The sequence below is a fragment of the Metamycoplasma auris genome (assembly GCF_003253435.1).
GTDB classification, from domain to species: domain Bacteria; phylum Bacillota_I; class Bacilli_A; order Mycoplasmatales; family Metamycoplasmataceae; genus Metamycoplasma; species Metamycoplasma auris.
In genome coordinates this window covers 1-57671 of record NZ_QKUB01000004.1, presented here as the reverse complement: position 1 = coordinate 57671, position 57671 = coordinate 1, and the positions used below count along the sequence as shown (strand labels likewise).

Annotated in this window: 47 protein-coding genes and 1 riboswitch (1 of these 48 running past the window's edge); of the genes, 10 read left to right on the top strand and 37 right to left on the bottom strand. The window is 26.7% G+C overall.

Features of this window, described 5'->3' with window-relative positions:
* On the bottom strand, window positions 1-2312 hold the 5' portion of the coding sequence (locus BCF89_RS08095; protein WP_111518540.1) for a HinT-interacting membrane complex protein P80. Its footprint begins 46 nt before the window's first position; only the first 2312 of its 2358 coding nucleotides appear in the window; its start codon is at window positions 2310-2312; its stop codon lies beyond the left edge, outside the window.
* Window positions 2313-2544: 232 nt separating this feature from the next.
* Here BCF89_RS08095 and BCF89_RS08090 point away from each other — a divergent pair, with 232 nt between their 5' ends.
* Window positions 2545-3291, top strand: a complete 747-nt coding sequence (locus BCF89_RS08090; protein ID WP_277870048.1) for a hypothetical protein — start codon at window positions 2545-2547, stop codon at window positions 3289-3291.
* Window positions 3292-3371: 80 nt separating this feature from the next.
* On the opposite strand, the gene BCF89_RS02010 is transcribed toward BCF89_RS08090, so the two are convergent.
* The 9 genes from BCF89_RS02010 to BCF89_RS01970 all read right to left on the bottom strand — a co-directional run bounded on the left by BCF89_RS02010 (window position 3372) and on the right by BCF89_RS01970 (window position 20980).
* On the bottom strand, window positions 3372-4304 hold the full coding sequence (locus BCF89_RS02010; protein ID WP_211305413.1) for an ABC transporter ATP-binding protein: 933 nt from the start codon (window positions 4302-4304) through the stop codon (window positions 3372-3374).
* Window positions 4304-12637, bottom strand: a complete 8334-nt coding sequence (locus tag BCF89_RS08085) for an ABC transporter permease (protein WP_111518536.1) — start codon at window positions 12635-12637, stop codon at window positions 4304-4306. Before BCF89_RS08085 ends, BCF89_RS02010 begins: the two co-directional genes overlap by 1 nt.
* 131 nt (window positions 12638-12768) lie before the next feature.
* Window positions 12769-13488, bottom strand: a complete 720-nt coding sequence (gene rsmG, locus BCF89_RS02000; protein WP_211305412.1) for a 16S rRNA (guanine(527)-N(7))-methyltransferase RsmG — start codon at window positions 13486-13488, stop codon at window positions 12769-12771.
* Complete coding sequence (locus tag BCF89_RS01995; protein ID WP_111518534.1) at window positions 13460-14431, bottom strand: ribose-phosphate pyrophosphokinase; 972 nt, start codon at window positions 14429-14431, stop codon at window positions 13460-13462. The genes rsmG and BCF89_RS01995 overlap by 29 nt, the downstream gene beginning before the upstream one ends.
* Window positions 14432-14589: 158 nt before the next feature.
* Window positions 14590-17382, bottom strand: coding sequence for a magnesium-translocating P-type ATPase (gene mgtA, locus BCF89_RS08080; RefSeq protein WP_211305414.1), 2793 nt, complete (start codon window positions 17380-17382; stop codon window positions 14590-14592).
* A gap of 195 nt (window positions 17383-17577) precedes the next feature.
* Window positions 17578-18318, bottom strand: a complete 741-nt coding sequence (locus BCF89_RS01985; RefSeq protein ID WP_111518532.1) for an ATP-binding cassette domain-containing protein — start codon at window positions 18316-18318, stop codon at window positions 17578-17580.
* A gap of 35 nt (window positions 18319-18353) precedes the next feature.
* Window positions 18354-19322 (bottom strand): lactate/malate family dehydrogenase, encoded by a 969-nt coding sequence (locus BCF89_RS08075; RefSeq protein WP_111518530.1) that lies wholly within the window; start codon window positions 19320-19322, stop codon window positions 18354-18356.
* Window positions 19315-20655 (bottom strand): glucose-6-phosphate isomerase, encoded by a 1341-nt coding sequence (locus tag BCF89_RS08070; RefSeq protein ID WP_111518528.1) that lies wholly within the window; start codon window positions 20653-20655, stop codon window positions 19315-19317. The genes BCF89_RS08075 and BCF89_RS08070 overlap by 8 nt, the downstream gene beginning before the upstream one ends.
* Window positions 20648-20980: a S1 domain-containing protein gene (locus BCF89_RS01970; protein ID WP_111518526.1), complete on the bottom strand. Its 333-nt coding sequence runs from the start codon at window positions 20978-20980 to the stop codon at window positions 20648-20650. Before BCF89_RS01970 ends, BCF89_RS08070 begins: the two co-directional genes overlap by 8 nt.
* A gap of 146 nt (window positions 20981-21126) precedes the next feature.
* Window positions 21127-21214: riboswitch (TPP riboswitch) on the top strand.
* A 34-nt stretch (window positions 21215-21248) separates the two neighbouring features.
* On the opposite strand from BCF89_RS01970, the gene cypl reads away from it, so the two are divergent.
* The 3 genes from cypl to BCF89_RS01955 all read left to right on the top strand — a co-directional run bounded on the left by cypl (window position 21249) and on the right by BCF89_RS01955 (window position 24746).
* A complete protein-coding gene (cypl, locus tag BCF89_RS01965) occupies window positions 21249-22454 on the top strand; it encodes an ABC transporter thiamine pyrophosphate-binding lipoprotein p37/Cypl (RefSeq protein ID WP_111518554.1) in 1206 nt (401 codons plus the stop codon).
* The gene (locus BCF89_RS08065) at window positions 22454-24115 is read left to right on the top strand and encodes an ABC transporter permease subunit (RefSeq protein ID WP_111518524.1); all 1662 of its coding nucleotides are present in this window, start codon (window positions 22454-22456) and stop codon (window positions 24113-24115) included. The genes cypl and BCF89_RS08065 overlap by 1 nt, the downstream gene beginning before the upstream one ends.
* Before the next feature lie 127 nt (window positions 24116-24242).
* Window positions 24243-24746 (top strand): hypothetical protein, encoded by a 504-nt coding sequence (locus BCF89_RS01955; protein WP_111518523.1) that lies wholly within the window; start codon window positions 24243-24245, stop codon window positions 24744-24746.
* Between the two features lie 160 nt (window positions 24747-24906).
* Here the strand turns inward: BCF89_RS01955 and BCF89_RS08060 are convergent, their stop codons facing one another.
* The 3 genes from BCF89_RS08060 to BCF89_RS01940 form a co-directional block, all read right to left on the bottom strand.
* Window positions 24907-27180: a S8 family peptidase gene (locus tag BCF89_RS08060; RefSeq protein ID WP_111518522.1), complete on the bottom strand. Its 2274-nt coding sequence runs from the start codon at window positions 27178-27180 to the stop codon at window positions 24907-24909.
* Between the two features lies 1 nt (window position 27181).
* Window positions 27182-28225: an ATP-binding protein gene (locus tag BCF89_RS01945; RefSeq protein ID WP_111518521.1), complete on the bottom strand. Its 1044-nt coding sequence runs from the start codon at window positions 28223-28225 to the stop codon at window positions 27182-27184.
* A gap of 450 nt (window positions 28226-28675) precedes the next feature.
* Complete coding sequence (locus tag BCF89_RS01940) at window positions 28676-29260, bottom strand: pseudouridine synthase (protein WP_241856582.1); 585 nt, start codon at window positions 29258-29260, stop codon at window positions 28676-28678.
* A 264-nt stretch (window positions 29261-29524) separates the two neighbouring features.
* On the opposite strand from BCF89_RS01940, the gene BCF89_RS01935 reads away from it, so the two are divergent.
* A complete protein-coding gene (locus tag BCF89_RS01935) occupies window positions 29525-30241 on the top strand; it encodes an ABC transporter ATP-binding protein (protein WP_111518520.1) in 717 nt (238 codons plus the stop codon).
* 1 nt (window position 30242) lies between these two features.
* Window positions 30243-30992, top strand: a complete 750-nt coding sequence (locus tag BCF89_RS08055) for an ABC transporter permease (protein ID WP_111518519.1) — start codon at window positions 30243-30245, stop codon at window positions 30990-30992.
* 94 nt (window positions 30993-31086) lie between these two features.
* On the opposite strand, the gene BCF89_RS08050 is transcribed toward BCF89_RS08055, so the two are convergent.
* The 6 genes from BCF89_RS08050 to dnaK form a co-directional block, all read right to left on the bottom strand.
* Window positions 31087-32028 (bottom strand): aromatic motif membrane protein, encoded by a 942-nt coding sequence (locus tag BCF89_RS08050; protein ID WP_111518518.1) that lies wholly within the window; start codon window positions 32026-32028, stop codon window positions 31087-31089.
* Window positions 32003-32914 (bottom strand): aromatic motif membrane protein, encoded by a 912-nt coding sequence (locus tag BCF89_RS01920; protein ID WP_111518516.1) that lies wholly within the window; start codon window positions 32912-32914, stop codon window positions 32003-32005. The genes BCF89_RS08050 and BCF89_RS01920 overlap by 26 nt, the downstream gene beginning before the upstream one ends.
* Window positions 32904-34448 (bottom strand): aromatic motif membrane protein, encoded by a 1545-nt coding sequence (locus tag BCF89_RS08045; protein WP_111518514.1) that lies wholly within the window; start codon window positions 34446-34448, stop codon window positions 32904-32906. The genes BCF89_RS01920 and BCF89_RS08045 overlap by 11 nt, the downstream gene beginning before the upstream one ends.
* Window positions 34420-35130, bottom strand: coding sequence for an ABC transporter ATP-binding protein (locus tag BCF89_RS01910; RefSeq protein ID WP_111518512.1), 711 nt, complete (start codon window positions 35128-35130; stop codon window positions 34420-34422). The genes BCF89_RS08045 and BCF89_RS01910 overlap by 29 nt, the downstream gene beginning before the upstream one ends.
* Window positions 35130-36953, bottom strand: a complete 1824-nt coding sequence (locus BCF89_RS08040; protein WP_111518510.1) for an ABC transporter permease — start codon at window positions 36951-36953, stop codon at window positions 35130-35132. Before BCF89_RS08040 ends, BCF89_RS01910 begins: the two co-directional genes overlap by 1 nt.
* A 208-nt stretch (window positions 36954-37161) precedes the next feature.
* The gene (gene dnaK, locus BCF89_RS01900; RefSeq protein ID WP_111518508.1) at window positions 37162-38952 is read right to left on the bottom strand and encodes a molecular chaperone DnaK; all 1791 of its coding nucleotides are present in this window, start codon (window positions 38950-38952) and stop codon (window positions 37162-37164) included.
* A 359-nt stretch (window positions 38953-39311) separates the two neighbouring features.
* Between dnaK and BCF89_RS08035 the strand changes: the two genes are divergently transcribed.
* The 3 genes from BCF89_RS08035 (at window position 39312) to BCF89_RS01885 (ending at window position 41111) form a co-directional block, all read left to right on the top strand.
* A complete protein-coding gene (locus tag BCF89_RS08035) occupies window positions 39312-39662 on the top strand; it encodes a hypothetical protein (protein ID WP_111518506.1) in 351 nt (116 codons plus the stop codon).
* 182 nt (window positions 39663-39844) lie between these two features.
* Window positions 39845-40579, top strand: a complete 735-nt coding sequence (locus tag BCF89_RS01890; protein ID WP_111518504.1) for an SDR family oxidoreductase — start codon at window positions 39845-39847, stop codon at window positions 40577-40579.
* A 118-nt stretch (window positions 40580-40697) separates the two neighbouring features.
* Window positions 40698-41111, top strand: coding sequence for a hypothetical protein (locus BCF89_RS01885; RefSeq protein ID WP_111518502.1), 414 nt, complete (start codon window positions 40698-40700; stop codon window positions 41109-41111).
* 16 nt (window positions 41112-41127) lie between these two features.
* Here BCF89_RS01885 and BCF89_RS08030 read toward each other — a convergent pair whose 3' ends face one another.
* The 18 genes from BCF89_RS08030 to deoC form a co-directional block, all read right to left on the bottom strand.
* Window positions 41128-42231, bottom strand: a complete 1104-nt coding sequence (locus tag BCF89_RS08030) for a nicotinate-nucleotide adenylyltransferase (protein WP_111518500.1) — start codon at window positions 42229-42231, stop codon at window positions 41128-41130.
* Window positions 42222-43475: a Y-family DNA polymerase gene (locus BCF89_RS01875; RefSeq protein WP_111518498.1), complete on the bottom strand. Its 1254-nt coding sequence runs from the start codon at window positions 43473-43475 to the stop codon at window positions 42222-42224. Before BCF89_RS01875 ends, BCF89_RS08030 begins: the two co-directional genes overlap by 10 nt.
* Entirely contained in the window at window positions 43468-43890 is a 423-nt protein-coding gene (locus BCF89_RS01870) for an iron-sulfur cluster assembly scaffold protein (RefSeq protein WP_111518496.1), read from the bottom strand. Before BCF89_RS01870 ends, BCF89_RS01875 begins: the two co-directional genes overlap by 8 nt.
* Complete coding sequence (locus BCF89_RS01865) at window positions 43877-45052, bottom strand: aminotransferase class V-fold PLP-dependent enzyme (protein ID WP_211305411.1); 1176 nt, start codon at window positions 45050-45052, stop codon at window positions 43877-43879. Before BCF89_RS01865 ends, BCF89_RS01870 begins: the two co-directional genes overlap by 14 nt.
* Before the next feature lie 3 nt (window positions 45053-45055).
* Window positions 45056-45793 carry a TlyA family RNA methyltransferase gene (locus BCF89_RS01860; RefSeq protein WP_111518494.1) on the bottom strand — a complete coding sequence of 246 codons (738 nt, stop codon included), beginning with the start codon at window positions 45791-45793 and terminating at the stop codon, window positions 45056-45058.
* Window positions 45794-45796: 3 nt separating this feature from the next.
* Window positions 45797-46228: a transcription antitermination protein NusB gene (locus BCF89_RS08025; protein WP_111518492.1), complete on the bottom strand. Its 432-nt coding sequence runs from the start codon at window positions 46226-46228 to the stop codon at window positions 45797-45799.
* A gap of 2 nt (window positions 46229-46230) precedes the next feature.
* A complete protein-coding gene (locus tag BCF89_RS01850; RefSeq protein WP_111518490.1) occupies window positions 46231-47034 on the bottom strand; it encodes a TIGR00282 family metallophosphoesterase in 804 nt (267 codons plus the stop codon).
* Between the two features lie 97 nt (window positions 47035-47131).
* Window positions 47132-48130: a recombinase RecA gene (gene recA, locus BCF89_RS01845; protein ID WP_111518488.1), complete on the bottom strand. Its 999-nt coding sequence runs from the start codon at window positions 48128-48130 to the stop codon at window positions 47132-47134.
* Window positions 48131-48232: 102 nt separating this feature from the next.
* Entirely contained in the window at window positions 48233-50404 is a 2172-nt protein-coding gene (locus BCF89_RS01840; RefSeq protein ID WP_111518486.1) for a phenylalanine--tRNA ligase subunit beta, read from the bottom strand.
* A gap of 9 nt (window positions 50405-50413) precedes the next feature.
* A complete protein-coding gene (gene pheS / locus BCF89_RS01835) occupies window positions 50414-51352 on the bottom strand; it encodes a phenylalanine--tRNA ligase subunit alpha (protein WP_111518484.1) in 939 nt (312 codons plus the stop codon).
* 6 nt (window positions 51353-51358) lie between these two features.
* Window positions 51359-52570: a replication-associated recombination protein A gene (locus BCF89_RS08020; protein WP_111518482.1), complete on the bottom strand. Its 1212-nt coding sequence runs from the start codon at window positions 52568-52570 to the stop codon at window positions 51359-51361.
* Between the two features lie 175 nt (window positions 52571-52745).
* The gene (gene rpsR, locus BCF89_RS01825) at window positions 52746-53066 is read right to left on the bottom strand and encodes a 30S ribosomal protein S18 (protein WP_111518480.1); all 321 of its coding nucleotides are present in this window, start codon (window positions 53064-53066) and stop codon (window positions 52746-52748) included.
* 14 nt (window positions 53067-53080) lie between these two features.
* The gene (locus BCF89_RS01820) at window positions 53081-53554 is read right to left on the bottom strand and encodes a single-stranded DNA-binding protein (protein WP_111518478.1); all 474 of its coding nucleotides are present in this window, start codon (window positions 53552-53554) and stop codon (window positions 53081-53083) included.
* Window positions 53555-53586: 32 nt separating this feature from the next.
* Window positions 53587-54015 carry a 30S ribosomal protein S6 gene (gene rpsF, locus BCF89_RS01815; RefSeq protein ID WP_111518476.1) on the bottom strand — a complete coding sequence of 143 codons (429 nt, stop codon included), beginning with the start codon at window positions 54013-54015 and terminating at the stop codon, window positions 53587-53589.
* A gap of 180 nt (window positions 54016-54195) precedes the next feature.
* Window positions 54196-54909: a ribonuclease HIII gene (locus tag BCF89_RS01810; RefSeq protein WP_241856559.1), complete on the bottom strand. Its 714-nt coding sequence runs from the start codon at window positions 54907-54909 to the stop codon at window positions 54196-54198.
* Window positions 54899-55855 (bottom strand): Cof-type HAD-IIB family hydrolase, encoded by a 957-nt coding sequence (locus BCF89_RS08015; protein ID WP_111518474.1) that lies wholly within the window; start codon window positions 55853-55855, stop codon window positions 54899-54901. Before BCF89_RS08015 ends, BCF89_RS01810 begins: the two co-directional genes overlap by 11 nt.
* Before the next feature lie 106 nt (window positions 55856-55961).
* The gene (gene upp / locus BCF89_RS01800; RefSeq protein ID WP_111518472.1) at window positions 55962-56588 is read right to left on the bottom strand and encodes a uracil phosphoribosyltransferase; all 627 of its coding nucleotides are present in this window, start codon (window positions 56586-56588) and stop codon (window positions 55962-55964) included.
* A gap of 88 nt (window positions 56589-56676) precedes the next feature.
* Window positions 56677-57327, bottom strand: coding sequence for a deoxyribose-phosphate aldolase (deoC, locus tag BCF89_RS01795; protein ID WP_241856554.1), 651 nt, complete (start codon window positions 57325-57327; stop codon window positions 56677-56679).
* A 52-nt stretch (window positions 57328-57379) separates the two neighbouring features.
* Between deoC and BCF89_RS01790 the strand changes: the two genes are divergently transcribed.
* The coding region (locus BCF89_RS01790; RefSeq protein ID WP_146236472.1) for an IS630 transposase-related protein at window positions 57380-57671 on the top strand (292 nt) is incomplete at its 3' end.

Here is a 57671-nt window from a genome sequence, read left to right as displayed (position 1 = left end):
ACAACTGTTTCAAATAAATATGTTGTTGCATCCTTACCATTTTGATTACTATTGCATTCAATAGTCACCATATTTTTTGATGCATCATATTTGTAATCAGTGTATAGATTTTGCTCAACTTGTTTTTTAATGAATTTCTTAATTTGATCAAATTTAGTATTTACAATTGATGTCTTGGTTGTTTGTTCAAAGGTTGAAATATACTTCTTAGCATCCTTTAAATCTTGATCATTGAATGATCTTTCTTTATTTGCATCTAATGGAGTAAATTTCTTATCCTTGATATATTTTGTAAAATCAGAATTTTCTTTACTTAATAGGTCGCTAAATTGGAATTCCGCTGAACTTGTAATTTGAGAGAAGATTGAACTTAAATCAAATAATTCAGAAGTAAAAGTTGATTTGTAGTTAGCTTTTGATTTAATTCCTAAATCCTTAATAATTAAGTTTTTAATTTGTTCTTCACTCTTAAATTGATGAATATTTTGAACAAGGATACCTTTTTCAGTCACTGATACAAAATTACTTCCTACTTTATAGATTGAACTAATTCTATAGTCTTTAGTCCCAGTGCCTCCATTTGATCCATTCATAGCAAATGTATCTCTGAAAGCAACGCCAAAGATATCATTTATCTTTTTATCATCAAGTTTTTCAATGATTTCTTTAATTTTTGCATTGTATTTGGCGTATTTATGAATTTCAGTTTGAGTATTAGTTCCTGTGGTTGTAGATGATGAAGTACTATCTCCTCTACCTTCTCTTATTCTAAGTGATCTAGTTACTCTAGAAGGTGAACTAGCGGATGAAGTAGCACCATTCCCATTTAATGCTTCCTTAAGTTCTTTAGAAAAAGTATAATCTATTTTTTCAAACTTCTTAAACTCAGATGATTCAGTCAATGCTTTAACTAGGTTTTTCTTTAAATCTTCAAATAAGTTACTCTTATCTGTATGTTTATATATTCCTTTATTTCCATTTACACTTGGTTCACCTAATACTATTGAAAGTAAATTTAAGTATGTTGATGGATCTGAGGATGAAATAGTTTGATCTAAATTAATAAAACCCTTTGATCCAAATTTATTGGCATTTGATGTATCAGATGAGACTCTTTCAATTAGCAATTTATCATTTTTTGCCTTGATTTCATCTTGATCAGTAATAGTAGAAGTATTATCTTGATCCTTAATTAAAGTACTAAATCCAGCGAAATCTTTTATTCGATCAATTCCTAACTTAATTTCTTGTTTCTTGTCAGCACTACTTGTACTTGTAGTAGTTTCATATGCAGAAAAATTTAATAATTTAATAATTTCATCTTTATTTACTTTTCATGGTTTTTCTGCTCCAGTTTCATCTTGTTTTGCAGAAAGCATGAATTCAGATAAAATTGCTTGTTTTTCAGCTAACCATGGTTTGATAAATCTAAGTGGGTCTTTAAATTCCTTAACAAAAGATTTGGTAGTAAAGATTGGAACTTTAATTTCAGATTTCTTATCATGACTGTGTTCAATTGAATCTTCTTTTGGAAGTACATAATGAACATTTTCTTTGAATCCAAAATGATCAGCTAAAGAAATCTTTTGACCTTTTTTTGCAATCTCAATTTCTTTACCATTGATTGTATAGGATACATCCTTATTCGCAATAATTCCATTTTTTAATTCTTCATAAGTTCAATCATTATTAACTTCTGTTTTATAACCCAAATAAGCTACTTTTTCAATTTCTTGATTAATTCTATATTCCAAAGCTTGCTTTTCATTTTTAGATTTTCCTCATTTATCAGTACCTAATTCTTCAAGAAATTTTTCTTCTCATTTCTTTTCAAGACCATGTTGTTTTTGATATTGCTTTTTAATATCATTAATTTCATCTTGAATTTTCTTTTTGATTTGGTCTCATGAATCAAGAGCAAAAGTTTTTTCATCGCTTTTTGCTTTATTTGCATTATAGATAGCTTGATATTTTAAAGAAGCTTCATATTCTTTTTCATATAGGAATTTACTTATATTGCTTTTAATTGCTTCAAAGGTATGCTTATTTTTATTTTGGGTTACTGGATTTTTATCAATATCTCCATAGTTAATTTGAGTTATTTTTCCATTGTTATCAATTGTAAAAAGACCGCTAGTATCTTTTCTTACTGGCGATGGTTTTGGAAGTGCTTTGGATGCTTGCGCTAAAGGAATTCCAATCCCCGCAGCAATGGCTGCAGAAATGGCTGTTGCTCAAAAAGCACCTCAAAGAATTCTTTTTCTTTTAGTTTTTTGTTCAGTTGTCTTATTTTTTTTCATTTTTTCTGACATATTTGCCTTTCATGAAACTTAAATATACAAAAAGAAATTATTTTTTAAATTTAGTGCATATTTTTCAAGTTTTAAATGTAATTTAAAATAATACAATAAATTTTACCATTTTTTAGCATTATCTTATATGTTAGCTAATAAGTGAGAAACCTAAAATAAAATAAGAAAAATAAGAGATTTTACTACTTAAAAATTAGATTAAATATTTCAATCTTCTTTTATAATTTTTTTTATGTCAATGACAAAAATTTTTGAAAATAAAGAAAAAATTCTTGCTTCATTTATTGAAATATGCAACGAAAATTCACTTTGATATAGTTTAGATGGCAACAGTTTACTTGCTGCAATCAATAATTTGGATTATTGATATAACGCTGATCACTATGAAGTATTTATGACTTTTGAATCATACGAAAAATTAAAGCAACTATATCCAAAAAAGATTCTTGATGCAACAATGCATTCGGATTATTATTCTTTACAAAACAAATTTCTAGAAGATATTAGTTTAATGAATGAAGATTCAGCATTTATTAATATCAACATAATAATTCCAACAGCAGTTAAAAAAATTCATTCTTTTTTTAATCTAAAAAATAAAATTAAAAGTTTTTGTTTGCATTATTATTCAATGGATAAAAGTGACATTTATGCAGTTAGACAAAAAATAAGAATATCTAGATTAATCAAACCTTTTATTAAAGGATTAAATTACAAAGATTTTAATGAATTTTTGTATGACAAAAAATATGAAGGATTCCTTATAACTAGTCCTTTAATCAATAGAGGCGCATTAAGAAAATGACTTACAAATACTAATTTCGAGCGTATAAAAATTAAGAAAAATAATCTAGAAATTTATGTTATTGCTGAATATCAAAATTATTTAAAAAATCTTTTTGGAAGTAGTTGAAAACAAATCTCACAAATTAGTATTCCATATTATTACATTGATACTAAAAATATCATTAAAAATTAAAAAACCTTCTTAATTTATGTTGAAAAAATAAAAAGTACCTCCTAGTTTTTTTATCCTAGAAGGTATTTTTTAATTTTATTTTATTGCTTATTTTTTTCAATTAGTCACTTACGCTCTTGACTAATAATTTCCTTAATTCTTCCAAGTTCTAAGTAAATAACCTTGTCTGCTAGAAGAGCAACATCTGGATCATGCGAAACAATGATAATTGTAGTTCCATAATCACGATTAATTTCTTGAAGGATTTTTAAAACAATTTGTCCTGTTTTTTCATCAAGAGCTCCAGTTGGCTCATCAGCCACAAGAATATCTGCATTTTTAGCAATTGCTCTTAGAATTGAAACTCTTTGTTGTTGCCCTCCTGACATCTGCGATGGGTATTTATACATACACTCTTCTAAATCAAAGTCTTTAAATAGTTTCTTAATGTCTAAATGCTTAGTTTTATTGCGTTGCAAGTAAGCTCCTGTTTCAACATTATCATAACTATTTAAATTTTGAAGGAGATTATAGTTTTGAAAAATAAATGAAATATTATCTCTCCGAAAAATTGTTTGTTTCGAATCGCTTAAATAAGGCAAACTTACATCATTAACAACAACTTCACCTGAGGTAGGACGATCTAGAGCACTAATTATATTTAATAGTGTTGATTTTCCAGATCCAGATTTCCCATATAAAATCGCAATCTCACCTCTTTTTATTTTAAAAGAAACTCCCATTAAAACATCAGTTGCAACATTACCAGATAAATATGTTTTTTTAACATCATCCACCTCAACAATATAACCTTCAGAGTTAGTCTTTTTTTCTTTACCATCTTTTTTTCTTGGTTTATTATTGCCTAACTTGAATTTCTTAAGTGTCGATGAATCAAGAACTTTGATATTTAAACCTTCATCCTTAATTTCAAAAGGTTCCTTGTGCTTAATAATATCAATAATGTTTAACTTATTTAAATCATTTTTTTGTTGCTTATTTGTTTCTTTTTTTTCTTTTGATTTATTAGGCATTATTTTCCTTTCAATGCATCAATTGGTTTAATCTTATTTAGACTTCTTCAAGTTGCCATTGAAGTTAGTGCAAATACTGTTAAACAAAGAGCTGCTGAAATAATTATTGTTGAATGATTTAAGACAAGTGGCAATACAATCTGTGAGGTTGCCATCATAAAGGCATTGAATGCTGAAATTAAAGCTAGGGTAACTGGAATCATTAATAAACAAGCAAATAAGATAGCTGGAATAAAATTAGCAAAGAATAACATTACTTTTTCAGCATTTGTGTAACCTAAAACTGAGAATGTTGCTATTGCTCTTTGGTTTGAGGCAATCATAATGTTAGTAATAACAATTAGAATAATAATTGAAATTAATAATGACATGATAATGAAAGCAATTAGGATGATATTAACAGTTTTTGATATTCCAGTTATAAATCCTGCTTCAATATCTTTACTATTAACATTAAATGAGGCTCCAAACATAATATTTTTTCCATAGATTGCTTGTGGGCTTGATCCATAGAATTTAGTTAAGACATTTCTTGCTAAACTCTTAAATTCCTCATTCGTGTTTTGATATTTAACTATTCTATTAAATTGATCTTCATTAATCTTTAATAGTTTAAATAATGAATCCTTATAGTTCAGTTTTGCTTCAATGTGAGCTTCATTGTAAGCTTCTACATTATGTTCATAGACTGATTTGTAATTTAGACCCTTATCTGAAATAAAGATACGTTTAAAGAATTCTCAAATTTCTTGGTCATTTGAATTTTCAGCATCAAATGTTGCAGCTGCCCCTCAGAAACCTGTTGATGAATAAGTTGTTAACGTATCAATAGTTTGCACTGGCGTTGAATCATTTGAAAGAATTCCGTTGAATGCATCATACTTACGCTCGAATTCTTCTTTAATTTGCTTTTCTTTATTTGGATTTAAGAAAATCGCATTTTCCAATTCTAATTTACGAGCATCTTTTAGGCGTTTAGATAAACTATCAAAACCTAAAATTCGATCAAGTGCATCCTTTGTTGTCACAAATTCTTCATTAATATAAGTATCTGAGACATCAATAACTTCAAATTTATATTTTGTTTGCGGTGCTTTTTGATTTAGAGCCTTATAACTAAATCTATCAACATGATTTAGAATATCTAAATTAATTATTGATCCGACTTTTAGCTTATATTTCTTCTCTGAAACTGTATTCACTATAATTGGAATATTTGAACCAGAGTAGTTTCTTAATTTCTTTTGGAGATTTTCATTTGCCTTGTTACGGATTGAAATGAAACGGCTATTATCATAATATCCATAAACTTTAATTTCTTTATTTCCAAGTAATGCTTTAGCATATGTGTATTTTTCATTTGTTGCATCATTTCAATATACACCACCAAAGGAAACAAAGAAATCTAAGCTTGGAATTTTACGATATGCATTAACTAAGAAGTTTCTATATTCTTGTCTATATTTGGCAGTTGAGACTGCTTTAGGTTTTTGATATACTTGTTCATCTTTATTTCATTCAATAAATTTGAATGATTCATTAACATTAGCTACATTATTTGTAAATCAGAAGAAACTAGTTCGATTTGAAAGATCCTCTTCCTTGCCTGCTTCAAGATCTTTTTTAAATTTTTGAAGATCTCTAACTGCAATAATATCATCTTTATTTGTTGTTGTAATACTTAGATAATCACCTTTTTTTGCTTTAGCTTTTTTAATGTCAACTAAATTTTGTGTATCCCTTATTTGTCTTGAGACTCTTACAAAGATTTGCGCCACTCTAGCACGTTGCGTTTCGGGCATATTAGCATAAGTAATATCTCAAGGACTAAGTTCGACAGCTAAATCCAAAAGAATATCAAGTGATGATTTTGTTAAAACAACTGGCTCAAATTTCTTTTGAATTACATCAGTATTAAACGAATCTCCCGGACGCAAGAAATTAGGATTAGCATAATCTAATTGACTTCCATTTGAGGAGGTGCTTCCAGCTAAATCATTTGGTACATATAGTAAGGAATTAATATCGCTCTTATTATATGTAACATATGGTCCACCTTCTGTTGTTGGTGTTTCTAAATCTAGTTTAAATTTATATAGTCTATCTTTATAAGTTTTTGTGATTGCTTTATTAAAAATATTATTTGATGATAAGAAGAACATTGAAATTAGCGATGTTGTGGAGAATGCTAAGAATAATGAAAACATCTTTCAGAAATTATTTAGTGCCATTGAAGCAATAAATCTAACCTTAACTGGCAATCTTCTGAACATTGCTGAAATTCTTTGGGCAAAGTTACCGACACTAACTTCAACAATTCCACTCATCAATTCAGTTGGTTTCTTTCTTACTGAAATACTTGTAATAATGAAGATTAGAATACTTACAAAAATAAATGGAACTAGAATTGTAAGAATAAGCGTAATCGCATTGATTGGAATGATGACATTCTCAAGCGTTCAGTACGATGAAAGAATGCTCATTGCTGGTTTTTGAAGGGCGTATCCTAAGATATATCCAAAGAAACTTCCGACAAAAACAGGTATTCATCCAAATGCACAGAATGCTAAAGCAATTTTTGATGTTTTATAACCTTGTGCTCTTAGAATTCCAACAACCTTATTTCTTGCTTCAATGTAACGCTTCATTATGAAATAAACAATAAAGGCAATAAGAATAATTAGAATACTAATTAAATATGCACTAGAACTTCTTATTGTTTTAATAATCGATCTAATTGTAGTTACTCTTATCTTACGTTCTGGATTAATACTATCTAATTCGTCCTTTAAATAAACCTTATTTGGCGAATTTGGATTAATTAGATTGATATCCTTGTTAAAAATTTCTTTTAATTCAGTTGGACTTTTTCCTTTTAGGTATCTATTTTTGCTATCCACTGGTGCTTTAACTAGGGCATATTCTTTGATTGCAAATGTTGGATACGATGAATAAATCCGATCAAAACCTTTTGAATTAACATAGACAATCGCTTGAGATTCAGTATCAACTTGAATATTTTCTTCATTAACAACAGGATATAAATAATCAGCCGTTGCATCAATTCCAATTATTAGATACTCTTGACTATTAATTTTAATCTTATATTTTTCATCAAGAGATTCAATAAAAGCCTGCATTCCAAATGGATCTGATAGATATTTACTAATATCACCTTTATAGACTTCTTTTTTATTCTTAGAAGCATATCCATAGTTTATTTTTGCTAAATATGAACCTGAATCGGTGTATGAGATAATGTTTGAAACACTAATTGGCGTAATAAGTTTTTCAAACATTTTTCTTAATGTCCCTGTGATATTTATGTCAAATAATGTTAAATCCTTATCATTGTTATCTTTTAATACATTATTAAATAAATTATTAAATTTTGAGACATCCAAATCAACTGCTTCATCACTCTTTGATTCAACAAAACTAATTGAATTTGTGTATTGTTGTTTTAGTGCTTCAATTTGTTTACTTATGTCAGTCGCATTTGAGAATCTTAAGTTATTCAATATTTTTTTAACTATGTATGCAATATTACCTTCATTTGGATTAGGACTTAGTGCATAGTACAAAGGAATTTGTGGAAATGAAAGTAAAGTTAATGGATTTAAAAGATTGTTTGGAACATTTAATAGTGCTAAATGATTTCTTAAATTTGTATTATTAATTGTCATTTTGAATGCAAGATCTAATTCGTAATTATTATTAATTAGAGGTTGCAATTCAGAATTTTTATTTGATGTTTTTAAGAATGAATTTATAAACTTATTTAACGCTGCATCGTAGTTAGTTGCTGATTGATTAGCAGATGCAATATAACCCAAATTATAAGTTAACTCATAAGAATTTGCTTTTAGTAAGTCAATAATCTTTTTAATCAAAGTATCATTTGTAATCTTTGCTTTTTCTTTCAGATTTTTCTTAAATGTATTAATTGCATCTGAATTATCTAAAAGTTTCTCAAGTTCCTTATTTGCTAAATTCGTATGTGCATGGGCATAAGGAATTTTAAATGTTGTTGCATTGTAAGATGAATCAGAACCAAAAATAATATTGCTTGATATTGGATTAATAACCTTATCAAAGTTTGTTAGTTGTTCTATAACTTCTTTATTTTTTGCAAAGTTATATAGTTCATTTAGAATTACTTTAATTTGATCAAAACTAAAGATTTTTTTGTATTGCTTTTCAATAATCTTACGTTCTGTTTTTTCATCAATTGTAATCTTATCAGCATCACGCTCAATGTAATTTAGTAAGTATGCTAACTTAATTCATAAACTATACGTTACAAATTCATTTTTAATGATTGAATATTCCTTATCTCCAAGAAAAATTGGATTTATTGCATATTGCACAATTAAGTTATGTAATTTTTTTAGAATTGGTAAGTCTTTATTCTCTGATTTTTCATCAATCATTGCTGATCAATATGCTAAATCTCCATAGGTTTCAATCTTTTTGTTGTCGCCATCAATTTTGAAATCATAATTTCCATCAACTGGTTTTAGATTTTTTGGATGAATTTTCTTAATAAATTCATAGTAATTTGTTAACTTAGTTTTAATTAATTCTAAGTTATTTAATTCAACTTCTTGAACTAGAGCTTCATTTCTAATGAAGTTTAATTCATTTTGACTTAATTTTAGAAGTGATTTTGATTTGATTGCACTATCAATCTTTCCGATTACTCTTTGAATATCATTTAAATTTAAGGCATTAATTGAAACTGCTGTTGATCTAACTTTGTTTTTAGTTATTTGTGCTGGAAAGGCTAATTTTGGAATTATAGATAAATCTAAGATCGAAATTTTTCCATCCTCAGCACTAGGAATTGCAATATTAAGAAGTTCTCCACCTAGTTTTTGTGTTTTATTTGAAAGATTTAAGATTTTGATAATTGCATTTTGAATTTGATTAATTTTTCCATATGAAACATTATTATTGATATCCAAACTTAATGAAGTCATAAATGCGACTAAGTAATCAAATTTATTTAACTCTTCAGTGTTATAGTCATTATAAATTTTTTCATTTGCAACGATTGGATATTTTGTGTGTCTAATAACTTTTTCAAGTGTATTTGTAAACTTAGAGATACTAATATTTGAAATTAAACTCGATAAACCTTGATTAATATTTGAATATTTTTGGTCTTTTGAACCATCAAGATTTTCAAAGAATTTCTTTACTGGCTTAGTTATATCTTCATTATAAGTTTTAGCTTCCTTGTGTGCATTTAATCATTTAGCAAAGAAACTATTTTTTTCATTTTCATCTGGTTTTAGAAACTTTCCAAAATCAACTAAATTAATTAAATCCTTAATTGCATTCTTAAATTTATTTTCATTAACTGATTTAAGTAAGGAAATTACAACACGGTGATTAGATAGAGTTCAATATTTATCAACTGTTGAAGTAAATGGTTTATATGGATGTTTATCATATCATTCATTAATTAGACTTGAAAACTTAATAAAATCAATTGACTTAATCAAATTATTTAAAATATCAAAGATTTTTTCTTTGTCTTTAATGTAACCCAATAAATCAGCTAGACTTAGTTTTAGTTGAGGAATAATATAAACGTCTGAAAAACCTAAGACTTTTGATAACTTATTAATTTCAGTTGCAAAATATGCTTCGTTTTTACTATTTTCAATATATTTTTGTTTGAAGAAGTTAGTTATTCTAACAAAAACATTTTGAATAAATGAGTTTGCATTTGTTGTTGAATATTGAAGATTTCTAGAATTATTATCATTGATAGGATTAATTAGATACTTAATTACATCTAAGATTACTTTTTGTAGAATGAATTGATTTGTTTTACCTACTGATAAAAGTGTATGGAAACCATTAGATTCAACTGAATCACTTACTGCTTTTAGAATTCTTGAAACATCATTCTTATCAAATAATTTAATAAACTCTGAATTTTGAAGTACATCTTGAATTTCTTCAATTAACTTTTTAATTGTATTTTTTTGAACAATTTCTTGAACTAAATCATTAGAGATGGATCCAAAACTTAATGGTAAACTAATTGCATTTCTAAATTGATTGCTTATTACAACTCAACCATTTTTTCCAATTTCACCTCTTACTGTGTAATTGTTTTTAATTAAGTAAGTATAAAGTTCATCTAAATCTAAATAGTCTTTATTATCAACAATAATTTTCTTTCAAACTCTTTCATTTGAAAAACCATCGATAGTTGCTTGATGCAATAAGATATATTTATTAGGAAGAGGCATTGCAATTGCTCCAATAACTGAAGCACCAGCGCTTTTTTGTTCATCATCAGCAGTTGTAATTACTAAAATTTTTCCATTTTGTAATTTCGGAATTTGTGTATTGACAAAGAAATTGTAGTAGTTAACAAATCTAATATCAGCATTGAAATAATTGATATCAGGAGTATAGTTTTTAAAAATATGCTTAATTAAAGGTCTTGTATAAACAGAAGGAATTTTTTTAATTAATGGACTATTTGGATCAGGTTTTAGTAAGAACTTTTCAACTGTATCACTTTCAGAAATACTCTTATTTAGTAATCCTGGATTCAGTGTTTCATTGTATAGTTTTCCAACATTATTTTCAAATCCTGAGATTTTTCTTTCTTTATCTCCTGCATCAACAAAGTGAAATACATTTTTCTTACTTGTATCTTCATTAACTGTTTCAACTGTAATTGACTTTCTGATTCCAAGATTTTCCTTGCCCACTAAACTATCAATTGATCTTAAAATTGAGGTTTTAGCAAAATTTTGGGTACCATTACGAATAAAATCTTGATGTCTTTTTAGACTTCCTAGATCTGAAATACTATAGAATTCATCATCAGAAATAGACTCATTGCCAAACTTATTGAATTCAATTTGTTTAATGTTATGCGCTTCTTGAGCGGATTTAGTTCTAGATTTATTGGAAGGGATATTTTTATTTTCTTTTCTTACATTAGATTTTCAGCCAGTAGCAAAAGTCTTATCTAAGTCATCTCTATCAATTTTTTCATTCTTAACTATTTGTTGAATCTTTGATGGCTCGCTTAGTAATGAGAATTTTGTTGTAATTGTTTTATCCCAATAAGAAAAATATAATTGTTTTTGATATTCAGTCTTATTTGTATTATAGAAGTTAGTTATATATTTATAATATGAACCTTTTCAATTAGATTCTTGTTCTGATAGTTTTTCATTTCAATTTAGAACATAACGGTATCAGTTATATTCAATAGTCTTTTCAGTCTTTCTAATTCAATTTTTTGGAATTGAATAGGTTTTATTTGCTTTAAGTTCAACATATTTAGGAGCATCAACTGAAGCATTGTTATTAGATAATTTAAAGGTTTTTTCTAACTTATCTGTGCTATCAATTGAAGTTGAATTTGTCTTAGCATTCTGTAACTTGATTGTATTATTATTGTTTGAGTTGCTCTTATAATGTCATTCATTTTTAGAACTATCTTTTTCAAATCCAAGTAATTTTAAAACTTCATCTGACTGAACTATATATAGAATTCCATCATCTTTTCATTGATCATAATCACTTAATTCAAATGACGCTTTCTTTTCTTTTAGATTAATAAACAAAGGAGATGCATCAATAACTGCATCATTTGTTGGTTGTGCATTAAGTGGTCCTCTTGGACTTGAAGAAATTGTTAAAATATCTCCTAATGTATAATCATGATTAAAAGTAATTTGATCACTTTCCTTTAGTTGGATTTTTTCTTTAACTAAAGAATTAAAATCTGGTTTGTCATAGATTTTAAATTTCTTGTTGTTATTTGAATCACCACCGAATTGAAAGTTTCCAATTTTTCCTTCATCCGGATTAGTCTTATTAATTTCAAATTGTGTACTTGTTATTTTATGATTGATTTCATCATAATATAACTTTAAGAATTCTTCAGTCGATATATATTTTTCTTTGTATCCATTAGCATCATCCCATCCGCTAATATCTTTAATTTGAATAAAATTCTGTTTTTTGGTTGGAAGATTGATTGAATAAGAAATGTTAGAAGTATTCAATTTAAATTTAATTGGATCTTTTGTTTTAGTAACATTATCTTCTTTAATTTGATCATATCCACTATTCGGTATTATTCCAGAAGGATTTAAATCTAAGTCTGCAGTTAAATCATGTAACTTAGAGACTTTATCATATGAGTTTAGTGTTCTTGAATATGAGGTTCGCACATCGTTCAATAAAGTAAATAAGAAAGTAGTTAAAAATATTAATATGGTTAAACATACTAATGTAACTTTATTCTTAGATAGTGATCGAAAGACCTCTTTGAATAACCTTTTCATCTCTCAATATGCTCCTTGAATAATATTAAATTATTGTAAATTATAGTAGTTTATTAAATATTTTATTTAATAAAATGCTTAAAGTCAAATTAAGAATACAAATAAAAACTCACTTTTTTAAAAAAAGTGAGCTATTTTTTTAGATTATCTTTGATGATTGTTGATCATTTTCTAGGTATAAAATTGGGTGTACTTTTGGTTTTTGAATAGTAAACTAAGGTATTTTTTATACTAAAGAATTGTTTGAGATCTAGTGTCTGATATTTGATATCTAAGATGTTTTTAATCCATTTTGCATTATTTATTTCTTGAGTGTGATTTGTTGATTTAAGAAAACAAAAGATACTATTAATTTTTCCTAAACGATGGGATATTTCAACAAGATTTTTTAATTCGGAAACTGCTTTAGCACTAATGAAATCAAAATACTCAAATTCAGTCGATTCTTCAGCTCTTATTTTAAGAATTCTTATATTTTTTAGATTGCATTTTTCGATAACTTTATTTAAAAAGTTAACTCTTTTTTGCATTGGCTCATAGATTGTGAGCTTGAAGTTTGGATTATAAATAAAATAAGGAATTATAGGAAAGCCAGCCCCAGAACCAATGTCTAGAATTTCTTTATTACTTAAATTAAGAATTTTATGATTAATTTCTTTGAAGATTAGAATTGATTCAATAATTCCTTCCTTAATTAATTTTTGCTCATAAAAACCAGTTAGATTATACTTTGAATTCTCTTCTTCAATTAAAATGTAATAATCTCAAAGATTTGAAATTATTACATCATTAACTTCTGGCAAAAAAGTTTGAATTAATTTATTAAACTCTTCCCTTGCTATAATCTTCATATATTTTACCAATTGAGCTATTATTAATATTTGCCTCAATTACTAATCCTAAGAATTCTGCCATTGATAATTCTCTAAGTTTTTTGAAATGAGATAAGTGTGAGTGATCAATTGAATTTGTAATTATAACTTCATCAATCATTGGATTTTGTTCAAACATTTCAAAACCTTTTGAAAATAATCCATGTGTAGCTGCAATGATAATTTTCTTTGCTCCTTGTTTTTTTAGAACTTCGGCAGCATGAATTATTGTTCCACCTGTGTCAATGATGTCATCATAAACAATTACATTTTTATCTTTAACATCACCTAAAACTCCCATAATTTCAGAAACATTTGGAGCAGTTCTTCTTTTATCAATGATAGCAATAGGTTCTTCACTTTTTAATAATTCTGAAAGTTGTCTTGCTCTAACCGCACCGCCATGGTCTGGTGATACAATTACATATTTATCATTTCTTAATCTAAATTCATTAGAGAAAATAAATTGACCTCTTAAATCATCAACTGGAATATTAAAGAATCCTTGGATTGATGCATTATGTAAATCAAGAGTAATAATCTTACTTGCTCCTGCTTTTTCAAGTAAATCTGCAACTAATTTGGCAGTGATTGGTTGTCTTCCACTTGCCATCCGATCTTGTCTAGCATAACCATAATAGGTGGTAACACAAATTATTCTTTTTGCACTAGCTCTTTTAAGCGAATCAATGAATATCAATAAATCCATTAGATTGTCATTTACTGGTTTGGATGTATTATTGATAATAAAAACTGTTTTATTTCTAACTGTTTCATTTGGATACAACATTCTTTCACCATCAGCAAAAACAATCTTATTAACTTTTTTGACTTCTCTTTTTAAATATCTTCCAATTTCATCAGCTAATTTTTGTGAATTTTCCATTGTAAAAATTGCAATGTTATCATCTTTTTGAATCATCTTTCTATCAAGTCCTTTTTTATTTATATTCTAAATTTTAATATATCAAAAATATATTTATTGACTTTTTAATTCAATTTTGTCATTCCTTAGAATAAAAAAATTTTACATAATAAAAGCAAGTATATAAAAATACTTACTTAAATCAAATTTAATTTTTATAAGACTGAACTATATAACTTCCGATAAATTACTTTAACAACCGAAGTTAGTACTAAATAAGTTGAAATTAGTAATGCCAGTCAACCAAAATATTGCGCTGGAAGTGGACTTAATGATAGTGCAGTATTTATCTTAGGAATATATGGAAGCGCTGTTGTAAGCGCAATACCTAAAAGTGTTGAAACAATAAGTGGTGAAGAAGCATTGGTTTGAATAAGAGCAATTTTCTTTGATCTTAGGAAATGTAAGACCATTGCTTGTGTTCACATTGAAGCAATTAATCAACCAGCTCAAAATGTTTCTTTAAAAATTTTTCTTTGGCTGTCATCTAATTTAGTTCAATAATCACTAATTTTAGTGAAGGCACCATTTGTCATTGATTTTGGAATAACAAGGAAGAATAGAATACAGAATGTCATAATATCAACAATTGAACTAGTCGTTCCAAATCAAAGCATGAATTTTCAAATTGAATTATGATCTCATTTTGGAGGTGAGAGGATTGATTCCTTATCGACATTATCTCAAGGAATTGCTCCACAACATAGATCATAAATTAAATTTAGGAAAATAATTTGTACAGGAGCTAGAGGCACAAATGGCAACATCAATGATGCAACAACCACACTTAAAATATTTCCAAAGTTAGATGAAACTGTTATTTTTATATATTTATTGATATTAGCATGTGTTCTTCTTCCTTCAATGATTCCCTTAGCTAAAACGTTTAGGTCTTTTTCTAAAAGAATAATATTTGCTGTTTCCTTTGCAATATCAACTGCAGTGTCAACTGAAATTGAAACATCAGCTACTTTCATTGCTGGTGCATCATTGATTCCATCACCCATATATCCAACAACATGACCGTTGCTCCTTAAGATTTTAATAATTCTTGCTTTTTGGTCTGGACTTAGTTTTGCAAATATTTGTGTTTTTTCCACCTCAATTGCCAATTCTTTGTCAGACATCTTTGTTATTTCTTGTCCAAGTAAGATTCGATGATAAGGGATTCCTACTTTTGCACACACTGCTTTTGTTACAAGAGGATTATCTCCAGTCAAGATTTTTACATCAACACCTAAATCGTGTAGTTGTTTAATTGCATCTTCAGCTGAATCCTTAGGTGGATCTAGGAATGTTAAATAGCCAATTAAGATCATTTCGTCCTCGTCAGCAATCGACAGTTTTCCAACTGCTTCAATATTAGACTTCTTTGAAGCAATCGCAATAACTCTCATTCCTTCTTCACTGAATTCTTTAACCTTATTTAAAACTTTTCTAACAATTTTTTTATCTAATGCTACAACTTTTCCATCTAGGTAAATTTTGTTGCAAACATGAATAATTTCTTCAACAGCTCCCTTTGTAATCAAGGTAACTTTATCATTTTTTAGTGATTTAACTAAAACTGACATTCTTTTACGATTGAAATCAAAAGGAACCTCATCAATCTTTAGATATTGCAATTCTAAATTATCAAGATATTTTTTTTCTTCTGCTAATTCTAGAGTTCGAGTAATGATTGATTTGTCAAGTAAATTTTTTAATCCTGTTTGATAATAGGAATTTAAGAAAGCATACTTTAGCACATGTAAATCTTCATGTCCATTAACGTCTAAATGACGTTCAAGAATAATCTCATCCTGTGTAATAGTTCCTGTTTTATCTGTACACAAGATATCCATCGTTCCAAAGTTTTGAATTGAACTTAGATTCTTAACAATTGTTTTTGATTTACCCATTGAAATTGAACCACGCGATAAACAAGCTGCAACAATCATCGGAAGCATCTCAGGAGTTAACCCCACAGCAATTGAGATTCCAAACAATAGGGCATTAATTCATGATTGACTACCTTCTGTTTTTTGATGTGTTAAACCAACAATTAGAAATACAATTGGAATCACACAACTAATTACAATCGTGAATAAGATTGATATCTTTTTAATCCCTTTATCAAAACTAGTTTGTTCTTGCTTTTCATTGATTTTAGATGCAACGGACCCAATGAATGTATCATTTCCGACAATTACAACAAGTGCTTTCGCAGACCCTGAAATAATATTTGAACCCATGAAAGCTAAATTATGACGATAAGTTATACTTTCAAATTTTTCTTTTTTATTAATCTCTGCATATTTTTCAATTGCAATACTTTCTCCAGTCAAGGCTGATTGTGAGACAAATAAGTCTTTTGCACTAATGATTCTTACATCACCAGGTATAATATCCCCAGCTGCTAAATGGACAATGTCACCAACAACAACTTCATCCATTGGAATTTCTTTTAGAATCCCATTTCTTTCAACTAAACATGTTGTTTCTACAATCTCAATCAGTTTTGATGCACTTGTTGCAGATTTTTGTTCTTGAATAAAATGAATAATACTACTTGAAAATACGATCACACTAATAATTACAACAGTTATGTAGTTAAAATCTTCGGGTTTATTTTGCACAATTGGCAAAATAATATCAACAACAATTGAAACAAGAACTAATACAAAAAGAATGATATTGAATAAATTAAAAAATGAACGAATAAGTCTTTTAAATCAATTATCTGAACCTTTTTTAGAAATTTTATTTACACCATACTCTTCTTGATTACTCTCAACAATTTCTTCATCAACGATTCCTTTGGCAGAACTATTATAAAGTTGATATAAATCATCAATTTCCATCTCAGAAGCTTGTGCAAGACGTCTATTGATTTCAACTCTTTTTTGCTCTGACTTCGATTTTTTAATTACCTTAACGTTTTTATTCATCTCAGTATTTTTAGTCATTTTTTTCATGATTTTCCACCTCCTTCTTAACAAAATTACTTAGATTAATACCCAATATTTTTTAATTCTAATTAGAAAAATAAAGCATAATTATTCACTTTTGAATAAATTAAAAAATATTAGATATTTATCAATATCTAATTTTATATTAAAAGACATCTTAAAGTAGAATTATTTAATCTTTAATTGTCTTTATTATTTGTATAAATCTTCAATTTCCTTTTGTGTTAATGTTTTAGGATTGCCACTTTCTATAAGTTTTCCTTCTTTAATGAAACAATACTTATTAAAAAAGGATTGAATCATGTTGAGATCATGAATATTAATTAAAATTGTAGTCTGATAATTTTTATTGATTTGTTCAAGAATACTCATTATTTCTTTTGCAGTTTTAATATCAAGTGAAGAAGTTGGTTCATCAGCCAAAATAATATCGACTTCCTTAAGAAGTAATTTAGCAATTTCTACCCTTTGTTTTTGCCCTCCAGATAAATCTGAAATTCTTGTATAAATCTTGTCTAAAATCCCTAAATTTTCTAAAATTTGATAAATCTCTTTCTTTTGATTTCTTGTAAGAATATGAAAAAATGAAAAGAACTTATTTTTATATTTTGGATAGAAATGTAGAATGTTTTCATATACATTCAAATGTTCAATTAGATTTGTTTCTTGTGACAAATATCCAACTTTTTTAATGATTTTTTTTCACTCTTTTTTCTTAATTCGATCAATATCTTTATTATTGATGCAAAGATGCCCACTTTTTGTTTGTAATTGTTTTAGTAAAGCATTGAAAATTGTAGTTTTTCCGGCGCCTGATTTTCCAATAAAGGCAATCATTTGCCCTTTTTTAATTTCAAGATTAATACACTTTAAAACTTCATTTTTATCCTTAAAATAACTAGCAGAGTAATTCTTAAAATAAATATTATGCATAGTGTAAATTATAAATAAAAATAAGCATCGAATGCCTATTTTAAATTATGTTCAATTTTTAAATCATCAAGTAATTGAATGATTGTTTCTTTAATTTCTGCTGAATAGTCATCAAAGATCTTTTGTTCATCTTCTTCCAATCTAATTTTAGGTAAATGGCGATATCCATTTTTACCTAAAATTACAGGAAGTCCAAAATAAATTCCACTATTTCTATATTCATCTGGGAGTTTAACTCCAAGCGAATATACAACTTGACGATCTGTTAAAATTGCTTGGACAATCTCAGCTAGATTTTCACCTACACCAAAATTTGTAATTCCCTTACCACTAATAATCTCGAAAGCCTCATCTTTAACCTTTTGATTAAGATTATCCAATCATTCATGTGTAATTGTTCCATTTGCAAGTCAATCTTTTAGCGAACCTAATCCAATCCGCATTTTTGAGAATGGAATTAGACATCTTGAACCATGCTCACCGATAACAAAACCAGTGATTGAAGCTGCCTTAACATTAATTTTTTCAGATAAGAATTTTTTCATTCTTGCTGTTTCTAGAATTGTTCCAGATGAAATTACACGACTTGAATCAAATTGAGTTACTTCCTGATAAACACTTGCCATAATATCAACGGGATTTGAAGCAATAATCGTAATTCCTTTAAATCCTGAGGCCTTAATTTTGTTTCCAATTTCAATTATTAGTTTTGCATTATCTTTTAAAAGTTCCAACCGATCTTTTAAAACACCATCTTTAGGTCTAACTGATGCTGTAATTACAATAATCTGTGCATCTTTTAAATCGTTATAATCTCCTGCAAAGAATTTTGAACCATTATTTGCCATCGAGCAAGCTGCATCATTCAAATCTTTTGCTTGAGCACTTGCATAATCAAAAAAAGCATCAACTAAAACATAATCTGCTTCAATTTGTTTATTCAATGATGCGTATAAAAATGATGAACCAACTGCACCAACTCCGATTATTCCGATCTTATTCATCCTTATTTTCCCCCATTATTTTTGTAAATTTTTTTGTAAGTTCAATGTTATATCCTTTTAATCCACTATCTTCAAATGGATCAATTTCCATAAGATATGCAGACATCAATGAAGCATGATGCATAAACGAAATAATTCAACCAAGACTTCTAGCACTTAAATCCTCAATTGCAATTTCAACATATGGTATATTGATAGCTCAATGATAATCAATTACAACATCATTGACAAATGATCCAATCTTATTGTATGAATATTTCATTAGATATCCTAGATCATTTAAGTCACTGTCATCCATAATGCTTACATTAAAATCAAGAGGTAGATTTTTAATTGAAAGATGTGTATCAAACATTTGTTGTTGGCGATCTAAAAATATATTAGTTGCAATTTTAGTTTCAGAAGGTTCAATATATAAATTAGCTCTTATGCCACGATATTTTTTGTAAGAAGTGGCATTAAGATACATCACTAACAAATTCCCTAATTGTTTGTGAGATTTTGAACTAACTAAGATATTTTCATTAGTAAAAATATCTTTATATCCTTTATTAAGATCAATTTTTGTAAACAAATATCTAACTAAACCATATTTGTATGCTGCATTATTTTCTAAAGAAATACTTTCATAAAAATTATTTGCTTCGCTAGCACCTTCTAAATAATCTTCTAAATTGATATTAGCAGCAACTAAAGGCAATAAGACTGCTGGTGAATAATTAAGGAAACGCTCTGGAATATTATCAAGCAAGACTAGTTGTGTGTATTTTTTTGCTTTTGCTCAGTTAAATAATCTTCCATAATTATTATTTGTTGTAACGTAAATATATTTTGAAGCATTATTTTTTCCTATATTATTATTCAGCAAAGAAATAAGTTCCCTAAAAATAATTAGGCTCTCTAAATCATCTCCATTCTTTGAAATTATATTAATTGCAAAGCGTTTAGTCTCTAGATATCTAATTAGTCTAGCAATATCAATTCCTATGTAACTTTCATTAACATATATAATTTCAATTGAACTTCGATTTTTTAATTCAATGGGCAAAAATAAATCTATCAATGATTGAGATTGCATGCAAATATACTCTGGAGCAATCACTACTAAAACTTCAATTTTATCTTCTTCAAAAAATTTGCGAATTTTTAATATCTTATCAAGATCTTTATTCTGATAATTCTTTTTAATATTCAAAAAATTTAAATTATTTTGCCCATTTAAACGACTTGACTTAATTTTTTGATTGATTGAGTTTACAAATTCCTTATATTTTTCAAAAGCTTTCTTCGTCACTGTTTTATCGCAATTAAATTCAATCCTACTTTTAATCATTTTCAATTTCCTTATTTACAAATTCTAGCAAACCTTTAAATTGCGCATCTTCTTCATCAATAAAAAAATCAAATGGATTTCTTAATTCTTTTGGATGAATTTGTTTGAATGACACAACTAATTCATTATTTGGCATCACCTCAATAACTTTAAGTTCTTTAGTTTCATTGATCTTAAACATCGAAGACAAATTTCTAACATAATAGTCACTAACTTCTGAAATATTTAAATAGCAAATAACATTTGATTCAGTTTTAAAAGTTATTACATTTTTTGAAACTCTTAAAACTTTTGCATTGATTATTTGCCCAACAAAATAACTCATAACTACTCCTTTCTTTAGCATAATCTATTATCAAAAATATTTAACAAAAAAATATAACTTAATTATATACTCTAACTATATTGCAAAAGGATTAATTATCAATTTAATTTAACATCCATAATTTAGAACATTTTAGAATAAAATTATATGTAGAACAGGGGTGCTTAAGGCTGAGAAATACCCTCATTAGCTGATCTAGTTAATACTAGCGTAGTGAGTTTCAATTTTTAAGCATTTCTTTCAATCAATTATTGAAAGGAATTTTTATATGAAAAAAATAAATTTATTTTTGGTGACAGCTTCATTGCTATCATTGCCTTTAGTTGCTGCATCATGCAATAAAACTGATAAAAAACCAAATTCAACAACACAAGGTGATGATTCATCTAATAAGGCAATAAAAAAAGAATTAAGATTTGCTGTAAATAAACCATGATTTGGTAAACAAGATGGACATAATTTCTTCAAACAAATAATTGAAGAATACAATAAAAAAACTAAGCAAGAGTCAACTATAAAAGTCACATATGCAGGTGAGAATAATGACCTTGCTGGAACAATTGCAAAAGGAACAAACAACATTGCAGTTATTACAACTCCACTTTATATCAAACAATACAAAAATAAACATATGGAAAATATTGTTCCTATCCTACAAACTGCAACAAGAGCATTCAAATTTGATACTGAGGATATGGGACAAATTAAATATAAGGATGGCAAAGAAACCGATCCTTTGAGAGAATTAGCTAAAAAAGCTCACACATTATTTGCTGCAAAAAAATATACTGAATGAAAAGATGATGAGTATAAATGAAATGGTTCAATTTATGAACATTTCTATGATACTAATGGCATTGTTCCACATTACCGTGGTGTAGTCATGATTCATGGCGATAAAGATACAAGAGATAAAATTAAAAAAGCTTGAGAAGAAAAAGATTGAAATACATTTCGAAACTTCGGAATTGTAACTAGTTCTGAAGATAGTGGTTCAAAATATATTCTTCAAGAACAATTATTTAAGAGACATTTTGGAAAAGATAAGTTTGAATCATTTAAAAAAGATAAATTAAAAGCAAATGCTAAATATATCTCAAGTGGTAAAGACGCTAAACCAAGAAATATTGGTCAAGGTTCAATTAAAGAATATCACATTGTATTTGATGATCTAGGTTCATTTGCTCATACTCATAATTCAAAGGATGGAAAACCTAACAAATTCTATAGTCCTGAAGGAAATTCAGAGATTGAATTTCTAACTGTTACCGAAGCATTAAGATACAATGTTATTGCAGTTGATAAAAAAGTATTTAATGATGAAGAAATTAAAGTTTTACAAGATGTTATTATCAATCTTGCAAAAGATAAAAAAGATGACTATGGACCAACAGTTGGATTTAATGGATACATTAAAATAAATAATGTTGAAAACGACGTTATTAAACCATATAATGAAATATTTAAAAACTAATGAATATAAGAAATAGCATATTTAGAGAACAAATAAATATAAATAACAAAACTTTAAAAAAAGGCCCCTTGCGCCTTTTTTGACGTATTTTAATTTGAATAATAATTGTTGCTTTGATTATTGGTTCAATTATTATAATTAATTTCAGTATAACTTCTTACGGTGGCAAATTATTTATAGCAAATATAATTGATTTTTTTAAACCAAACATTGAATCAGATTATGGCATAAATGCCTTTATACTCTCATATAAATTTTTATGAAATAGTATTAAATTAGTCTTTCTAAGTACTTTTATTGGTTTTATTTTTGCACTCTCTACTTCTTATTTTTCAAATTTGAAAATGAATTCGAAGTATGTAGCAATTCCCATCAAAGCACTTGTTATATTTTTAAGAATTTTTCCAGAAATATTCTTTATTTACTTATTAAAAATTTCATTTGAAAAAACAATTGCAATTCATTTGATTTATTGCTGATTCACTTGACTTTGATTGCATGAATATTTATCACAAACAATTGAAAATGCTAACTTCAATATCTTTTTTCAAATCACAAAGATTAAAAAATCAAAATGAGCAGCATTTTGAATTGAAATATGACCTCAAATTAAACAAAAAATAATCAATCACTTCATTTATTCATTTGAATCTAATTTAAGATGGTCAACAATTCTAAGTAGTTTAAGTCATCTTGGGATTGGAATACTTCTAAATCCAGAAAGCACTCTGGTTGATTACACACAACTAATGATTCCTTTATTTGTTTTAGTTTCATTTTTAATTGCCCTTGAATTAATGACTGAACACATAAATAAATTTATTTTTCAATCAAAAACAATTAAAGCAACAAATCATAAGCAATATAGTTTAACAAAAACTATCAAGATAATTCTTATTAGTTTATTTGCTATTGTAGGAATAATTATTTCAGTTATTTCGATTATTGATTTAACTAAAATAACTGGTCCTAAATTTTTTAGCAGAGGTCCACTTGATTTTGTAAAGGGGATGTTTATTCCTAATATGGAAAGAGTGGAATGAACTTTTGGACAAAATGGTATCTTTTTTCTTATTCTACAGTTTTTTGCTCTTGTCTTTCTAACTACGATTATTACTTATGTAATATCATATTTTCAAATGATTTTAATCATTAGAAAACTTGTAGGAAACTATGTTGCTTGATTTCATAAGTATTTAAATATTCTTATAAGAACAATTCCAATCACAATTCTATTTTTACTAATTGCTAACTTATTTAACCAATTCGAAGCTACGTTTGTTATTGCTTTTGCTATTCATAGTGCTTCATCCCTATGTCGAACACTATATCAAAGTCTTAATAATATCAGCGAAGAAAAAATTAAGCAACTTAAAAATATGAAGTATAGTAATTTCTACATTTATAGAAACTACATTCGCCCTTCAATTAAATTTGATTTCATTACATTTATTTCATTTGAGATTGAAAAAATTACACGTAATTTTATTACATATGGATCTTTAAGCGCATCAAGTCTTGGAAAGAACACAACTTTAAATCGTTCCACAGAGATTGATGATATTGCTATATATTTATGAATTGGTTTCGTGATTATAGCTATTTTTAATCTAGCATCTTATGTGATAAGACTAAAACTAAACAAGAAAAAATGGATATAAAATAAAACATTACATTATTACATTTCAAAGGCAAAATTCAAAAGATTTTTGCTTTTTTTTGCTATTATTTCCTTGTCTGTTTTTTTCAAATCTAAAATCAATCATTAAAAACAATCAAGGATATATCATGAAATTAAAAAGTCTTTTATTAGTTGGAACTACTTCTTTAATTAGTGTCATCTCTCCACTAATTGTTAGCTGTGAAACTAAAGTAAAAAATGAATCTAAACCAAATGATCATAGCAAACCAATGAATGATAGTAACTCAAATAATAGTAACAATAACTCTAACGTAAAAGTTAATAACAACAATGAAGAAATGCAGCTAAAAGAAATAAATGAACAACTTATTGCTTCTAAGAAAAAAGTATCCGAATATGAAAAGGAACTTTCACAATTAAAAGAGATAGAGCAAAAGAATTTCAAAGAAAAAGAAGAAGCTGAGAAGAAATACGAAAATAATGATCCTAGCATGACTGAGGAACAATTTAAAAAAATATATGACAAATGATTAGAGTCATATGATAATTACCACAATTTAGACTTTGAAAAACAAAAGATTGAAAAAGGTCTAATTCCATTTTTAGAAAAGAAAATTGAAGAGCTTACTAAAAAACTTAATAAAAATTAAAATTTTCTTTCATTATTTAAAACATTCATATTGGTCTTAGATTGAAAAATACCGAATCCTATTTTATCCCTATTAATTAAATAATTAAAAAATAGACCACAGTAGTTATCGTGGACTATTTTTTAATTATTACTAAGGTAGAAATATCAAATATAAGATCTTAAGATTCAAACTTTATCTCTTCGTTTGATTGAGAAAAAACATTAATTTTATTATCAATATCAATTTTATCAACATTCCATCTTAGACTAGATTTACATAAATTAATAAATTTTTCCAAATGATTTCTATTTTTGTCAATTCCTTTAAGAGTAATAACAATGCTAAATTTTATTTCTTTATTACTTCTAATATCTAATCTATTTTTTTTTGTAATGTTAATACCTCATGATGAAGTAGAATTATCTTTAACTTTTATTGCTTTTCTAAGTACACCAGTCGCGCTTGTTTCTTTTCTTTCTACAACCTTAACATTATTTCACTTTGAAAATTCTTTTCATGCTTCTTTTTCATATGTATAACTATCATCATGGTTGGATTGATTGTTGTCATTTATTGTCTTTATTTTTCTTTTCTCTTTTTTTTCAACCATTGGTCCAAATTGAAAATCTAATTCATTATTTGTATAATCAACTCCTTGCTTTCGATTGGTATCAGCGGAATACACAAGAGTTGCCTTTACTGTAAAAGGGAATGCATTGTCATAAGTTGGCACTGGGAATTCATGAGTAAAAGTATGATATTGTTTTGCTTGAGAAGACAAAATTATTCTAATATCATAATTTTTAGATTCAATAATGTCATTTATTTTTATTGGAACAACTCCATATCCTAATATATTGCCGTCCTTTTCATTAGGTATTGCTGTATTAATTATCAATGCTTTCGCTTCCTCTTTAGATAAGTTTAATATGTGAATAAGATAAGCTACCTTTCTAGCTATTCAAGGAGCTGCAAATGAAGTACCACATGCTTTATATTCGCCAGTTCCAATGCAAGTTACTAATGGATTTTCATTAGTTCCGCCATAGTAACTAACGTCAGGCTTTCTAAAAAAATGTAGGACAGGACCCATTCTTGAGTACTTTGCTGGCTTATTATTATAATCAACAGAATTGACAACTATAGCATTCATTGAATCCGCTGGTGAACCTATTTTTTTAGGTTTTGTTTCATTTATATCTTTATTAGTTCCAGCAACTATAAAAATAACATCGTTTTCATATTGTAATTTATCTAATAGATGACCCATAACAGATATTGAATTTTTTTCAATCTCCAAGTTTGAACCTAAAGATAAATTTCAAACTTTTATATCTTTATTCTTTTCAACAATATTTTTTATTTTGTTATAAAGACTTAATACACTTGCTTTCTTATGATTTGAAACTCCAAAATGTCTTACTCTAAATCTGCCACAATTATCATCTAAACCATTATTAAACGACGGTCCATCAACGATAATAGAACTAACAGCAGTCCCATGCTTATAATCTTCCTCTGTTAATTGTATTTCATCCGAAATTTCCTTTTTAAATTCTACTCATTTTGAAAAATACACTCTCTCATCAAACATTGTATCAATAACACCAATTATAGGTTCATTAGTTGGTTCTGGTATTGTTAAATAGTTGTAGCCTGAAATTTTATTGTAATCATCATTTTTTAAATAAAAATCATTTAAGTCATCAACAGCCATTGATATTAGAAAAGGCGCTCTTTCTTTTAGCAAATTATATGATTCACTATCTAAATAAAATGTATTACTATCAATTCGATCTAATATATTAAAACTAATATTTAGTTGTTTTAATAATTCAAAAGCATCAACTCCGACATCATAAATAGTAACAACCTTATTATCATTAGCATCATCATGAGATGTCTTAACACTAAACTCTTCAATGTGTGATAAATCAACAATTATGCCAGCAAAAGAAGTTTTAGATATTCTATCATCAATCACAATATTAGATTTCTTACGCAAAATTTCTTCTAATAGTTCACTAGTTACATCATAAATATTATTTTTTTCTAAGCTATCAATTATTATTTTTATATTCTCAATGGCACCTTTTAGCTTTCTTTTATTAATACAATATGTTATCAAATGTTTTTGTACTAAATTATTTCCAATATTTTCATCAATCAAACTAACACCAATTATTGATTCGTTATTTTCTTTAAAAGTTGAATAAAATAATTTACTTATTCTTTTATTTTTGGCGGCTATTGAATAATACTTAACATTAACTAAAGGATTAATTTTTAAGGTTTGATTATCTCAGAAAACATAAACATCATACAAATCATTTAAAAGTTTTTTAATATGTTCTACATTCAATGATTTATCTTTACCTAGCTTAGGATTACCCATTCTTGAAGAATTAGATGCTGAATCAAAGTTCCCTTTTAAAACTAACAATGGATTCATACTATTCTCCTTTTAATTTTAGGGCAACATTACTTTTAGAAATACCCGTTAATATTTCAATTTCTCTAACTGTAAAATTGTGTTCTTTTAATTTTTTTAAATCATAAGGCTCATTAACAATTTGTTTATAAAATCTTTTTAAGTAATCATGTTCATCGTTTGGATCACTTAAATAAAGAGCTGACTTAATAATATTTTTTAGTTCTCCAGGTAAAGGTATTTCATTCATCAAAGAAACGATTTTTCTAAATAATCTAAGGTCGCTTTTTATGTTTGAAACTTTTTTTAGATAGTGTTTTAAAATAACTTCACTAATTTCTATCAGGTCTTGTCTTTGATATTTATTAAAGTTTAAAATCAAATCAAATCTTCTGCTTAATGCCTTATCAAAGTGTTTAAATAAATTTGTTGTAGCAATAATAATAATGTTGTCATTCAAATTATCAAGAGCTTTTAATATACTAGTGGTTACACGGCCCATTTCACGAACATCTTTTTGATCTACACGTTCTAAAGCAAGTGCATCAATTTCATCAAAACAAACAATAATTTTTTCAGGAGTTACTATCCCATTTATTGCATTAAATAATTCTGAAATATTTTTCCCTGTTTGCCCTAAATGAGAGTCTATTATGCTATTTGAATCTATAATAAATAAATCTCTATTTAATATTCTTGCAATTTGTTTAACACTTTCAGTTTTTCCAGTCCCAGGGGGACCTTGAAATAAGAATTTATTTATCGAAGCTCCTCTTCTTATAGCATGAATTATTCCTTGTATATCTTCGGATATTTTTTTTGGAAGTGGAAGAGGTTCTAAATTTACTTCCAATTCTACTTTTTGAGCAAAAGGAATTGATATTTCAGAACTTAATTGTGGAACAAAATAATTGGCACCGCGCAACATTGAAAAAATGTATTCACCTAGTTCATCATCATTCATTTTATAAAATTCTTCAGCAATTAAATATGCCTCTTTCCTAAAAGCTATATCATTTTCTTCTATATGGTATTTTATTAAATTCAAAATATTTGATTTTTTCATATTTGTACTCCCTTTCTATATTAAACATTATAATATACATTTGGACAAAAAATAAATAAAAAGGACAAAAATAAAAAATTTTTATCCTCATTAAACGTTGATTAGTTTATATTTATACATTGTATAAGAAATAAAGTTATTTGTAAATCTAATTTAAACAATAGACTCTTAAACACAATTAAAAATAATTTAATGTTTTAATATAGTGAAGTAAATTATAAACGATAAAAAGTACACAGAAACATCTGCGTGACTTTTTTTAGTTGAAATTTTATGCACTTTTTAAAAATATAAATAGGTTTATAAAAAATAATATTGAAGGTTAATTAAAGATTCTTATTTAGTTCTCACACTTGCTTAATTTTTTCTTTGTTTATCTTTCTTATCTCCCCAATTTCTAAATTACCTAATTTTAGATTTCCTATTTGTATTCTTTTTAAATATGAAACTTTAAAACCAAAAAAAACTAAGCATTTGTTTAACTTGATGAAATTTACCTTCATATATACTTAAATAACCACTTGATTCGTTTATAAATTCAAATTTATATTTTGTAACTAAATAATCATTATCAATCTTAATTGGCAAAGGATAGTGATTCTTTATTCTCTCATCAAAAACTCCATCAATTTCAAAATAGTATTTTTTTTCAATTTGAAATTTTGAATTCATTATCTGATGACCTAATTTACCATCATTACTAATTATTAAAAGTCCTTCAGTATCTTTATCCAATCTTCCGTAAGCAAAAAATCTTTGTCTATCAAGATCTAAGATATCAAATATTGTTTTGTTATTAGAATCAAAATTAGCAGTTACATATCCAGCTGGTTTATTGTAAATATAATACAAATAAGGTTCAAATTCAATGACTTCATTGTCAATCTTTATAACATCAATATTTGGATCTACTAGAATTGGTTTAATTATTATTTGATTATTAACTAAAATTCTCTTTTCTCTAATAATTTCCTTAGCAATTGATCTTGAAACATTTAAAGTTAAACAAATTACTTTTTCAATTCTTATTTTCATCAATTTCCTTTTTATTTAGACAATAAAGTCATGTTTTTAAATATACTAACATTTTTATTGGTATATTCAATATCATTCTTAGTTTTTGTTATTTATACATCAAAAAATGATTATATATTGATCATTAATAATAACAATTATTATTAGTAAAATCATGATATATACTCTAAATGTTGCTATTCTTGTACCTTTTAAAAAAACTATTTTATTTTAGTTAATCTTTAGTACTATACAATATATAAATATAAAGAGGTTGTTAATATTATGAGTTTAATTGAGATTAAAAATGTAACTAAGAAATATGGCAACAAACTTGTATTAGGTCCAATAAATTTAAGGATTGAAAAAGGTAGTAGTGTTGCCATTTTTGGTGCTAATGGTGCTGGAAAATCAACATTGGTTGAAATTATAGCTAGCACAAAAAAGCAAACTACCGGTGAAGTTAACTATGAGTTTGCAAAATCTAAAATTCCATATAAGATAGGAATTAGTTTTCAATCCCAAATATATCCAAATTTTATTAACGTTAAAGAATTAATAAAATTCTATCAGACACTATATAAAGGTATCTTAGATGATGCTTATTTCAATAAAATGATTGAAATATTCAATCTTAAGGAACTTTATAAACAAAGAATAAATACTCTTTCAGGCGGTCAGCGTCAAAGGTTAAATTTATTTTTTTCCTTATTCAATAATCCTGAGATTTATATTGGTGATGAAATTACAACAGGACTGGATGTCGAAAATCAGCTTGAAATTATCAATCTTTTAAAACAAGAAATAAAAAATAAAGGCTTGACTTTGATTTTGGTTAGTCATAATCTTAATGAAATTAAAGAACTATGTGAAAGAGTGATTTTTTTGGATCATGGAGAAATAATTGATGATACAAGTGTTCAAGATATCCTAAAACAAAATAAAACACTTCTAGATTACTATTTAAAAAAGATAAATTCTAATAAAAAAGAAGGTAAATAAGATGTTAAAACAATTTAGGGCAATGTATACCTTACTTTTTAACTATTGAAGAAAATCATTTCATAATGTCTTTTTTGCTTTTGTTTTTCCTATTATGTCTTTATTGATTCTAAGTGCTATTCCAAAATTTTTAATCAAAGACTTAGTTCCTGGTATGATTGCTTCTGCTGCTCCTGTAGTTGGAATTGTTTCACTTGCTATGTCTTTTAGTGATTTGAAGGAGACAATTATTTATAAAAGAATTTCTTTACTTCCTTTAAAAACATGGATTTTTGTAGCAAGTATTATTTCTTTTTATACTATTTTAATATGAATAAGTGCACTTTGAATTTTTATTTTTTCTTTAATTTGATATAAACAGCTACCACTTGCATCAATTAATTTTGGTTATCTTATTTTAGGAATGATTTTTTTATCAATCATATGTTCTTCAATTGGTGTTATTGTTGCAACGATTGCTAAGGATTATAAAACTGCTAATGCAATTTCAATGCTTTTTTATTTACCTCCTGCTTGAATTTCTGGAATGTATTTGCCAATAAATATAATCCTTCAATCCAAAGTTCTTAAGACAATTTCAATGACAATGCCATTTAGTTACCCAGTTACCTTAATTAATTATGGTTGAGACAAAAATGCACTTCTTTTATTCAACGAACCTATTTGAGTATTTGTTCTTATATCCTTAGGTATATCAATCCTTTTTATATCTTTGGCAATAATATCCTTTAAATTTAGAAAGAAAAAATAAATTTTAATTTTATTAAATTTAAAAAACTAGAAAGTTCTAATTTCTATCTTTCTAGTTTTTTATTTTCTTTTTAAACTTTATTAATCTAAAAATATTATTCTATTGTATCAATATCAATAATTGTATAACGAAGAGGTTCACCACCATATGCTTCATCAAAAAGAATTTTTTCAGCACTTCCTTCTCTTTTATTTCCATCCTCACTTAGAATGCCAAGACCTTTTTTTATAGAAGCAACATATCTACCTAAATCAAACTCATCTCTTATGCGTCTTTCATTATTAAATAAATCTGAATATATATGTGAATATCTAAAAATAGTAGTTTTTACTTTTTTATCATTGTTATTTTTAACAAGATCTGCTTTTAGAATAATTCCTTCTTTTGTAATGAAATAAACTTCCCTTTCCCATTCATTATTTTTATTCAAAACTTTAGAATTTCAAATGACATAACTATAAATCTGATTTGTTTTTGGGCGATTAAAGGCACCTAGTTTTAATGCACTTTTTTCAACATCTTCATTTAAATGGTCAAATTCGCCTTTAAAACCATTAAATACTTCATAGTTTATAAAAGTAAAACGATCTAAATTGAATAGGAATCAAAGTCAATTTTTAGAGAATAACTCATCTAATTTTGTAGAGAAATTATCATATACTACATTTTCAGTAACATTATGTGATAAAGCAACTGCATTTGTATAGTATAAAGCTTCCTTAATTTCTTTTAGATATGATGAATCAAGATTTTTTTGTTCTTCTATATAATTAGTTCTTTTCTTCTCATCATCATAATTTAATCTCAATAATAAATCAATGTATTCATATTTTAGAAATGCTTCTCATTCTTTATTTTTACTTAGTTTTTTTTCATCCTTATCATTTGATTGATCTAAGGTTTCACTAAGTTCTTTATTAATATTTTTTACATCATTATTTTTAGAAATTGAACAAGAAAGCAAAACAAAAGGTAAGGAAACAAAAAGAGCTGATGAAACTAACATTTTTTTATTTCATTTTTTTAGTTTTTTCATATTCTTTTCAAACCTCCTTATCAATTAAAAAACCAAGTGCTGGAAAACCATTATTTCTCACTAACACATTCTCAAAACTATCATATCCAGCCTTATCTCCGTGAATAACACCTTGATGAATTGCATCTGAAAGAATTTTGATTGAGACCTCTTGTGTTCTTTTGCCTGCTTGCTCATTTCTTGGTGGAAAATAAATGAATTTATCAAAACTAAATTTTGTATCATTTTCATTTTTAGATACAAAAATTCGCATTAAGAAATCAAACTTTGATAGATAAAAAACAGCTTGACTTGATTCCCTTGATTCATCTCCTTCTTGAAAATGATTAAAATAATTATTTAGGAATGCTTTTTCTTTAGGTTGATATTCATCATTCAATTCTTTTATTTTTTCAATGAATTCTTTACTATGAGTTGCATACTTTTCATTATTTTTTGCTTCTTTAGTTGGAAGCATTCATCAACTATCATAAGTTCAAACAAATTCTTTAAGATTTTCTATGATAAACAACCAATTTTTTGAATAGAAATCCTGAAGTTTCTTTTTTATTTTATTTTTTTCTTCAGCGCCCTTATTTTTCATCTCAAAGAACTTTCTTGAAAGCTCTTTGAATTCTTTAAATAGATGTTTTGAATCTTCTTGACTTTTTAGAAAACTTACTTTTTTAACTTCATTAGTCTTGAAGGTTTTTTTAATAAGATCCTCAACAAATTTTTTAGTTCTTACTTCATCTAAAATTGCAGTATTCGAAGAGATATTAAATTTATTTTCAATCAATTTATTAGTATTATCTGGTAATCTAGTTGTAATACATGAAACTAAAAAAGAACTAGGAAGAAGACTAATAAATGAACTAACAATAATTAATTTATTTTTATTCTTCATCGATCAGCCTCATTACATATTTAAATATCTTTATTTTTTCTTTGTTTTCCTTAGTTAAGATTTCAAAAAGAAATTGATTATATTGATCTTTTGACTTATAAGCCATATAGTTTTGATCATTAAAATTTTTTATTATTATTTGGTCATCTATTTTGTTTGATATTTCTTTAAAAACATTGTTTAATATTCCTAAATAGTCTTCTACAAAATGATTTTCTCTTTCTTTTGCAATTTTTTCTTCTAAACTTTTTAGTTGGTTTTTTAGATTTTCTTTATGTTTAAAAATCAATAAATCGGGTGTCATTTCAATGACATTTTTATCTTTGCCATCTTCTTTTTTTGTATATTTTCAAAGTCTTATAACCTTGTTTTGATCATATACTAAATAGATCCCTTTTTTATTTTTATAAGAATTTATTTTTGCTAAATTGTCCTTAATTTGTTTTGTTATTTCATCCTTAGTAAAAATAAATTCTTCTTTTAATTTAGAAAAACTTAGAAAGTTTTCAAGTTTGTTATTTATTTCTTTATAAATTGATTCAATTTTAGACTTAACTTCTTCGATTTTTTTATTAAATGCTTCTTTAAATGTATTATCATCGTCATTCTTTTTCTTTTTTAAGGATTTCAAAGATTCTAATGTTTTAGTTACTTCTTCTGACTTTTCCTCTAGAAGTTCACTTATTTTTTCAATATATTCATTGAAATTCTTAGAAGTAAGTTTTAATTCATCTTGCTTGCTTTTATTTTCAGGTTTGATTTTTCATTCGTTGTATTTTTTTTCATCTAATTCAAATTTTTCAATGCTATCAATTAGTTTTGCAATCTTTTGAATTATGCTAACTCCAGGTCGTCATGTTACTCTAATAGTTTTTTCATCCGAACTATCTCACTTTAAAAGTTTGATTATGTTATTAATATTTGAAAAATCATTCTTTTTTACTAATTCATCTATCTGTTTGTCAAAAGCACTGCTTAATGTCATATCTGGAATATCAAATTCAAGAATTTGTGGGACTTTATTTCTTATTTGTTGAATTAAAGACCCATTTTCATTTCTAACAAGCTTATATTCATCAATCTTTTTATCATTTTTTTCGTGCAATGAATCGCCATATGGATGATATACAAATTTAAATTTATTAATGTTATTCATACTTCAAAGTCAATCTCTAGAAAGGGTATTCTTAATTGTTTGATTTGAATCATGAATTAAAATTTTGTATTCACCTGTTTCAATTGGATCATTGAAAACAAATAAGGGAGCATAAGTAAAAGCAAATTTAAGATCATGAATCTTTGAATGAGGAATATTTCTTTGATTTGATATGTATAAATCTTTTTTTGCTTTGTCATTATTAGAAACAAAGTTAATTAGTTGATTAATTCCAGGATTATTTTCAATTGAAACTTCGGTCTTTGGTTGTTCTTGTTGATTTGAATGATTGATATTAGTTGTTTTATAGCAACTTATTGTAATAAATGGCAATGATACAAATGAAAGACTAGTTATTATTTTTAATGATTTTTTCATAGAATAAATCTTCTAGTGATTGTTTTTTAATACCATTGTATAAAATATTGCCATTATGAATAAGTGTAACTGAATTAACATATTTATCAATTTCAGCTAAGACGTGAGAACTTATAAAGATAGTAATTTTTTCTTCATTGTTTAATTTCTTCAACAAACTAAAGAGTTCATATCTCGCTGTTGGATCTAAGTTAGCTGCTGGTTCATCCAAAATTAGTAATTTCGGATGATGGATCAAAGCCTGAATTAATAGAATTTTTTTCTTTTGACCAGATGAAAAGTTATATGGCCTATCATTAACTAAATTTTCGATATTGAATAATTTAAGATAATAATAAATTCTTTCTTTGATTTCTTTCTTCTTTATATTTGATAATAAAGCAAGATTATATAGATATTCATACACACTTAATTCTTTTGGAAAGTCTGCAACTTCAGGAATATAACCAATAATAGACTTTGATTCAGCATTTTTAATATCAATATTACTGATTAAAATATTACCTTCATAATTTATATAAGCCCCAATGATTGTTTTAATTGTTGTTGTTTTTCCTGCTCCGTTTTCACCAATAAAGGCATGAAAATCTCCATCTGTTACACTAAAACTAATGCTATTAATGCCACGATTTGTCTTTCCAAAGAGTTTCTTTAAATTGTTTACTTCTAAGATTTTATTCATTACTTATAATCCTTTCTTGTATACAATTTGAAAACCAAAGCAAATAAGACTCCAATAATTGCTAATCAGATAACAAAATAAATATTCTTATTAACAATTAATTTATCTCTTTTAATAGACTTAACTTCAGAGTTTTGGAATAAAAAGTTAGTATTACTTCCGTTTAACTTATATCTTTTTATAACCTTCGGTCTTGAATTAGTATCACTCTTTGGTCTAACATTTATATCAGTATCATAAGAACTATATCCACCAATTTTATAATCATAACCATCAAGTTTTAGAGTTACTTGATTATTTCCAAAAGTAGAATGTTTTGGATCCTTAATCATTGCATCAAATAGAATTGTATTTTGATAATTGAAATATATGTAATATAAAATTCCAATTGCAAAGTAGATTTTTCTCTCAGTTTCAGTTGCTATTTTTTTGTCTTTAACTGCATCGGGATTAAAAACAGTAATTGAGCTATCAATAATTTTTGCAATTTCATTGTTCTTATTATTTAGATATCCTGATATTTTATTTAATAGTAATCCATTGATTGCATTTAAATCTTTTAAGTTTTTGTTACTGATTTCTTTGTTTATTTCTTCTTTAACAAATGTCTTAACTATGGCATTAAATATATTTGATCTTAATAACTCATATACATAATCTCATTTGATTTTTCCCACAATATCTGGTGCATTTGATGTATATTCATCTTCTGGAAAGTCTTTATCAATGTCTTCAGCTCCATCCCTTGCATAAATTAAATCAGTTTCAATGACATTGTCAATTATTGATTTTGATTTTAAAATTCCCGGAACTATAAAAGTATTTATTACTTTGTTATCTAATCTTGTAGGGTATTTTTTTAATGATGCTTCGTTAGATAACTTATAGTTATAAGTTATATTATCTAGATTATTGTAATAAATATACTTATCAAGATTTGAAAATTTATTTTTTGAAACTGATTCAAAAACATTATTGTTTTTTTCATTAAAAATGTCAACAAATTGATAAGGAAGTGATAATCATGAGTAAATTTGTCAATCTTTTGATGACTTATCTGCTATGTTAATTACTGTTTGCAAGTATTTATTTTGTCCCTCACTAAATTGTTTTGCATTAGAACCATTTGGAATAATAAATAATTCATCTTGATTGTTATTCAAATAGAATAATTCAGTATTACTCATATTACCAGAAAGATGATTTTTTCTTTCTTCATTAATAAAATATGCTGCATTATTGATATTGCTTGTTGAGTTTGCTGAAATCAATGATCCACCCAAAGCAAGAGGAATAAATAAAACAAGTGGTATTGTCATTGCAATCTTTTGATTTAATTTATAACCTATTAATGCAACAATCAACCCAATTAACATATACAAATTAAGTCCTACAAATAGAAAAAGAGATGAATACTTGAACAAATTTGCAATTGAATAAATACCATATAATGAAATTAATGAACTAATAAATAGAATTCCTGACCAAATTAAACCATAAAAGAATAGAGTCAGTAGTTTACCTAAAACAAGATTTTTTCTTGAAATTGGTTTAGAGATACCAAGGAGTTCGATACCTTCTTTTTCCATATCTTTAAAAATATTTAAAGATTTAATTGAAGCAAAAATAACTGTCGTTGTGCTCAAACCTAAAATATATAAAAAAGATGAAAGTTCTTTATATGCTTCAGGTACTACAAATTTAAAAACAAATCCAATAATCAATGACGCGATCAATACAATTGAAGGCAGAATGATTGAGTTTTTTCGTTTAAGATTTGTATTAAAAGTGAATCTAGAATATTTAAATACTGATACTTTCATATGTCTTAATAACCTTTCTAATACAAAAATTGTAGCATTTTTTTTATAATTATAGTTTTATTTTTTATGTAATTTTTTACTAATTTTTATTAGTTTTTTTAGTTCTAAAATTTAAGTATGTAGAAAATAAAAATAGCAAACATTTAGTAAAAAAAATAGAAGATGTAAAAGTGTACATCCCTATTTTTTTATTGAGTTTTTTATTTAATTAGTTTGTTTCATTATCTTTTGAATCTGAATCATTTTTATTTTCTTGAGGTTGTTGATTTTTGATAAATTCCATTGCTTGTGCTAGTTTTTGTTCAAATTCATTAATTTTCTTTTCTAATTCATCAAAATTTTTATCAACAATTAGTTTTTGAATTTCTTCTTTTTCTTTCTTAATTTCAGTTAGTTGTGATGGATCTAATTTTTTAGCTTCCTCAGATTCAATTGATTTATCAATTTGATGAACAATTTGTTCAGCTCTAACTGTTAATTCAACTTCGTGACGTTTTTTCTTGTCAGCTTCTCTATTTAATTCAGCTTCCTGAACCATTTTTTCAACATCTTCTTTTGATAAAGCAGATGTATTTTGTATAGTAATACTTTGTTCTTGGTTAGTATTTTTATCTTTAGCTGTTACTTTTGTAATTCCATTTACGTCAATTGAGAAACTTACTTCAATTTGAGGCACTCCTCTTGGTGCTGGCGCAATACCACTTAAATCAAATCTTCCTAAGAATTTATTGTCATGAGCCATTTGTCTTTCACCTTGAGTTACAACAATCGAAACTGATGTTTGATTATCAGCTGCAGTTGAAAAAATTTGACTTCTTGTGACTGGAATTGTTGTATTTCTTGGGATAAGAGGAGCAACGATATCACCTTCAACGACAATTCCCAAAGTTAATGGAGTAACATCTAATAATAAGACATCTTGAATATCACCAGCTAAAATAGCTCCCTGAATTGCAGCACCAACACTAACTACTTCATCAGGATTAATTGATTTATTTGGTTTTTTACCTGTTATTTTTGCAACTAATTCTTGAACAATAGGCATTCTTGTTGAACCACCAACTAATAACACTTCAGTAACATCATTTCAACTTAGTTTAGCTTGTTCTAAAGCATCAATTAATGGTTTCTTTGTTCTTTCAAGTAAATCAGAAGTCATTGCTTCAAATTCTGATCGCTTTAGTTCAAGTTCAACATTGATTGGGCCATTTGCATTCATAGCTAAAAAAGGAAGGGAAATATTTGCAACCATTGATTCGGATAAAGCAATTTTTGCTCTTTCAGCTTCTTCCTTTAATCTAGCCATTGCCATTTTATCATTTTTTGGATTGTAATCATATTTGGCAGTAATTTCTTTAATTAATCATTCAACTATCTTATTATCTCAATCGTCACCACCTAAATGGTTATCTCCTGAAGTAGATAGAACTTCGAATGTTCCATTTTCCATTTCAAGAATTGAAACATCAAATGTACCACCACCTAAGTCAAATACTAAAATACGGTGATTTTCATCTTTTGATTTATCAAGTCCAAATGCTAAGGCAGCTGCAGTTGGTTCGTTAATGATTCTTACTACATCAAGTCCAGCAATAATACCAGCGTTCTTTGTTGCTTCACGTTGTGCATTGTCAAAATAAGCTGGCACAGTAATAACTGCTTTTTTAACTGGACTTCCAATCTTTTTTTCAGCATAATCTTTCATATAAGATAGAATCATTGCACTAATTTCTTCGGGTTTATATTCTTTTTGATTTGCTTTGATTGTCGAAGCACTACCCATTAATCTTTTAACTGAGGCAATACTATCTGGATTAGTTTCTAGTTGTCTTTTTGCATTTTCTCCAATAATTGTTTCATTATTTTTAAAAGCTACAACAGATGGAGTTGTACGTTTTCCGTTAGGATTTTCTAAAACTTTTGGGTTATTATTCTCAATAATCGAAACAACTGAGTTAGTTGTACCTAAGTCAATACCTAAAATAATTTCTTTTGCCATATTTAATCTCTTAATCTCCTTGTTTAATATATCTAGAAAAAAATATATTTAGAAGTTATCCAATATAATTTCCAAGATTATTTTATCATACTTTTTAGCACTTTCAAAAAAAGAGTGCCAATTTTTTTATTTGTTAATTTTTTTATGTTTTTATTTTGCTTAGTTATATATATTAAGGATATTTAATATTAATTCTTTATGGTAATCATATGATAATTGCTAGTTATCAAAGTACTAGAAATTGTTAGCATATTCTTTAAATCTGAATAAAAATAACGAATTTTAGGTCTTAATATTTATAATTAATGTTGTTAAAATCTAAATAAATTAAAATAATTAATCTTAATTTAGGAAAAATTATGGGAAATAAAAAACACACAGGTCACTATATTGCTTATGTTGTATTATTCTCATTAACAGTGATTTGAATATTTGTAACATTAGCAACACTAGGTTTTCTAGTTAATGTAAATCAAAAGGCACCAGAAGCTGCTAAGACAACAAATTTAGTAAGTGCTACAGCGATTGCTTTCTGAGTTGTTTTAGCTTTACTAAGCTTATCAATGTTTATTGTACAAATCATTGCAACAATTAAGGCCTTTATCCAAGGTTCAATCTGAGGTGGAATTCTATACATAATTGGTTTTGTCCTAACACCATTTGCTCTAATTGCCTCAGTAGTTGCAGCGGCACATTCACCAAAAATGTAAATAAACATACCAAATAAAATTTTTTATAAAAAAATGCTTAAGGATTTCTTAACACACTTAAGCATTTTTTATTTTTTTAGTTAGTAAGATTAAGTTTAATAGATTCATTTTTTCTTATATACTTAAAAGATACTAAAAATATTTATTGTTTAATTTTGAATTAAAAATATATGTGAGGAATTATGAAAAATAAAAATAAATCCTTAGTAGTAATTACTGGAGCAAATTCTGGGATTGGACTTGCTTGCGTTAATTTATTTCTAGAAAAAGGGTTTTTAATTTTAGCTATTGATAAAGAAATTGACGTAATTAAAGAAATACAATCAAATAACCTTATCGTTAATAAAGTTGATGTAAAAGACTATCAAGCACTTAAAATAAGTATTATTGAAGCTGAGGATAAATTCGGGCCTGTAGATTTACTTATTAATAATGCAGGTGTGATGTATCTAGAAAGATATGATCGCCAGGATTTAAATGAAAAATATGATATGTTAGATACAAATATTAAAGGTGTAATCAATGGCATGGATGCAGTATTGCATAGTATGGTTGAACGAAATTGGGGAACAATAATTAATATTTCAAGTGTCGCAGGTAGATACACTTATTCAAATCACGCAGTTTATAATTCAACAAAATTTGCCGTCAATGCTGTGACTGAACAAATAAGAAGAGAATTAGCTAGCACAAAAATAAGATTTTGCCTTATTGAACCAGCAATAGTTGATACCAATCTCCTAGAAAATACAAAAAATAAAGAAATATACGACGATTATAAGAAATGAAGAGATGAAATTAATGGTGGACTAAAACCAATAACAATTGCTGAAACAGCATTTTATGTTTATTCACTACCGCAAGAAATTTCAATCAAGGAAATAATGTTATCTCATACTAATGAAACTGACGTTTAACAATTTTTAAAAATTAATAAGCAATGCAATAAAATAAATATATGTATGAATTATATTTTAGTTATTCAACCCACTTCATTCATACATAATTTATCATTTATAATTAGGAATAAATAAATTGCAAGAAAAAGAATATAATAAGGAAAAAAAGATTCATATTGCTAACATTGTTCTATCGTCTATACAACCATTTAGTTTTGTTCTACTATTTTTGCTTATTTTTCCATTTAGTTTATTGTCACCAGATAGCGCAAGTCCTTCACATCGATCGACAGTCATGGTTACAATATTAATATTGGTTTCACTAAGTTATTTGGCTTTATTAATTACAGGTTTCATATTTGAAATCTTTGGAACAATTTATGCAAGTAAACGTGACTTAACAATAGCTATAATATTGTACATTGTTGGTTTCTTTGTATTCCCATGTACAATAATTGCTGCTGCCTTATCACTATCAGGACTTAAAAAATATAAAATAGAAAATTCCAAGTCTGATAACACAATGCAAACAGATCTTTCACAAACCTAGAATAAAAAAATTGAGGTTAAAAATTACCTCATTTTTTATATATATTTTTTTGCTGTTCGCTAAAAACATGGCCTCTTACTTCACTTTCATATTCAGCGCATCTTTTAACTAAATATGAAAATGCGAAATCAAAATTTTCAAAACTTAATTTTCTTATTTTCTCAATGCCCTCTCAGCGTCTGCCTTTACTAATTTTGTCTGCTACATACAATATCTTATCAAGCACACTTAATTCCATGTCTAAGGAGGTGTGCTTTTTAATCGCATTTAGTACTTCTTCGTTATTATATTTATATTCATCACGAAGTCAGTAATAAGCTGTGGTTTGATGCAATTTATATACTTCTAGATTACTCTTATCGTAACCATATTTCTTTAAAAATTCATATGACTTTTCGATATCTCAAAATTTAGTTATATCATGTGCCATTCCAGCCTGATAAGCATTTTTTATTTTATAATCTAATTTTTTTGCTAGATTAACCGCGAATTCTGCTGTCCAAGTAAGATGAAAATAACGAAATTGTTTATCCTTGTTTTTAGGATCAAATAGCATATTTTTTGCAAGATCATTAAAATATAAGAAATTCTGTCCAATATATTCCTGAACTACATTCTCAACCATTCAAAAATTACCCTTTTTGTATTCAGTTGATGAATAATTTCATACTGGATTTTCTAATAACTTAACATTATATTTTTTAATGTTTATTTTTGAATATTTATTGCCCCGATTAAAAGCTACTAATTGAACTTTCTTAGCAATGTCATTAATATTTTTTCATTTATTTAATGTATTAATATTATCAGTTCCAATTAAAAAATATACCTCATCATCAGGAAACTTGCTTCGAAAATAATTTATTGTATCTATCGAGTAAGAATTGCCTTTTCTATTTGTTTCAAATTGCGAAATAAACATCTTATCTTCTAATACAAATTCAATCATTTTAATTCTATGTTTGGAATCAACATACTCGCTTGCATTCTTTAGTGGATTCTTATTTGAAGGAACAAAAAATAACTTATCAAGTTTTAGATTTGATATTGCAAATTTGGCAACTTCAATATGTCCTTTATGAATTGGATTGAAACTGCCGCCATAAATTCCTATTCTCATTCATCCTCCAAATTTATTTTTTTGTTATAAGATTTTGTATTTTTTCGTAAAAATCTTATATTTTCTGAATTTTTGTTAATTTCTTTTTTATATTGATCAAGAGTTTTAAGGGTATTTTTTCCTATTGCAAAATTATTCTCTGAAATTATTCTTTCGACTAAATTTTTAGATTCAACATCAAATAAGTTTAATGAATTACTATCATCGAAGATTGAAACTAATGAACTAAGTGTGACACCAAGACCTCTCACTTTATTATCATCTCATAAATTGATAAATAAATTGGATATATATTTTCATAGAATATTAAAATCATTAGTTAAACTTGGCATTTTTTTATTTCTATGAATTCAAATTCGATCCTGATTTCTTATTGAAATTGAAATTTCTTTACCTTCTAAATTTAGGTCTTTGGCCCTTTCGGAAATATTTAAGGTAATTATTTTTAATTCATTGAGTAATATATTTAAATTATCATAATCTTCATTCATAAAGGTTTTTGAGTTACTAATACTTTTTACATCAGTGGATAATATATGTTGTTTGCTATTTTCACCTTTTAAATCATTAATAAAAAGGTAGTAATTTTTTCCAAATATATTTTTTAATAAAATATCATTTTCACAATTAATCAAATCTTCATAAGTATTTATATTATTTTTTTGTAATTTAGGAGCTATTCCTTTACCAACCCCAAAAATTTTGTTAACTGGAAGATTATAGAAGTTTTGTTTTATATCCTTTTTAGTAGTTTCAAGAATTCCAAATGGTTTTATCTTATTAGTTGACATTTTTGCTAGGAATTTTGTATAAGAAATTCCAATTGAGCATGGAATTTTAAAAACCTCAAGAATTTTTGTCTGAATTTCTTTTGCCATCGTATGTGGCGAATGAAATTTTTTAACTTCATCAGTAACATCAATATAGCATTCATCAATTGAGTATATTTCTATCTTTGAACTAAAAAATTCTTCAATGAATTGAAATATCTTCTTTGATACTAATGAATATAACTCATAATGTGGTTCAATAATAATTAGATTTTTTATCTTATCTTTTACAAGATAAAATGGGTCACCAACCTTGAAACCTTGATTTTTTACTTCATATGACATAGCAGTAACAATTGCCCGCTTTGAATTTGAGGCAATAATTACTGGTTTGTTATTTAATGTCTCATTTTTTGAACGCTCACAGCTTACAAAAAATGAATCCATATCAATGTGAAAAATAATTCTACCCATTTAATCCTTTTTTAAATGCACGATAAACTATCGATGCACATTCTAAACGATTTAGATGAACCTTAACATTTTCAAAAACACACAATTCACCTAATTCAATATCTTTGTTATGGTCAGCCTTATTGATTAATTTAAAATAATTATCTAGTATTAAATTTATTTCATTTTTACTCTTATTTATAAGTTCTTTAATCATTATTTCAATACTTGAAAGAAATATAGCACAACCAATTGCATAATATTTGGCATCAGTTAAAATATTATTTTGAAAGGTTAGATGCAACTCAATTTCATCAACACAGATTGAAGAATGCTCAGATATACCAGAATTTTCTTTCCTATCTAATTTATATTTAGGATTTGAATAATTCTCAAAAATTATTTTTTGCTTTTCTTGGTTATTATAGAATTTCAATGAAATTGCCTCCATCTCTTAAGGTGTCAACTAATATATCGATATCTTTTTTTGTATTATACATTGCTAAAGATACTCTAACATAAGAGTTAGTATATTTATCTATATCCTTAAACTTATAAGAACAAAATGAACCAGAACGTACATATATATCTCTATTTCCTAAATATGATGCTACATCTTGCGATGGAATATTTTTAAAATTAAATAAAATTATTTCATCGCCTCTTTTTGATGCAATTTCAACATTATTTATTTTTAAAAGTTTATCATATGCATAATTTGCAAGTTCTTTTTCATACGCTATAATTTCTTCAATTTTAAATGAACTAAAGAAAGAAACTGCTTCTCCTAATTGAACAATTCCAGCAAAATTTGGTGTTCCAGGTTCTCATTTAGTTCCTAATTTTCTAAGATTTCAATCAAAATTTTCATAGATATCTTGTACCTGACCACCTCCAAATTTTATTGGAGAAAGTTTTTTTAGTAAATCTTCCTTGATAGCCAAAACTCCTATGCCTGTGGGCCCATATAATTTATTAGCTGAGAATACTAAAACATCACAATAGTTAAAATTCACTTGTTCATGCACAATTGCTTGCGCTGCATCATTAATTAAGATTGCTTTATATTCTTTACATTTTCTATAGATTTCAATCAAATTATAGTCAACTTGAAAGTTATTAGTTTTTTGTGGAATCACAACAATTTTAGTATTTGCATCTATTGAGTTAAGTATATCTTTCTCAGTTTCAAAATATTTAATCTCAATATTCTTGTTCTTAAAATTTTCAAGAAATGGAACAATTGCGGATGAGTGATTGAAATAACTTAATAATATTGTTCCTTGATCAATAATTTTTGATAGCATCATTGCAATTTGATTGAGTCCATCAGTGGTACCCTGACTAAAAATAACCTCATTTGATTTTGAATTAATTAATTTCGCAACTTTTTTTCTTACTTCATTGATCATTGAACTAATCTTAATACCTAATTTTGAATCAGATGTCCTTGTTGAAATTGAATATTTTTCATAAAACTCAGTGCCTTTATTAATTACAACCTGTGGTTTAAATGTTAAGGCAGCATTGTCTAAATAAACAATATTTGAATTATTTTTAAACATTGGGAATAATTTCTTCATATCTAATTCAAACATTATCTATTTTTTCTCCTTCTTAAAATATGCTAAATATTCAATATTCTTTGACTTATCACCCAAAATTGGACTTCTTATAATTTCTTTTTGTAGTACAAAATTATTTAGTTTTGCAATTTCAATAATTTTATTTTTTAAATATGGATGATATTTTTCATCAACATATCCACCAGGTTCGACATATTTTTTACTTGCTTCAAATTGTGGTTTTATTAAGACAATTAATTTAGTATTATTATTAAAAGTTTTGTTACATACTTCAAAAACATGCTTAAGACTTATAAAAGAAACATCACATGTAACTAATTCAATATCCTCACTAAATAAATTACTTGTTATATTTTTTAAATTTGTCTTTTCATACACAACAACTTTTTTATTTGTGCGTAATGAATAATCTAATTGATTTGTACCTGAATCTAATGCATAAACTTTTTTTGCTTCATTTTCCAAAAGAATCTGAACAAACCCTCCAGTTGAGGAACCAATATCCAGGCAAACTAGATCTTTGGGACTTATTTGAAATTTTTCAATTGCTTCTTTTAATTTATAAGCGCCTCTTGAGACGTATTTTTCTTTTTGATATTGAACTTTTATGTTAACTGATTCATCATATCTTGTCGTTGCTAAAAATACTTTTTCATTATTAACATAAATACGACCTTGCATTGCCAAAGATTCTATAGTCTTATCGTCAATGTCATATTGTTTTTTAATTAATTCTTTTAAACTAAATTTCATATCTTATCTATTAATTATTTGTTTAGATACTTTATCTAAAATACCATTTATAAACTTATAATCATCATTAGGTGATAATAATTTTGAAATATTAATCATCTCATTGATTACAACCTTTGGTTCGTTATAACTTAATTCATAAATACCAAAAATAATAATTGCTCTAGCTAGTGGACTAATACGTCTTCACTCTCATGAATTTAATAAAAACTTTCTTGCAATACTCTTAAGTGTTTCATATTTACTTTCAATTAATTCAAGTGTCTTTAATTCATCTTCATTTACTATATTTAATTTATTATTTATTATCTCCGCAGTACTTAGATTAGTTTCAAAAAGTTCAAACTGATAAATATAATTAATAATATTTTTTCGAAAATGGTATTTTTTAACTAAAAAATTACTCTTAGTTTGAATATCCTTTTTAGTCTCCATTGTTACTCCCAAATATTAATTAATTTTATTTTCTTATCATTTTTGTTCTTAGTTAATTTAAACAATACTGCATTAAGTTCACATTTATTAGTTGATACCTTAAATGGCACTCTTGCATCATATCGCATTTTTTGATACACTTCTTCAAAATTTGAACCGATTGCACAATCTCTTGGTCCACACATTCCAACATCAGTTACACAATATGTACCATTAGGTAAAAGTCTTGCATCATTAGTTTGCACATGTGTATGTGTGCCAAAAATTGCATCCACTTTACCATCAACATAAAGTGAAAAAACTGACTTTTCTGAAGTAGTTTCAGCATGAAAATCAATTATTCAATAATCTGCTAAGTTAGGATTATAAACCTCATCGAATTTATCGAAAAAATTATTAGCTGCTTGTTGTTTTCACGGTTCTAACAATGGATTGAATGTAATTCCCATAAATGACATAATTGCAACTTTATTACCCTTAACATCAAAGAATCTAATCCCTTGTCCCTCATATCCATCATCAATATTGATTGGACGTATAAGGTCATTGTTATTAATGATCTCCATGATTTCTTTTTTTGCCCAAACATGATTCCCAAGTGTGAAGGCATCAATCCCCGATGCCTTCAATTCGTAGTAATCATCAGGAACAAAACCTTTTCTTCCCGATACATTTTCAGCCTGGGCAACAACAAAGTCGACATCATTATCATCAATTAAATTTCTAAGATGTTTTTTTACAAAATCTATGCCTGGTTTGCCAAAAATATCGCCAAGAAATAAAACATTCAAATTTTCCTTTTTCATAGTACTAAATTATATATAATTTACTACCTTTATAAACTAACTTATTTTATTAAAAAATCATGCAGAATAAATTAAGTTTTAAATATAAATAAGATGCTTAATCATTACTTAATTTGCCAATAACTAAGTTATAAATTTCATCATATAAGTTCTTATTAGTTTGTAATAATAATGATAAATTTAGTTGTCCTTGTGCAATATTTTCACCATTATAACTATATCAAGACCCTCTTCGATTGATAATTTGATATGCTTCAGCTAGTTGAATTACTTCGGAAACTTTTGAAATACCTTTTGAAAATATAATTTCAATTTGTGTACTCTTATATGGCGGAGCTAACTTATTTTTTACAACCTTGCATTTTATTTGATTACCTGTTATATCTCCATTGTTCGTTATATTTTGAACTTTTCTAACTTCTAATCTAATCGAAGAATAAAACTTAAGCGCCTTACCTCCGGTTGTTGTTTCAGGATTACCAAATAAAACACCAATTTTTTCTCTTATTTGATTTAAGAAAATAATAGCCGTCTTATTTTTTGATAACGTCCCTGTAATCTTTCGAAGTGCTTTAGACATAAGTCTTGCTTGCGCCCCAATAGTTTGATCTCGCATTTCCCCATTTAGTTCAACTTCAGGCACTAATGCCGCAACTGAATCAACCACAATTAAATCAATTGCTCCTGTTTTTACTAGTCGGTCTACAATCTCGAGTGCTTCTTCTCCTGAACTAGGTTGTGCTAAAATTAAATTTTTAATATCAACACCTAAATTTCTTGCATAGATTGGATCGATTGAATGCTCAGCATCAATGAAAGCTGCAATTCCTCCAGTTTTTTGTATTTCAGCAATTGCATGTAATGCTAATGTTGTTTTTCCACTACTTTCAGGTCCAAAAATTTCAATAATTCTTCCTTTGGGCCATCCACCAATTCCTAAGATATTATCAATACAAAGTGACCCTGAACTAAAGGTATCAGGAATTATACTAGGTTCTTCTCCTAATAGCATAATTGATTCTTTGCCAAATTCCTTTTCAATCTCTTTTAGAATTAAACCAATATCAATTTGTTTTTTTTCCTTGTTATCATTCATTTTTTTGCCTCCAATCTATATTTTTATCTATATATAAACAAAAATTTACAACTTGGGAAAAACTAGCGAAAAAAGTAAGAAAAAAGAAACATTTACCTTTTTTTAAACTCTAAATGTTTCTTCAAGTTTTTTAATTGCTCAATCCTCAACTTTGAATGAGAAAGTAACATTTTTTATGTTATCATCTTTCGAATAAATATCAATAATTTGGTAGGAATGTATTCCTTTTATTGATTCAATCTTATTTACTATATCTTGAACGGATTCATACTTCGATAATGAAACTGTAATATCTCTAGTTTTAATCGGATCATGCTTATAGTTTTTATATTCAATTTTCTTATTCGATAGCATGTTTAGTTTCAATTCAGCAAAGAAAGCATCTTCCATGTTAAATTTAGGATGAATTTTTGCAATATATCCAACTAGTTCATCATCTAGAAAAATTTCAGTGGCAACATTTGGATTAAAAATGTCTTTATTAGTTGACTTAAAAGTTAACTTTCTATTTGTTAGTGAAATAAGATCTTCTTTAATCTCATTAAATTCCTTATTATTTGAAATTAATCCTAAAACATTTGTCTCTCTTCCAACCATGCCAATGTCAAAATAAGATCCCTTTTCAAATCCTTGTTTACTATTATGTAACAATATTTGATTTAAACTATCGATCATTGAAAATCTAATTTGAGAGTGATCATAGTTTTTTGCATCAATTGCATTTAAGGTTTCTTTAATGTCAAATGGATTAAAAATGTTGTTCTCTGGTTTTATTAATGTATATGTAATTACATTTGTGTAATTTTTTTGAACAAGTGTTTGTATATAATCAAAGGTATTGGATTTTTCATAATTTAACCTTGTTATTTTAGGTTGTTTTTTAGGGAAATTATCATAACCATAGAATCTAAATACTTCTTCAACAAAGTCTTGAATTGTATCTAGATCGTAACGATAATTTGGAAATGTTACAGCTGAAAAATCGGACTTAAATTTAAAGTCTAGTTTTTCTAATTTAGCTATTACTTCATCAAACTTCTTTGTTTTACAAATATTAAAACCAGCCATCCTATTAATATAACTTTTGTCTAGCAAAATTGATTTCTTATGTACCCTTGGTGCATTTATTTGCATTGAAAAATCAGTTAAATAACTACTTAAAAAGTTATAAGCTAAAATAAGCAATTCATTGGAAATGTCTTTGCTTGCTCTTTGTGATGAAGCTGTTGCTAGTTTAATTTGCTTTGAATTCTTTCTAATGTCATTAGTATTGAATGAAGCTAACTCAAAGATCACTTTTTGGCTAAGGTTATTATATTGATATGATTCAAGTCCAATTGTTGCTGCAATTGAAATTGGATTAGATCCATTAAACACACACAATCCACTTTTTAAATCAACTTCCTTATTACCTAAGATATTTAATTTTCCTGAATAATAACCAACGCTAAAATCATTTGATTCTAAGTCATCTTTATTATATATATGACATGGAACACCACAATATAGTAATACTAAATTAGTTAAATCAACTGCATTATTAAATGACTTGATTCCATGTTTTCATAGTAGCATTTTTTCATTTAATGAGCAATTTAAATTGAAATTCGAAGCTTCAATTAGACTAAATGCATTCGTATGTTTAAGATTGCCTACAATAAAATTAGAAATAAGATTATGGTTTGGCTTTTTTGGTCATTTGATTTCAGTATTGAAATATGCACTCAATTCTTTAGCCATTACTAAATATGACTGAGCATCCGCGCGATTTGAAAGAATTGATACGTCAATTATTCAATCATCTAAATCAAAATATTCAATTGGATCAATACTTAAATCAATCTTGTCAAGTTGAAAAATTTGATTTTTTAGAGTTTCAGGAATAACTTCTTCATCAAAACCAATTTCACTAAGTCCAACAAACATTCCCTCCGAAACAATTCCTTGCATTTTTCTTGGTGCAAAAATTAAATTTTTGCTTCTTGACCCTGGCACAAATGACATAACATACTGATCTTCTTTCATATTTGTTGCTGTTGTTTGAATAATTGCTTTATGCCCATCAGCATATTCAACTTCACAAACACTTAAACGATCAGCAGCTGGATTTTTATAAACTTTTAATACATGACATAACTGTATTCCTTCAACATCAGCAAATTTATGATATTCCTCAACTTCAAAACCGATTGAATTAATTCCCTCAACTACTTGTTCAATCGTAACATTTTTTAAATTTGCTAATCTACATAAATTTTTATAGGAAAATATCATATTTACTCCTTATTTAAATTGCTTTAGAAATCTTATGTCATTTGTATATAATTCACGAATGTCATCAATTCCATATTTAATCATTGCTATTCGTTCAATTCCAATTCCAGCAGCAAAACCTGTCATTGAATTTGTATATCAAGCAGCTCTTAAAACTTTTTCATTTAACATTCCTGCCCCTAAAACTTCAATCCATTTATCTTTATAGAATATATCTACTTCAACACTGGGTTCAGTGAATGGAAAATATGAAGGACGCAATCTTATTTTTATTTCTTGCTCAAAAACATATGAAAGCATTTCTTGCAATGTATAAATCAATGAAGAAAATGAAACATTTCCAACGTTAACTAAATCTAGTTGTGTAAATTGATGAGTATGTGTTCTATCTTCTTCATCATTTCGATACACTCTTCCAATAGCAAATTGAGAAAATTCTTGATTTGCATATTTTTCTAATGCTCTTGCACTAATGCCTGTGTTATGTGTTCTTAATAATTCAAAATTATTTAGATACAAAGAATCTTGCATTTCTCTTGCAGGGTGAGTAGAAGGAATATTAAGATTTTCAAAATTATACTTATCGTTTTCTATTTCTGAGTAGCTTAATTCAATATACCCATTCATAAGTAATCATTCTCTAAAACGCATTGAAACTAAATTAACTGGGTGAATGATTCCATCAAAAGAAACTGGAGTTGCATAGTCAACAAATTCATTGCTTAATTTTTTAGATATTTCTAGATCATTAAGTTTTTGTTTGGCTTCATTAAAAAACATCTCTGCTGCATTTTTTAATTCTTGAATTTTTTTACCTATCTTTGCCTTATCTTCCTTAGAAGCACTCTTTAATTGTTCAATCAAATTATTTAATTCATCTGAATTATTGAATTGATTTTTTGCTAACTTTAAATCTTCCAAAGAATTAATTTTATCTAAGTCAAACATTCCTTACTACTCCTTATTTTTGATTTTATTTCAATATTCTTTTATTTTTTTCTCTCATCCTTGATCTTGGAATGAATATGCTTTAAGTTTAATTAATTCGTTAGGCAAATAATCTTGTGAAACTCAGTGGTCTATATAATCATGTGGATATTTATAACCAATACCACGACCTAATTTTTTAGCTGATTCATAATGAGCATCCTTTAGATATAAGGGAGGTTCATATATGTAATTATTATCAATTATTTGTCTAATGTTATTGATTGCCAAATATGCTGAATTGGATTTTGGACTCAATGCAATGTTTAGAATTGCAAATCCTATTGGTAAGTATCCTTCAGGAAGTCCTAGTCTTTCAAATGATTGAATTGCCATTTGTGTTTGAAGTCCACACATTGGATTAGCTAATCCAACATCTTCGTATGCCGCGCATAGCATTCGACGAAACAAATCATCAACATTGCCGGTTTTTAAAATTAAAAGTCCCCAATATAATGCTGCATTTGGGTCTGAACCACGAAGTGATTTATGAAATGCACTAAGTAAATCATAATGTGAATCACCATCTTTATCAGAAAAGAAATTAATGCTTGGAATTATTTCTTTAATATGTTCAAGATTAACTTCAGATTCATCACTTAATTTATTGATTAATTCAACAATATTGATAGCTACTCGAAAATCACCGTTTGACTGAGTAGCAATAAATTCTTGAATTTTTTCATCAAACAATCAATTAATCTTTAATACATTAGCAATATTAAGTAACTTCTTTTTAATTTCATTTTTTCCAGGTACTTCTAATTCAATAATATGTGCCCTTGAGCGAAGTGCTGGGTTTAATTTAAAGTATGGATTTTCTGTCGTGGTTGCATATATGGTAATCAATCCATCTTCCAAATATGGAAGTAAAATATCTTGCTTATCCTTATTTAAGCGATGAATCTCATCAATAATTATGATGTCATTATTTTTAATTTTGACTAATAGTTCTTCTTTTTTATCAATTGCTGCATTAAATAAGTCGTAATTCACATTCATTGAATTTGCTAAGATATTTGCAATTGTACTTTTTCCAACACCAGGTTTGCCATAAAAAATAAACGAAGAAAAATCACGATTTTTAATAATTGATTTAAAGAGCTTTCTTTTGGCGTCTGAACATATAAAATCATCTAAGTTATCAGGTCGCATTTGACTTGCCAAGTTTATATTCATGTATTTAATTATATCTAAAAAATACTGTAAGTTTTTTATAGAAGAATAAACAAAATTATTTATTTTATAAATAAATATTTTAATAATAGATGACTAAAAAAAGGACACTAAAATAAGACAAAAAAAAATTAAAGCCAATTTCAAAAAGGCTTTAATTTTAGTTTAAATTCTATTATTATTTTTCGCTTGATGTTTCAACTGCAGGTTTTATTTCTTTAGTTGTTGCTACATCTTTTTTAACGAATTCTTTTTTTACTGAACCAATGTAAGGTAAGATTGCTACAGTTCTAGCTCTTTTAATTGCTAGTGCAACTGCTCTTTGATGCTTTGCACAAGTTCCAGTAATTCTTGATGAAATGATTTTACCTTGTTGATTTACTAATTTTGATAATAATTCTTCATTCTTATAGTCAACATAAACAACAGGAGATTTATTTAAACAAAATTGACATGGACGTTTACGAACAAATAGTTTTTTACGAACAATTCTAGCCATTTTTTTCTCCTATTTTAAAGATCTCAGGTTAAACCATCATAATTGATATCTGAATCATCTTTTGATTCATCGACAATTTTTGATGTACTTTGAGTAGTTTGTTTTTTTTCTTCGTCAGAAATACTAAATTCTTTTTCAAATTCACTATTTTTTCTTCTTAAATCTCTAACTTCTTTTGTTTCAAGAGGTTGAATTCGATCTGCATTTACCACATATGAATTGATTGGTTGACCATTTTGGTCAGTCAATCTTGAAGATTGAAAACTTCCTTCGACTAAAATAAGTGATCCTTTATCTAAGAATTTATTAATGAATGTCGCATTTGATCTTCATGCTACACATGGAACAAAGTCAGAAACTGGTTCACTATTAGGTAGAGCATATTCTCTTCTTATGGCAACAGTGAATCTTGAATATTCAATATTGGATGCTGTAATGCCTTTGAATGGTTTAGATGCTAATCTACCTACCAAAATAACTTTATTCATAAGTATCTCCTTTAAGAAAAACTAAAACTTAACTACGCTTCAGTTGATTCGTTTTTAACTGATGTTGGTTGTTCTTGTTTCTTTTCGTCTGTTGTTTGTGTTGATTGTCTATTATCTTGTCTTTCAAAAGTTCTTTTATTATCAAAATTTCTTCTTACAAATCTTTTTTGTCTTTTTGGTCTTAAACCTTTTTCTGAATCTAAATTAATTACTAGACTTCTTAAGATTGATTTATCAATATTAAATTTTCTAGTTAATTCTTTAACTAATTCAGGATTAGTTCTTGTGTGTACAAGGTAATAAGTTGCATGTGTTAATTTTTTAATTGGATATGCTAATTCAGTTCTCTCTAATCTTTCGAATTTTGTGCTTTTTTCATCCAGAACTGAAAATAACAATTCCTTAACACTTTCTTCTTTAGATGTAGGGTTAACTAAAATCATAATTTCATATTTTGACATTATAGTTTTTTTCTCCTTTTGGACTTTTGGACCTTTTTGGCCAAGGAGTCTCACCCTTTTTTTGTTAAATTAAATAGCTTTTACTCTATTTTAACTTAATAATTATATACTAACTTATATATTTATATATCTTAGTTAAATATGTAATTACCAAATTATTAACTATTTTTTTAAAAATAACTAAATTTCTAATTTTTCAATAATTTTCTTCGTTGTTTTGAATGATATTTTTGCAACATTATATAATTCTGACTCACTAAATTTTTTAATAAATTTGATGCCTAAATCTATAACCAAATTACTTGCTCCTAAAATAAAGGGGAAGTCTTGGTATTCTTTTTTTTGTTCGCGCATTTTTTTTAGCAGGATATATCTAGCCATCATTGATGCACATGCAACACTCAAATATTTTTCTTCAGCTTGCACTTCTAAGATGAGCTTAAAATTATTTAGTTCTAAATTACTACTAATTAATTTCTTTTCCTTTAACTTCACAAGATGTTTCTGCAAATTTACTTCTGTTGCATATTGATCAATTACTATTCTTAAATTTCTATTTAGAGTCTTTCGCAATCTTATTATTGAATTAAAATGGATTAAGGTCTTTATTGCGTTATTGTTAATTCCTAATTTAGTTAGATCATTATAATTCTTTTGATACAAAGTTGTATCTTTAAAAATCGCAAGTTTATTTTCAATGATTATTTCAATCAAATCAATTATTTTGGAATCACTTAGTTTTTTACTATCCTTAATTCCTAGTTCTTTTATTCTTTTTATATTTTCTTTAGGAATAAAACACGCAACCGAAATGATAGGACTAAAATAATCTCCTACTCCTGTTTCATCAACCCCAATGTATTCTAATTCAAAATCATTCATTTTATTTTTCATCTTTACTATAGAAATTATCAGCACTAACTGTTTTTAGATTTTGATTTGACTTAATTCTTCTTTCTTTAGCCATTTCAATGTATTTATTTGGATTATCCAAAAATTCATCTATAAAGTAACCAACTGCCCCTTCTTTGTTTGTTTGTTTCATAACAACTGTTGAAACAGCTTTGATTGCTTGTTCAGCGTTAGCTGGTGCAACACCAACATTCCCTATATCATACATACTTAAATCGTTATATGAATCACCCATTACAATTGTGTCGTCAATGTCAATGTTGTAATATCTCATCATTAGTGAAATAACTTTACCTTTGTCAACACCAATTGAAGTAATATCAAACACTGGACTTAAACCTTCACCTTTTGATCAAGATGAAAATTCTCCTAGGTCACCGTATCTTCTTTTTAGATATGTTAATAGGTCTAAGACATTTGTTGTTGGTTGACAATCAAAAACAATTCCAGTTGGTTTTAGTGGTAATTTTTCTAAATTAATTGATTCTTTAAATTTAGTTGCTTGATTAAATCCAAATACTTTTTCAAGATGTGGATCACGATGCATTAATTGTACTCAATCTGGTCCTTCAATTGCATAATTTGAAATTTCATTTTTTACTTTTGGGTCTCCCAAAATATATAAAACTTCATTTAAATCTAGATATGTAATTGTTGGAATAAAGAACGGATCAGCTGGGTTATGAATATGAGCACCATTATAGTTTCCTACAATTGCATTTAGACCTAATTTTTCATAAACCGGCATTGTCGATCTTCATGGTCTACCTGTAATAATAGATACAATGTGTCCTTCCTTAACAGCTCTCTTAATTGCTTCTTCTGTCTTTGGGTGTACAGTTCCAGCACCTGAATCAGCTAGAAGAGTACCATCTAAATCAAGAGCAAATAAGAATCTTCTTTGATTTGAGACTTTATTAAAAGCCATTCTAATATCCTTTCAAATATTTAACTTTATTAATACTAATTTTCTTAATTAGTAAATTTCCTATATTTCCTATTTAAACGACAAAAAGAGACTATTGCCTCTTTTTTTATTTTTTGGTTCCAAAAATACGGTCTCCAGCATCTCCTAATCCTGGAACAATATAATCATCATCATTTAATTCTTCATCTTTTGTTGCTAAGAAAATATCTACTTCAGGAAATTCCTTATTAATTCTATTAATTCCTTTATCTACACCTAAAAGACATAATAATTTAATGTTGGAAAAACCATTATTTCTAAGTTTTTTTATAGTATGAAATGCCGAACTTCCAGTTGCCAACATAGGGTCGACAACAATTATGTAGCTATCTTTTGAGACTTCAGGAATCTTGTAGAAATATTCAGATACTTTTTTTGTTTCTTCATCACGATACATCCCAATGTGACCAACACGAGCTTGTGGAATTAGATTTAAAATTCCATTTACCATTCCAAGTCCAGCACGTAGAATTGGAATTATTACAATTTCTTTATCAAGTTGTTGTCCATTAAAAATATGTCCTATAGGAGTCTCAACAACTAATGGTTTTGTTTTATAATCTCTTAGCATTTCATAAACCATTAACGAAGTAATCTCATCTAGATTCTGCCTAAATTCATTATTACTTGTATTTTTATCTCTTAATTTTGTTAACTTAGCATCAATAAGAGGATGTGAAAATATTTTTACCATAATTTTGTTACTACTTTTTATTTATTGTTTTTATTGTTTTAAATATTAATTTTAAATTTCATTGAGTTTATTTAATCTATAGAAAGTCTTAATAGTTTGAACTATTATCAACTTTTCCTTCCATAATTACAACTGACTTAGATGTTCCTAAACGGTTTGCTCCAAGTTCAACCATCTTTAATGCATCTTCTTTCGATTTAATTCCACCAGATGCCTTAATTAACAAGTTATCCTTTGCAACTTCCTTCATAATTTCAACATCTTCAAATGATGCACCACGGAATGAGAAACCAGTTGATGTTTTAATAAAATCTGCACCAGATTGTAATACTAATTCGGTTGCCTTTGCAATTTCTTCTTTGGTTAATAATGCTGTTTCAATAATAACTTTAAGAACCTTGTTTCCACAAACTTCTTTAATCGCTTTAATTTCATTCAAAACATATTCATATTGTTTGTCCTTAAAACGACCAACATTCATAACCATATCAATTTCATCAGCTCCGTGTTCCAAAGCTATTTTTGTTTCAAATACCTTAACACTTGTAACATTATATCCAAGTGGGAAACCAATAACAGTACAAATTAAAACACTAGAGTCTTTTAATTGTTCTTTAGCATATTTAACATATGATGGAGCAATACATACTGATTTAAAATCATATTTTAATGCTTCACCAATCAATTTGTCAATATCCTTTGTTGTTCCTGCTTGACCTAAAAAAGTGTGGTCAATCATTTTATTTTGCACAGTCCCCCAAAAACCGGACAAAAAAGTGGAGGATTTTTTCATGCAAAAATATACATATGAATTAAAGAAAGAAATTATTTTTGATTACTTATTAGGGTCTTCTTTAACGGAAGTTTCCAAGAAATACAAGATTAATATAAACACAGTAAATGGTTGGATAATTAAATATAAAAGATTTGGATTAACTGGATTAAAAACCAGAAAAAATAATTCTTCGTATAGTTTACAATTTAAACTCAAAGTTATCGAATATAAACAAAAAAGTGGACTTACATATTTAGAAGTAGCCAAACATTTTGGCCTTAAAGAATTATCAATCATATATGCCTGAG